We start from the raw sequence: 57671 nt of genomic DNA, 5'->3' as shown, positions 1-57671 counted from the left end.
CGGCGGGCAGGCACACAAGGCCGGACAACGCGCCAGGATCAACGCGTCGTCGGCGCCACCGCAACGCGCGACAGCTGCCCCGATGCCTCACCGCTCTCGCATAATCACTGGATGACATCTCCCGCCCACGCTGCCGACGCCTGGACCTTGATCTCGCTGCGGCCCAGCGGTGCGCACGCGCCGCTGCGGCGCGCCGCCGCGCGGCACGGCGGACGGTTGCTGGCACTGTCGCCGTGGCGGCTGCAGACCAACCACACCCCACAGGCACTGGCCGCATTGCGGCAAGCCTTGCACGCGCCGATCGCGGTGTTCACCAGCCCGGCCGCGGTGCATGCGGCGCATCGCCTGGCGCCGCTGCAACGGCCGGCGCAGGCGCACTGGGTCAGCGTGGGCGATGGCACCGCGCGCGCGCTGCAGGCCTGCGGCATCGACACGGTGATACGTCCGACGCGCATGGACAGCGAGGGCCTGCTCGCGTTGCCGTTGTTCCGGCAACCGCTGCAGGCCGTCGGGCTGATCACCGCCCCCGGGGGGCGCGGCATGCTGGCGCCGGCCCTGGAGCAGCGTGGCGCCCGCATCCTGCGCGCCGATGTCTATCAACGCGTGGCGCTGCGCCTGCGCGCCTCGTCAGTGCAGGCGCTGGCCGATGCGCTGCCGGAATGTGTCTTGGCGCTGAGCAGTGCCGAGGCGCTGACGTTGGTGCTGCAGCAATTGCCCGCATCGCTGATCGACGCGCTGCGGCAACGCCCGGTGGTGGCGTCCAGCGAACGCATGCGGGAATCCGCACACGCCGCCGGCTTCCATCAGGTGGTGCGCGCCGCAGGGCCCTTGCCCGAGCAGTTGGCTGCGGCTGCCGCCGCGATCGTGACACCATCGCGACCTTGCTGAACTTCGAACGCGAGCACGGCTTGCGGGTGTCTGCCGCTGCACGCCATGCTGTGGCAGATGATGGCGGCACCTGCACCCGTCGTGACCGCGCGAGGATGGACGAATGACCGAACTGCCCGCTTCCACGCGACGCTTTCCCCTGGCATGGCTGCTGCTCGTCCTCGCGCTGGCCGCCGTGGGCGTGGCGCTGTTGTTCGGTTGGCGCGCGTGGCGGGACTACCAAGGCACGCAGCTGCAGGCCGCCCAGGCGCAGCAACAGCGCTGGGATGGCGCACAGCAGATGCTGGAGATGCTGCGCCGTGACCAACGCCTGGCCAACGAACGCCTGGCGGATGCGGCAGCCACCAACCGCGTGCTGCGCGACGAGATGCTTGGCCTGAGCCAGCGAAGCGCCCTGCTCGAGGAAACCGTGCAAAAGCTCGCCGATCCCAACCGCCATGGTGCACAGGCGCTGCGGCTGGATGAGGTGGAGCTGCTGCTGCGGCTCGGCCAGCAGCGGCTGAGCATCGCCGGCGATGCCGATGGCGCGCGCCGCGCCTATGCGCTGGCCAATGCCGCACTCAATGGCGTCGACGATCCCGGCTATCTCAATCTGCGCCAGGCGCTGGTGCAGGAACGCGACGCCCTGGATCGCCTGGGCGCCGGCCCGCAGGCGCAGGCTGGTCAAACCCTGGATCAGTTGGCCGGCGAGCTGCAGCGCCTGCCCGAGCAGACTGCCACCGACAGCGAGGCCGCACGACCGTGGTGGCAGAAAGCGCTCGCGCCGCTGGTGGACATCCGTCCCAGCCGTGGCGATGCGCTGCTGACCACCGGCGCCGACCGCCACGCCGCGCGCGACGCCCTGCAGATCGAAGTCAGCCTGGCCCGCGCCGCGGCCGAGCGCGGCGATGCCGCCGGTTTTGCGCAATCACTGCGGCGCGTGGATACCTGGACCACCCGGCTGTGGCCGGATTCGCCACAACGTCGCCAGGCGCGTACGCGCCTGCGCGCACTGCAACAAGCGCCACTGCGTCCGCACCTGCCGGAACTGGGCACCACCCTGCTGCAACTGCAGGCCATGCGTGAAGGGAGATCCACCCAATGAAAGTGTTGCGTACCGTCTTGATCCTGTTGGTTGCCGTGGCGCTGGGCGTGCTCGGTGCGCAATGGCTCTCGCATCAGACCAGTTACGATCTGGGCAATGTGGTGGTGAGCGTCGGCGGCAACGACTATCGCGCCGCCATGCCGCAGGCGTTGCTGATCCTGGTCATTGCGCTGCTGGTGCTGTGGCTGGTGTGGACGCTGATCAGCCTGCCGTTCCGGGTCTGGGGCAAGTATCGCCGCAAGAAGGGCCGCGCCCGCCTGATCGAAGGCCTGCGCGCAGCCGATCATGGCCAGTGGCAGCGTGCCGAGCGCCTGCTCGTCAACGCCAGCGAGGATGCCGACGTCAGCGGCATCGCCCTGGCCAGTGCAGTGCGCGTTGCCGATGCCCGCGGCGATGAGGTGGCGGCCAATGCACTGGCCCAGCAATTGGCCGAGCGCGACCCCACCGCGCACGCGCTGCTGCAGGGCGAGCGGCATCTGGCGCGGCAACGCCCGGTCGAGGCGATCAACGCGCTCGATCATGCCAGCGCGCAGCCACTGCCGGCGCGCGGCCTGCTGCTGCGCACGCACGCCCTGGCACAGATCGGCCGTGCCGACGAGGCCTACGGTCAGCTCGGCGCATTGCGTCAGCAGGCGGTGCTGGCACCGGAGGCCTACAACGCACTGGAAGCCACGCTGGCCGAGCAGACGCTGTTGCAGGCCGGCGATGCCAATGCGCTGGCCGAACGCTGGGAAGCGCTGCCCAAGCCGCTGCGCACCTATCCCGCGGTGGTGGGCGCCTACGCACAGCGCGCGGCGGTGCTGCACTGGGACGATGCGGCGGTGCATAGCCTGGAACAGGCGCTGGACGCGCAGTGGGACGAATCGCTGGTGCGTCTGTACGGCGTGCTGCCATTGGAAAAATACGATTCACGCCGCGCCAGTGCACAGCGTTGGCTGACTCAGTACCCGGACAGCCCTGGCCTGTTGCTGACCCTGGCGCGTCTGGCGCGGCACCAGCAGCAGTGGTCGCAGGCCGAAGAGTTCCTGCATCGCGCGGTCGCCAATGGCGCGGGCAGCGAGGCCTGGGAAGAACTCGGCCACGGCTTTGCCGCCGCGGGCGACCTGCTGTCCGCGCAGCATTGCTACGCCAATGCCCTGCGCGCCGCACGCGGCGAGCCGGTGCACGAGGGCCTGCCGCAGCAGTCGCTGCGCGGGCCGATCGTATCGGCATACCCAACGCCGCCGGCCGACCCGCTCGCACCGGACGATCGCCTGCCTTGATCGCTGGGGTCTGATCGCTGCGGCAACGCTGCGCGGACAAAGCAAAAGCCCCGGCCTGTCCGGGGCTTTTGCTTTGTCCGCGTCTGCACGCGAGAACCGCCACACAGGTTTACCGGCTGGCCGGGAGATCTGCAGGAGCGCGACGCACAACCGCTCTGAAAGCGTGTGCAGGCGCACCGCCACAAATTACCAATCGCGTGCGCGCCGGGGTGGCGCCGGCAAGTCGCGCAAGAACGCATCACAGGCGCCCAGGAAACGCGACTGCGCGTCGTCGACCGAGTGCGGCGACAAGACACGCGACCCCAGTCTGCCGATCAACAGCATGACCGCCATCACGCCCGCGCCGGCCAGCCAGCCGATCGCGCCATCCAGCACCAGACCACCTGCCAGCAATGGCAAGACCGACGCTCTGGTGATGACGGCATAGCGCACCCGGCGCCGCTCATGCTGCAGGCACAAGGTCACCACATGCGCGCTGCGCTTGCGCAGCACCAGGGCCAGGATCAGATACGGCAGTACGCCCATCAGCAGCGCCAGATAGATCGCCGGATGATGCCAGTGGAAGATGTAGCGGCGCAGCGAAGTGTCGGCTGGCGCATTGCACTTGACGCAACGTGGCGGCAGGTCGGCGCCCGGCGTGCACACCAGCACATCGCCCTCGCGCCACACGGCACCGTGCGCCGGAGGCAGGTAGAGCGTGGGGGGGTCGCGTGCATCAACGTTCGACATCCATGCGTCCTTGCAGGTTGGAGGTTGGGGATTGGGGATTCGTAAAATCAGGAGTCCGCTTCATGCTTGCGAATCCCCACTCCCGAATGCCCAATCCCACGCTGCGCAGCAGCGTCAGCGCTCGACGATGGCCACCACGCCCATGCCGCCGGCGGTGCAGATCGAGATCAACGCCCGCCCGCCGCCGCGCTCTTCCAGTTGCTTGGCGGCCGTTGCCACCACGCGTGCACCGGTGGCGGCGAAGGGGTGGCCGGTGGCCAGCGACGAGCCCAGCGGGTTGATCTTGTCCGGGTCGATACGGCCCAGCGGCGCCTCCAGGCCCAGGCGATTGCGGCAGTAATCCTCGCTTTCCCAGGCGCGCAGCGTGCACAGCACCTGCGCGGCGAAGGCCTCGTGGATTTCGTAGATGTCGAAGTCCTGCAGGGTCAGGCCCTGGCGCGCCAGCATCTGCGGTACCGCAATGGTGGGCGCCATCAACAGGCCTTCGCCATGCACGAAATCCACCGCCGACACCTGCGCATCGCGCAGATAGGCCATCGGGGTGTGGCCGTGCGCCAGCGCCCAGGCTTCGCTGGACAACAGCACTGCGGCCGCACCGTCGGTGAGCGGGGTGGAGTTGGCCGCGGTCAGCGTGCCGCGGCCGGAGGTCTTGTCGAAGGCCGGGCGCAGCGTGGCCAGCTTTTCCAGCGAGGTGTCGGCGCGCAGGATGTTGTCGCGCGAGACGCCGCGGAACGGCGCGATCAGCGTGTCGAAGAAACCGCGCTCATAGGCGGCGGCCAGCTTGTGATGCGAGGACACCGCCCATTCGTCCTGCGAATCGCGCGAGATGTTCCATTCCTTGGCCATGTCCTCGCAATGGTCGCCCATGCTCTTGCCGGTGCGCGGCTCGGCCACGCCGGGGAATTCGGGCTTGAGCTCGCCGAACTTGAAGCCACGCAGCAGCGCCTTGAGCTTGTCGCCGGTGGCCTTGGCACGGTTGGCGGCCATCAGCCGCGCGCGCAGCTTCTTGCCGTAGACGATCGGCACTTCCGAGGTGGTGTCCGAGCCGCCGCCGATGCCCGAATCGATCTGGCCCAGCGCGATCTTGTTGGCGATGGTGATCACCGAATCCAGGCTGGTGCCGCAGGCGCGCTGCAGGGTGATGCCCGGCGTCAGCGGCGACAGCCCGGACGACAGCGCCGCCTCGCGGGCCAGGTTCCAGTCCGAGGAGTGCTTGATCACCGCCCCCATCGCCACTTCGCCCAATTGTTGCCCATGCAGCCCGAAGCGCTCGACCAGCGCGCCCAGCGTGCGCACCGACATGCCCAGGTTGCCCACGTCCGCATAAGCGGTGTTCTGACGACAGAACGGGATACGAACGCCGCCCAGGATGGCGACGGGACGGGCTGCGGGCATCGGTTGACCTGGCATGGAGGACTCGGGGACATGGCCTGCACAGGGCCGGCAGGCATAATGGCCGCAGTGTAGCTTCGACCCCGTGATGGGCCAACCGCGAATCATGAGCAAGACCGAACACGGCGTGACCGCCATGGGTGTGATGGCGCTGGAATTGACGGGCGGCACCGCCCCCGAGCGCGGCGCCCTGGCGCCGGACCAGGCCGGCATGCTGGCCGAACGCATCGGCCGCGACCTGGCGCAGTGGATCCCCGAAATCCGCGAGCTCGAGCTCAGCGTGGCAATGGCGCATTTCGACCCGGCCGAAGTGCTGCGGCCCGGCTGGCCGCTGCATCGCCGGCTGGACGAGCTGCATGCACGTGCGCCCGGGCGCGACCAGGGCCCGCGCGTGCTGGCGTTTGGTGCCGATGCCCAGGGCGAGATCCCCTTGCCCTTCCAGGCCGACGCGCAGCTGATCGGCGGCGGCCTGCGCGTGCTGCCGTTCCTGCTGTCCGGCGATCCGCAGACCGTGGCGACGGTGGCCGATGCGATGGAAGAGGTGCTGCTGGCCCAGGGCATGGCGCAGGCCGATACCGCGCTGCTGGCGCAGGAAAGCTTCGGGGCACGCATCGAGCATGCGCGTTATCTCACCGCGCACGACCTGGCGGCGATGATGTCGATGCAGTACGACAACCAGGGCCTGGCGCCGCTATGGCCGCTGATCGAAGCCGCCCTGCTGGCCCCGCACACCGAAGAGTGGCTGGAACAGCCGCCCGAACCGGTGCTGCGCTATGTCGACGGCGAAGTGCGCATCGCGCTGTTCGACCCGGCCGGCTGGTGCGATTACTACCAGCACGACCGCGAGCATTGCGAGCGCCTGCGCGGGGTGTATGAGCAGTATCTGTCGCGCCAGCGGCAGATGGCCGCGGTGCTGGAAGCCCACGGGCTGCCGGTGCTGTACGTGCATGTGGAACCGGGCCAGGATCCGCGCCAGGCGCTGGCCGCGTGAGCCGGACGCCGGCTTCCACGGCACCTGCGTTGCAGGGCATCCTGGAAACCGGCGTGTATGTGGCGGATCTGCAACGCGCCTGTGCGTTCTACGCCCGCGTGCTGGGAGTGGACGCGATGTATTGCGACGCACGCATGGCCGCATACGCAATCGCGCCCGGGCAGGTGCTGTTGCTGTTCCTGCAAGGCAGTACCGCCGCGACAGTGACGCTGCCGGGCGGCACGATTCCGCCGCATGATGGCAGCGGGCGCACGCATTACGCACTGGCCATCGCTACCGATGCACTCGCCGCATGGGAAGCACACCTGCAGGCCTGCAACGTGCCCATCGAAGGCCGCACGCAGTGGCCGGGCGGCGGGCAGAGCCTCTATTTCCGCGACCCGGATGGGCATCTGCTGGAACTGGCAACGCCGGGGCTGTGGCCGAATTACTGAGCCGGCGATGCCGCCGATCTGGTGCCGGCGTCAACGTCAGCTGCCTGCACAGCGCGCCCGGATCGGTCCGTAGCGACATCTCGATGCGTACCGACAGGCCACATGCAACGCGCGATGCGCGGCATGCCGGAGGCGCCATGCGCCCGCACACACATGAGCGAATCGCTCCCAGTACGGCGCAAAAACAGCAACGCCGCGGTGATCGATCACCGCGGCGTTTTGCCGGGCTGCTGGCGTGTCCTGCTTACTTGGTTGCCGCTGGCGCGTTGTCGGTGGTGATCACGCCGCAGGCCAGGCGACCGCCGGCGTTGCCGGTAGGCTGGGTCTTGTAGTCGTCGGCATCGGCATGCACGATCACCGCGTGGCCGGCGATGTCGAACTGGTCGGCCTTGCCGAGATTGACGTTGCTCGACACCGGGCCATCGATGCTGGCATTGCCCTGCGCATCGGCCTTGATGTTGGGCATGTCGCCGCCGTGGTGCGGGTCGGCACTGACGGCGCCGTGATCGGATTGGGCCGGATTGAAGTGGCCACCGGCACTGCTGCCATCCGGTGCGCTGCAATCGCCCTTCTCGTGGATATGGAAGCCATGCTCGCTGTCGGGCTTGAGGCCACTGAGCTGGCCGGTGACACGCAGCGCGCCGTCGACGATCTTGAAGCTCACCGTCCCTTTGACCTCGCTGCCCTTGGTCGGCTTGAGTTCGGCGGTTGCGGTGGTGGTGGCCGCCGCTTCGGTGACCATGGACGCGGCGTGCTCGCCGCCATGCGCCGCTTCGGCCGGTGCGCCGGCCTGCGGCGCGGGTGCAGGATCGGCCGGGGCGGGCTCATCGCGCTTGCACGCGGTCAGCACCAGCGCGGTGGCCAGGAACAAGGTGGTTGGAAGAATGCGCATGAGTAACTCCTGTAGAAAGGCCGCAGCTGCAGCCAGGGGTGCCCCGACTCAGGGCTGCGAAGGGGGTGTGCGCCACTGGGTGACGCGGATGACGCCGCAGGCCAGACGTGCGCCGGCATTGCCGCTGGGTTGGCTGCGATAGTCGTCGGCATCGGCATGCACGACCAGCGACTTGCCGACCACGTCGGTGGGCGCGGCATCGCCCAGGGTGATGCCGGCAACGATCATGTCCAGATGCGCGACACCTTCGGCATCGGCACGCAGGTTGTCCATGTCGCCGGCGTGGTGGGGAGTACTGCCGGCCCGCCCGTGCGGCGCACCGGCGGGATTGAAGTGCGCGCCGGCGCTGCTGGCGTCGGCGGCGCTGCAATCGCCGCGTTCGTGCACGTGGAAACCGGCCACGCCGCCGGGGCGCAGGCCACCGACCGTGCCGGTGATGCGGATGCCCTGCAACGCCGGCACCAGCACCACCCGACCGCTGACCAGACTGCCCGACGCCGATGCCAGCGCCGCTTCGGCCTGCTGGACCGGACGGACCGGCACCACGCGCGCCGCCGGGGGTGGAGGCGGTGGCGGCGGTGGCGTGCTGCTGCAGGCGGCAAGCGCCAGCGCGGTGAGGGCAACGATCGTGGGCGACCGGTAACGCATCGAGCTGTTCTCCTGATCAGGCTGGAAACCTATGCGGGCGCATGTTCACGTGTCATGAAAAGCGCTTGGGGCAGCCCAGGAGTTTACGGGGTTGGTGTCGCGAGCCGGGATATGTGCAAAAGCGCCCTCACCCCAACCCCTCTCCCGCAGGCGGGAGAGGGGCTCGATTGCGAGGATTCATGCCTGCCTTGCCTGCCTGCCTGCCTTGCCTTTTGTCACCTGCCTTGCCTTTTCCCGCGTGTTTGACCTTGCTCGCGTGCCTTGCCTTCTCCCGCGTGCGGGGGAAGGTGCCCGAAGGGCGGATGGGGGCGTCGTACGCCGCCAGATAATCGAGGCGGTGGCACGTGCGAGCGAAAAACGGCGAGTTCATCCCCGCTTGCCGCCGTGATGCGCGTCAATCCCGCCTGGTTCGCTGCTTGGCTCGACCACCTGCGCGCGCAGTACGGCTTTTCGCAGGCGCCCCTCTCCCGCCTGCGGGAGAGGGGCTCGACTCCGGGTGTGGGCCAATCAGCGGCGCTTGCGCCCCGGCCCGAGCTTGCGGGTGACGGTGTTGCGGCCCAGACCCAGGCGTGCGGCCGCTTCGGCGCGGCGGCCCTGGGTCAGTTGCAGGGCGGCTTCGAGCAGGGTCTTGTCCAGGCGTTCGCGCGCTTCGGCATGCAGGCCCTGGGCGCCTTCGCTCAGGCGTTGCGCGGCCCAGCTGGAGAGCATCTCGTCCCATTGCCCGTCGCTGCGGCCGGCACGCTGGCGGCGGCCGCCGCGTGCCAGCGCCGATTCCACGTCGACCACGTCGATGATGTCGGCAGTGGACAACGCGGCCAGGCGCCAGCATACGTTCTCCAGTTCGCGCACGTTGCCGGGCCAGTCGTAGTGGCGCAGTTGTTCCAGCGCGGCCGAGGACAGTCGCTTGGGCAGCATGTCGAGCTTGCGCCCGGCCATGGCCAGGAAATTCTCGGCCAGTTGCGCGATGTCGCCGCGGCGCTCGCGCAGCGGCGGCAGTTGCAGGCGCACCACGTCCAGGCGATGCAACAGGTCGGCCCGGAAGCGGCCTTGTTCGACCAGCGCCTCCAGGTCCTGGTGGGTGGCGGCAATCACGCGCACATCGACGCGAATCAACTCGCGCCCGCCGACACGGAAGAATTCGTTCTCGGCCAGTACGCGCAGCAAGCGGGTCTGCAGCGGCAGCGGCATGTCGCCGATTTCGTCCAGGAACAGCGTGCCGCCGTCGGCCTGTTCGAAGCGGCCAATGTGGCGTTTGGTGGCGCCGGTGAAGGCGCCGGTTTCGTGGCCGAACAACTCGCTTTCCAGCAGTTCCGCCGGAATGGCGGCGGTGTTGAGCGCGACGAAGGGTTTGCGCGCGCGCGGCGACTCGTTGTGCAGCGCGCGCGCGACCAGTTCCTTGCCGGTGCCGGTTTCGCCGTTGATCAGCACCGACAGCGGTGCCTGCGCCAGCCGGCCGATCGCGCGGAACAGCGCCTGCATCGCCGGGGTGTCGCCGATCAGCGCCGCCGAGCCTTCCGCCAATGGGGTCCCGATGATCTCCTCGACACCGGCGTCGGCATCCGGCAGCGCGCGTGCGGCCAGTGCCACCGCATCGTCCAGGTCGAAGGGCTTGGACAGGAACTCGTGCGCGCCGCCCCGGAAGGCGCCGGCGGTGCTGGCGACATCGGTGTAGGCCGACATCACGATGACCGGCAGCTGCGGATGCCTGGACTTGAGCTTGTCGAGCAGGCTCAGGCCATCCTCGCCGGGCATGCGCACGTCGGTGAACAACAGATCCGGAGTCGGCCGCATGGCCAGCGCCTGCAATGCGGCGGCGGCACTCTCGAAGCCGTCGACGGCGTAGCCGGCATCGCGCAAGGCGGTGGACAGCACGAAGCGGACCGAACGGTCGTCGTCGACCACCCAGATGTGGTGGGATGCGGCGGCGGCCTCAGCCATGCAGATGTTCCTTGTCGTGGTCGCCGGCCAGCTCGGGCAACAGCAGGGTGAAAACGGTATGCCCCGGCCGCGAGCGGTAGGTCAGCGTGCCGTGGTGTTCGCGCGAGACCTGCTGGGCCAGCGCCAGGCCCAGGCCGCTGCCTTCGGCGCGCCCGCTGACCAGCGGCAGGAACAGGTGCTCGGCCAGTTCTTCCGGCACGCCGCCGCCGTCGTCGATGATTTCCAGCCGCAGCGACATCGCATGCACGCGGTCGCGGATGCGCTGGCCGTGCTCGACGCGGGTACGCAGGGTCACGCGGGTGGCGCCGGCCTGGAACGCGTTGCGTACCAGATTCCACACCGCCTGGGTCAGGCGGTCGCCGTCGCCGAGGATGTCGGGAATGCTGGGGTCGTAGTCGCGCTGCACCTGCACCGACCAGCCGCCCTCGGCTTCGGCCAGGCGCAGCACGCGTTCGAGCACGACATGGATATTGAGGCGGTCGTGCGGGCGCGCCGGCGTGGGCGAGAGCAGGCGTTCGAGCAGGGTGTTGAGGCGTTCGATCTCGGTGCCGATCAACTCGATCAGCTCGCGCTCGTCCTCGTCGCGGCCGGCCGAGCGCCGCGCCAGCAACTGCGCCGCGCCCTTGAGCCCGGCCAGCGGATTGCGCAGTTCGTGCGCCAGGCCCTTGAGCGCGGCGCTCAGGGCATTGGGCAGCGCATGGGTGGGATCCAGCGCGGGAAACTCGTCGACCGGGTGGGTTTCCAGCAGCCAGCCGCCATCGTCTAGCCGCGACAGCCAGCCTTCGGCAAAACGCGGTGCGTCATTGGGCAGGCCCAATGCCAGCCGGTGCAGGCGCAACACGTCGCGCTCGTCGTTGAGCAGGAAGCGGGCCAGCGCATCGCCCTGCACCTCCAGAGCGGCCAGCGGTTGATCGACCAGGCGCCGGGCACTGACCCCGAGCCAGCGCGCGAAGGCCGGATTGACGCCCAGCACGCGGCCCTCGCGGTCGGCCCAGGCCACCGGTGTGCCCAGGCTGTCCAGCGATGGCAGGAGCGATGGCATCAGCATTGCACCAATTTAGTGCAAGCACGCCCGGCCTGCGCGTGTGTCGCGCAACACGCAGCATGCATGGAAGGAATTCGGGCCGGACGGCGGCAGGTCGCACCGATCCAGCGGGCATCCGCGCCGACCGTCACAGGCGTGGGGCTGGTCATGCAGGCACCTCGGCAGTTGGTCCGCCGCCAGCGCGGCAACGGGGAAAAACGGACCCGGCACGGCTCTCCCGGCCGGGTCGTTGCGCCACCCGCGGCAGCGTGGCCGCGGGTGTGCATGCTCAGGACTCGTATGCCGCTTCGCCGTGCGAGGTGATATCCAGGCCCTCGCGCTCGGCTTCTTCGGTGACGCGCAGGCCGAACACCAGCTTGGCGACCAGGAAGCCCACCACCGAGACCACGCCGATCCAGACCAGGGTGATACCCACGCCCAGCGCCTGGATGCCGACCTGATGCAGCATGTCGTAATCGCCGCCCTTCTGGCCGCCCAGCGAAGCGGCCGAGAACACGCCGGTCAGGATCGCGCCGATGATGCCGCCCAGGCCGTGCACGCCGAACACGTCCAGGCTGTCGTCGGCGCCCAGCAGGCGCTTGAGGCCGGTGACGCCCCACACGCACAGCACGCCGGCGGCCAGGCCGATGACGATCGCACCGAACGGACCCACCGTGCCGCAGGCCGGGGTGATGCCGACCAGACCGGCGACCATGCCCGAGGCCACGCCCAGGGCGGACGACTTGCCCTTGATGATCTTCTCGGTCAGCGACCAGCCCAGGATGGCAGCGGCGGTGGCCAGCAAGGTGTTGAGGAAGGCCAGCGCCGCACCGGCATTGGCTTCCAGGTTGGAGCCGGCGTTGAAGCCGAACCAGCCCACCCACAGCAGCGAGGCACCCACGAAGGTCAGGGTCACGTTGTGCGGCTTGATCGCCTCACGGCCCAGGCCGGCACGCTTGCCGACGAAGTAGGCGCCGACCAGGCCGGCGATACCGGCGTTGATATGCACCACCGTGCCGCCGGCAAAATCCAGCGCGCCCAGGCCGAACAGGTAACCGCCGGTGGCCCAGACCATGTGCGCCAGCGGCAGGTAGCCGAAGGTGAACCAGATCACCGAGAACAGCAGCACAGCGGCGAACTTGGCGCGCTCGGCAAAGGCGCCGACGATCAGCGCGCCGGTGATGCCGGCGAAGGTCGCCTGGAACGCCACGAACACGTATTCCGGCAGGCTGACACCCTTGGTGAAGGTCGCCGCCAGCGTTTCGATGGTCACGCCCTTGAGCAGCGCCTTGTCCAGGTTGCCGATCCACGGGCCTTCGCCGGAGAACGCCAGGCTGTAGCCGTACACCACCCACAGGATGGTCAGCAGCGAGAACACCACCGCGACCTGGATCAGCACCGACAACACGTTCTTGGCGCGCACCATGCCGCCGTAGAACAGCGCCAGGCCCGGCACCACCATCAGCAGCACCAGCAGCGTGGAGGTCAGCATCCAGGCGACATCGCCCTTCTCCACCACCGGTGCGGCCTCGGCGGCGGCCACCGGTGCGGCGGGCGGCTGCGCCGACGGCAGCGGTTCGGTGGTGACCGGCTCGGTCGGCAGCGGGGTGACCTGCGGCGTGGACTGCGCGTGCGCACTGCCCATGCCGCCCACCACCAGCGCGCTGAACAGCATCAGCATGCAGACACTGTAGAACCGGGCCTTCCACCCGGCAAAGAGAGCTGTCTTCATAAGAACTCCGGGGGTGGGGGATTCAGAGCGCATCGGCGCCGATCTCGCCGGTGCGGATGCGCACGACTTGCTCGATCGCGGTCACGAAGATCTTGCCGTCGCCGATCTTGCCGGTGCCGGCGGCGTTCTGGATCGCCTCGACCACTGCGTCCAGCCGGTCGTCGGTCACCACCGTCTCGATCTTGATCTTGGGCAGGAAGTCGACGACGTACTCGGCGCCGCGGTACAGCTCGGTGTGGCCCTTCTGGCGTCCGAACCCCTTGACCTCGGTCACGGTGATGCCCGACACGCCTGCTGCGGACAGGGCCTCGCGGACCTCGTCGAGCTTGAACGGCCGGATGATGGCGGTGATCAATTTCATGCGCATACCCCGAATGGTGGAAAAGACCGGCCGGCATTGCGCCGCCCGGCGGTGTCATTCACCTGGATGCCAACCCCGGCATCCGCGCGTTCGCGATTACGCAGACCTCGGCCGATGCCGATGCATCCGCCTCGTGGGAGAGGTCAGGCCCGCGCGTCGCGAACTGTGTGCTCTCTCAATCCCCTACGATCCACGGCCGATGCCGTGGACCGATTGAACGTGTGCGGCGATGGCGGAGGTGGGAGGGGGGGCCTCCGCCATCACCGCGGTGGAACTCAGTTGCCGTAGTACAGCTGGTACTCCAACGGGTGGGTCGCAGCACGGAACTTGGTGACTTCCTGCATCTTCAGCGCGATGTAGCCGTCGATGAAGTCGTCGCTCATCACGCCGCCGGCCTTGAGGAACTCGCGGTCCTTGTCCAGCGCTTCCAGTGCCTGGTCCAGGCTGGAGCAGACCTGCGGGATCAGCTTCTCTTCTTCCGGCGGCAGGTCGTACAGGTCCTTGTCGCTCGGGGCGCCCGGGTCGATCTGGTTCTTGATGCCGTCCAGGCCGGCCATCATCAGCGCGGTGAAGGTCAGGTAGCCGGACTGCAACGGATCGGGGAAGCGCATTTCGATACGGCGCGCCTTCGGGTTGGTGACCCACGGAATGCGGCACGAGGCCGAGCGGTTGCGGGCCGAATAGGCCAGCATCACCGGTGCCTCATAACCCGGGACCAGACGCTTGTAGCTGTTGGTGCCGGAGTTGGAGAAGGCGTTGATCGCACGCGCGTGCTTGAAGATGCCGCCGATGTACCACAGCGCCATCTGCGACAGGCCGCCGTAGCCGTCGCCGGAGAACAGGTTGACGCCGCCCTTGGTCAGCGACTGGTGCACGTGCATGCCCGAGCCGTTGTCGCCCACGATGGGCTTGGGCATGAAGGTCGCGGTCTTGCCGTTGCGGTAGGCGACGTTCTTGATGATGTACTTCATCGTCAACAATTCGTCGGCCTTCTGCACCAGCGAGCTGAACTTGGTGCCGATCTCGCACTGGCCGGCGGTGGCCACTTCATGGTGGTGCACCTCGGTCTCGATGCCGACCTGTTCCAGCGTCTTGATCATTTCCGCGCGCAGGTCGTGCAGCGTGTCGGTCGGCGGCACCGGGAAGTAGCCACCCTTCACGCCCGGACGGTAGCCGCTGTTGCCGCCGTCGTACTTGGCGCCGGTGTTCCAGGCAGCCTCTTCCGAGCCGACCTGGAAGAAGGTGTGGCCCATGTCGTTGGCAAAGCGCACCGAATCGAAGATGAAGAATTCCGGCTCCGGGCCGAAGAACGCCTGGTCGGCGGTGCCCGAGGACTTCAGGTAGGCCTCGGCGCGCTTGGCGATGCCGCGCGGGTCGCGCTCATAGCTCTGCATGGTGGCCGGATCGAGGATGTCGCAGGTCAGCACGATGGTCGGATCGGCGAAGAACGGATCCAGATACGCAGTGCCGGCGTCCGGGAGCAGGACCATGTCCGACTCGTTGATGCCCTTCCAACCCGCGATCGAGCTGCCGTCGAACATCTTGCCTTCTTCGAACAGCGCCGGCTCGATGATGTTGGCCGGAAAGGTGATGTGCTGCTGTACACCACGCATATCGACGAAGCGCAGGTCGACAAACTCGACCTTGTTGTCCTTGATCAGCTTTTCAACATTTTCCACGGACATCGGAAGAAACCTCTGCAGAGTTAAGTGGCTCGTGGACGGAGCTACAGCAGGGACCATGCCAAGCGCCGGACCTTCACAAGTCGTTGATTTTGCTTGTTTCGCTTGAGGCCGCTGACGCAGCGCTAGCACCCTTAAGGTGCTAACCAATCGCATGTTGCACCGATATGGTGCATGCCGCAATGCACTATCCTGACGCCTCCCCCCCATCCCCTCTCCAGTCCGATGTCCGATCTGATTTCCGCCCTGCTGTTGGGCATTCTCGAAGGCCTCACCGAATTCCTGCCGATCTCCAGCACCGGCCACCTGCTGATCGCCGAACAATGGCTCGGACGCCGTTCTGACTTCTTCAACATCGTCATCCAGGCCGGCGCGATCCTGGCGATCTGCCTGGCACTGCGGCAGAAGCTGTGGACCCTGGCCACCGGCCTGGGTGAGCGCGCCAATCGCGACTACGTGCTCAAGGTCGGCGTGGCCTTCATGGTGACTGCGGTGGTGGGCCTGATCGTGCGCAAGGCCGGCTGGCAGCTGCCGGAAACCGTGCATCCGGTGGCATGGGCGCTGCTGATCGGCGGGCTGTGGATGCTGGTGGCCGAGCACTTCGCCAGCAAGCTGCCCGAGCGCGATGTGGTCACCTGGAAGGTGGCCATCGCGGTGGGGCTGGCGCAGGTGGTGGCCGGCGTGTTCCCCGGCACCTCGCGCTCGGCCTCGGCGATCTTCCTGGCGATGTTGCTGGGCCTGAGCAAGCGCTCGGCGGCGGCGGATTTCGTGTTCATGGTGGGCATCCCGACCATGTTCGCGGCCAGCGCTTACGCCCTGCTGGAGATGTACAGGGAAGGCGGCTTCGGCAGCGAGAACTGGGCCGATGTGGCGGTGGCCTTCGTGGCGGCGACCATCACCGGCTTTGTGGTGGTGAAGTGGCTGCTGGGCTATATCAAGAAGCACCGCTTCACGGTGTTTGCGGTCTACCGCATCGTGCTGGGCGCCGCCCTGCTGTTGTGGCTGCCGGCGCTGGCCTGAGACGCCGGAAGTCGCATGTCGTGCCGTTTGCGCCGGACGCGAGCTGCAGGGCAGATGGCCGGGCAGTGACTTGCGTCATTGCCCTGGCCGCGCGGTGGCGGTATCACTGACGCATCGATCACCGGGAGCCGCCGCATGCGTGCCGTGTTGTTTGCCCCTGCACTGCTGGCAGCGGGCGTGACGGCCTGCGGGTCGGGCGCGGCGCCGGAGCTGCCCGGGTCCGGTGCCGACACTGCTGCCGCCGAGTCGGCCGCGTTGGCCGCAGCGGCTGCCGCCAACGCCCCGCTGCAGGCCGCCCTGCAGGCGCAACACTGGCAGCTGCAGCAGGCCAGCGACGCGCATGGCACCGCCTTGCGCAGCCTGTTCGTCGCCGGCACCGCGCCCTTGCAGCTGGATTTTCGCGATCAACGCATCCAGGTCAGCCAGACCTGCAACGCGTTGGGCGCCGATTACAGCGTGGCGCAGGCACACCTGCAGATCGGCCGGGTGGTGTCGAGCAAACGCCTGTGCGCGCAACCGCGGCGGATGGCCCAGGAACGCGCCGCCAGCGAGCTGCTGTCCGGTCGCTTCGCGGTGGCGCTGAACACTGCGCAGACCACGCCGCAACTGACCCTGACCCGCAGCGACGGCACCCGGCTGGTGTTCGACGGTGTCGCCACCGCCGACACCCGCCATGGCGGCCCCGGCCAGACGCTGCTGATCGAAGTGGCCGCCGACACCGTGCCCTGTGGGTCCGACCCGGCGCGCCACTGCCTGCAACTGCGTGAACAAGGCGCCGATGGACAGCCCGCGACCCACGCCTGGCAGCCCTTCGATGGCAGCATCGAAGGCTTCGAGCACGAGGCGGGCATCCGTACCCTGCTGCGCGTCACCCGCTACCCGGCCGCCGCGGGCACGGACGCTGCGCCGGTGTACGTGCTGGAGCAGATGATCGAGGCGAGTGGGTAGTTTGGGAATTGGGAATTGGGAATTGGGAGCGGGAAGCGGGAAGCGGGAAGCGGGAAGCGGGAAGCGGCGAAGTGTTGCGTGACCGTTATGCAATTGGCGCTTCGGAAGCGACAGCCTGCTCTGCTTGAGGCGCCCGGGTGACCCACGTGCTGATCGCCCTGACATCACGGTTGCGGCGCTTGCAGCTTCCCTGTCACCACCACCGCGCGGCCTGGTGGCCGTGCAGTGGTGGTGATCTGCACTTAGCGCAGCGCCGGATTCAGCGTGTAGGTGCCGTGCAGGGCTGCCTCGGCCAGCACGTGGCCCTGGATCGCCGACAGCACATCGGCGGCGGTGAAGGTCTCAGGCAGGCTGAGCTGCGCTACGTCCAGCGCGAACACGCGGAAGAAATAGCGGTGCACCCGCAGGTCGTTGAACGGCGGGTACGGGCCGTCGTAGCCCAGGTAATTGCCGGCCATGTCGGCATTGCCGGCAAACCACTGGGTATACGAATTCAGGCCCTGGCGCGCCCCGGCCGGGCCGGCCGGCTGCTGCTTGCCCTTGGGCACGAAGCCGTCGCTGCAGCTGCCCGCGGCGATCGCATGCACGTCGGCGGGGATATCGGCCATCGCCCAATGCACAAAATCGGTGCGTGGCTGATCGACCGGGATCTGCACGTCGTCGCGGCCCACGGTTTCCGGCACGGTCGGCACATCCGGGTCCAGGCACAGCAGCGCGAACGAGCGCGTGCCGGCCGGCACTTCGCTCCAGGCCAGGTGCGGGTTGCGGTTGGGCGCAAAGCCCTCGGGCGTTCCGGCGGCAAATTCCACCGCGATCGGCTTGCCGTTTTCGATGCTGTTGCTGGTCAGGCGCATGCAGGAGTCTCCGCGGGAATGAGGCCGACCAGGGTGCCTGGGTCCGCGTCGCAGAGGAAGCCGTCGCCATGGAACCCTCTGGTGCGCGCGGCCGGGTTTATCGCTGCCGCTGCATCACACCGCCGAACACTGCGGTCGCCGGCGCCAGCTGCGGCGTGCGCGTGCTGCTTGGCGCACCCTCCCCGCGCCCCGACAGGAAGCGCGATATCCAGTCGATACCCAGCCCCGTAGGAGCGGACCTGGCCGCGACGGGGCTTTATCGGAAACGCCTCATCGGTGCGGAGGCATTCCCTGTAACGCCCCGTCGCGGCCGGGGCCGCTCCTACGGGTGTGCGAGCTGCCGCGGGCGCCGCTCAGTCCTGCGGGTAGCCGAGGCGCACCGCGATCAGCGTCAGCAGATCGAATTGCGCGCCAAGCACGTTGCGGTAGTTGCGCCAGCGCCCCGCGGCCAGGCGCGCCGGGCCGCGCGGTTCGACCAGCGGGAAGCGCAGGCCGAACGCCTGCTCCAGCGCGGTGGAGATGCCTTGCGGGTCGCTCTCGATGCCGTCCAGGCGGATGATCCGGTGCGGATACAGGTCGCGCTCGTGCAGCACGGCGAGCTGTTCCAGCGCCGCCAGCAACCAGTCGGCGGCCTGCTGCGGCGATTGCACGGCCAGCGGTGCCGGCGCGCCGGCCGACAGCCAGTCCAGCAGCATGTCGCGCGGGTCGCGCAGCGCGATCGCCAGCCGGCCTTCGGGCAGATGCGGGCGCAACGCGGTCAGCAGGGTGTTGTCCCACCACAGCAGCCAGTCGATGACGTTGCCGTCGTCGATGCCGCGCCGCGGCAGCTGCGCCTTCCAGCCTTCCACCAATGCCATCGGCGCCAGCTCGCCGGAGGCCAGCTGCTCGACCGTGCGGTAGCTCTGCAGCGCATCGGACGGCGGCGTGGTGCCATACCGGTCGTCGCGCACCAGCGGGGTGGCCGCGCCCATCACCGCGATCAGGCGTTCGACATGCGAGCCGGGCGTGCCAAAGACGAACAGCGGCCGTGCCGTCACGATCTCGGGGATGGTCCCGATGTCCGGCCACTGCATCGGCTGTCTGGCGGCCTGCGGCGGCAACGGCAGGCGGTGCTGGGCCTGCTCGCGCTGGAACTGCATCCAGGTGGCCACGGCGGCGTCGGGCTGGCCGGCGCGGTCCTGCACATTGCCCAGCCACGGCCGCAGCACGGTCTGCTGGGGCGCGGGCAGCGAGTCGATCAGCGACTGCACGCAGGCGATCGCCGCCGGTGGGTCGCGCTCAAGCAGGGCTTCGACGATGCGCTGCTCGCCGCTGATGCGGCCCGGCTCCACCGCCACGATCTGGCGGGCCACCATTTCGGCCTGTTCGGCATGGCCCTGCATGTCGTGCACGCGCATCAGCGCTTCCAGCGCCGGCAGATGCTCGGGCATGGCCAGCAGCCAGCGCTCGATCACCGCCTGCGCCTGCGGCCCGCCGACCGGCTCCACCGCCAGCCGTGCCAGCCACAGGTCGTGCGCCGTGGCCGAGGTGGCCAGCGCCGCGTCCAGGGTGTCGCGTGCATCGTCCACCGCGCCCAACCGCTCCCAGGCGGTCAGCAAGGCGTGCAAGGTGCGCCGGTCGGCCGGCCAATGGGCCAGCGCCAGGCGCAGGTGCGCGGCGGCCTGGTCGGGGCGGCCGGCCTGCAGTTCCATCTCGCCGGCGAGCCGGCGCATGGCCGGGATGTCGCCGCCGGGCTGGGCGAACACGCCCTGCATCGCGGCCAGCGCATCGTCCAGGCGGCCCTGGCGCTGGGCCAGCTGGGCGATGAAGGCGCGCAGCGCGGTGCCCGGCGGGTTGAGCTCGACCACGCGCTCGAAGGCGCGCTCGGCAAATGCGAAGTGTTCCTTCTGCAGATACGCAAAGCCCAGCGCGAACATCACCCGCGGGTCATCCGGCAGTTGCTCGGCGGCGCGGGTCAGCAGCGACAGTGCGCGATCGCCCTGGCCGCGGCGCAGCTCCACCACGCCATCGACGGCCAGCAACTGCGGGTGCTCGGGCGCCAGCCGCGCGGCGGTGCGGCTCAGCCGCTGCGCCTCGTCCAGATCGCCACGCGCCACCGCCAGATGCGCCTGCATCACGTAGGCATTGAACTGGTTGGGGTCGAGCGCGGTGGTACGCGACAACGCGTCGTCCGCCGCAGACAGCGCGCGCGTGGCCAGCAGCAGCCCGGCGCGCAGCAGATGCAGGTCGGCATCTTCCGGCGTCAGCGTCAGCGCGGTTTCGATGCTGGCCAGCGCCAGCGCCGGTTGCCCCTGCTGCTGCAGGGCCAGGCCGAGCCAGCGATGCGCGGCGGCGCTCTCGGGCGCGCCGAGGACCCACTCGCGGGCCAGCGCCACCGCATCGTCGGCCGCATTGCGGCGCAGGGCTTGAAGAATGGCGTCTTGCATGGCGGTGGGCGTGTCCAGGACAAACGCCTATTGTAACGATGCGCGGGGCGGCGCCGACTTACACCTGCGCGGCCAGCCGCTCGGCCACCCAGCGCTCGGCGAATCCGTCGCCGCGGGCGTTTTCCAGAAAGCCGCAGTGGCCGCCCCAGCGTGCGATTTCCAGCCGTGCGTGCGCCGGCAACTGCCAGGCGGCGAAATCCTCGAACGGAATGACCGGATCGTCCTCGGCCATCAGGATGTCCACCGGCACCTGCAGGCCGGCCAGGCGCTCGCCGGCGATCGAATAACTGTCGAAATACGCTTCCAGCGAGCCATGCCCGGTGTGCTGTTCGGCCAGCCAGGCCATCAGCCCGCGCATGTCCAGCGCCAGGGTGGCGTCGTCATAGCCATGCTGATCGGGGAACAGCTTGCGCTTGCGCAGCAGCGACTCGCGCCACTTGCGGCGAAAATACCAGTCGTAGAACTGCGGGCCTTTTTCCAGCTGCAGCATCGTCGCTGCCGGGTCCAGCAGCGGGCATACCGCCGCCACGCGCGCCAGCGGCAGGCCGGCCGCCGGTGCACGCAGCGCCAGCCGCAACGCGAAATTGCCGCCCAGCGAATAGCCCGCCGCCAGCAGCTGCGGCGCGGGAAACCGCCGCCACAGATCGCCCGCGGCATTGACCACTTCCTCGATGCGGTCGGAGTGGAACAAGTCCACGTTGAGGTGGTGCGTGCCACCGTGGTCGCGGAAATTCAGCCGGAACACCTGATAGCCCAGGCCAAGCAGGCGCGCGGCGGTCAGGCGCATGTAGTTGGAATCGGCGCTGCCTTCCCAGCCATGCAGCAGCAGCACCGTGCCGCGCACCGGGGCATCGCCGGGCGGGATGCTCATCCAGCCCTGCAGGCGCACGCCATCGCCGCCGTCGAGGATGTGTTCGCTGGTGACCGCACCGCTGGCGGCCAAGAGCTGGCGGCTGCGGAGCCGACGCAAGGCACTGCTGCCCAGCACCGACTGCACATGCGGATTGCGCAGCCAGCGCGGCGGCAGATAGTCGGAGGCGTTCATGCGCTCATCGGGCCGGACAAGCGGGTGCCGGCCGCAGGGAGGATGCGCGCTTGCATCGTCGGCTCAGGACTCCATCGCCGCGATGATGCGTTGCCGCGAGGTATCGGCCAGGCGGCGACGTCCGTCGATATCCAGCGCACCGATCGGCTCGAGAAAATGCACCTCGGCCAGCCGCGACGGCTCGCCGAGCAGGCGCACGATATTGGCGAAGAAACTCTCGCGCTCGCCGAACGCCACCACGGCCTGCGCATTGCCGCGCTCGCCGTAGCGCAGCGCCACCGGCTGCACCGGCACGCCGGCCTCGACTGCGGCCTGGAAGATGCGCGCATGGAACGGGCCGACCTCGGTACCGCCACGGGTGCGGCCTTCGGGGAACACGCCCACCGGCTTGCCGCTGCGCAGGCGCTGCAGCATTTCCTGCAGCACGCCGCCCAGCGATTCGGTATTGCCGCGCTGGTGGAAGATGGTCTGGCCCTTGGTCGCCAGCCAGCCCACCAGCGGCCAGCCGGCGATCTCGCGCTTGGCCACGAAGCCCATCACGCGCTGGCTGTGCAGCATCGAGATGTCGACCCAGCTGACGTGATTGGCCACGAACAGGGTCGCGCCCGGCAGCGGGGTGCCGAAGCGACGCAGGCGGAAGCCGAACACGCGCATCAGGTTGCCCTGCCACCAACGGATCATCAGCTCGTCCAGGGTGTCGTCGGGGCCGGTGCGGATGCGCGCCAGCGGCGGCGCCACCACGCACAGCATGGTGATCGGCAGGCAGATGCTCAGATGCAGCAGCAACAGCGGCACCCGATACAGGTACCGGAACCAACGCAGCACGCCGCCAGCGTCGCGCGTGGCGTCCAGGGATGACTCGCTCATTGACGGAACGGGACCGGTACCAGGGGAAGGAAGCGCAACTATTGTGACAGCAGCGTGGCCTGCGCGCAGTGCCCGCGGCGGGTGGCGCTGTTCCACCCATGCACTTGCACGGCGTGCTCAGCCATTGCTGCGTGGCACCACGGCCAGGGTCAGCCGCGACACGCACACGCGCTTGCCGGCCGGATTGTCGATGGTGATGTCCCAGACCTGGGTGCTGCGCCCCACATGCACCGCGCGCGCGGTGCCGGTGACCAGGCCATCGGTGGCGGCGCGCAGATGGTTGGCATTGATCTCCAGCCCGACGCACATCCGGGTGGTCATGTCCACGCACAGGTTGCCGGCGCTGCTGCCCAGGGTTTCGGCCAGCACCACCGACGCACCGCCATGCAGCAGGCCGTACGGCTGCCTGGTGCGCGCATCCACCGGCATGGTGGCGCGCAGCCAGTCGTCGCCGGCATCGGTGAACACGATGCCCAGATGTTCGATCAAGGTGTCGCGGCTGGAGGCGTTGAGGGCGGCCAGGTCGACGGGTTCGCGGAAGGTCATAGGCTGGGGATTGGGGATTGGGGGAATCGGGAATCGGGAATCGGGAATCGGGAATCGGGAATCGGGAATCGGGAATCGGGAAAGCATCCGCGGCGCTGGGGTTGGATGCAACTGCCTTGGCTGGCGCTACGAGCCGAGTTGCGACGGCGACTTTCAGCTAATGGCGGTGTGCGGCGCGCCGCCCATCTACGTCAGCGCACCGCGCCATTGCAGCGGTGCGGCACGCCACGATGCACCGGTTGCCACGCGCCGTCTCGATGCCGGCGCCGGGACCGGCGCCGCTGCGATCAGAGGATCGGCACCAGTCCCGCACCGAAGGCGGTCAGCATCCGTACCAGCAGCCACTTCGGGCCGACGTTGACCTCGGGGAAATCGCCTACCGCCACATAGCACTTCCGGAACTGCGGGTCCTGGCGCTTGAGCGGGAACGGGCAACCCGGCCCCGGCTGGAACTCGTAGTTGGTGGCGTAGCGCCAGGGCCAGAAATCCAGCACCGGCAAGGCTTCGGACACCTTGCCCACGCTGTAGTTCAATCCGCTCAGCACCGGCGGCTTTTCGCGCGGGGCCACGGTCCAGGCGTTTTCCGGCGCCACGTCGCGCGCGATGCTGGCCGCCAGCGCCTGCGCAAAGCGCGCATCGTCGATCACCACCGCCGCTTCGGTGTTGTAGTTCTCGCTGCGCGGATCGAAGTTGTGCGTGCCGATCACGCCGATGCGGCGGTCCACCACCAACGACTTGGCATGCAGGCCCATGCGCGCACCGGCACGGGTCACCGGCAGCGGCTTGTTGACCGCGCGCGTGCCCAGGAACGACGGCCGCGTCTCGGTGCGCAGCACGCGCCGATCGACCTCGCTGCCGCCGGGCGCGCGGCCTGCGCCGCCCCCGCTGCCGCGGATCGCGCTGCCGGCCGTGCCACCACCACCACCACCGCCACTGCCCCGCATCGCATTGCCGGCCGCACTGCCGCCGATCACCCGATTGACGCGACTATCGTCGTCGGCCGGCTCGGCCGCCTCCGGGTTGAACGGATCGGGCACCAGGTTGGCGTAGTCCACCGGCGCATTCAGCGGGAACGGCTTGAACTCGTAGACGTTGAAGCCCAGCTCGCGCATGTTGCGGCGTTTGAACTTGTACGACAGCGCATACACGATCGGGTTGTCGGTGGCGGCCAGGCTGTTGGTGGACACCACGATGCGTGGCGGCTGCGGGCGCTGGCGCAGTGCGCGGAAGATCGCCTGGGCCTGGTCGGACAGCACCAAGTAGGGCGTCTGCAGCAGCACTTCCTGCTGCGCATTGGCGATCAGGCCGTCCAGCTCGAGCGCGGTGGATACCGCCTTGGCGGTGTGTTCCTTGCGGTGCTTCTGCGGCAGGTCGGCCACATACAGCACGCGCTGCACCGGCATGGCCGGGGTCACGAACGCCTCGCGCACGAACTGCGGATCGCGCGCCTCCTGGTCGACCCGTTCCACCCGCTCGGGGCGGCGGAACGTGGCTGGCGGCATCTTCGGTGCGCCCTGTTCCAGCAGCAGGCGACCGACATCGTTCAGACGCTCGGCCGGAACGCTGCGGCGCGCGTGCCAGAACGCGTCGAAGTTGGCCGCCATCGCACGCACTTCCGGCCCGGCCAGGATCACGTCGCGGTCGCGGAAGTTGTACTCGCTGTCCCAGTCGTAATAGTCGTCCTGGTAATTGCGCCCGCCGACCACGCCGAGCACGTCGTCCACCACCAGCAGCTTGTTGTGCATGCGCTGGTTGAAGCGACGGAAGCAGCACACCACGCTGCCGGCATAGTCGAAGTAATTGAGCTTGACCTTGCCGAAGGTCGGGTTGTAGATGCGTAGCTGCAGGTTTTCATGGGTGCTGGCCAGCGCACCGAGAATCTGCAGATCGGCGATCGCCGAGAGCTGATCGATCAGGATGCGCACCTTGACCCCGCGCTGCGCCGCATCGGTCAGCGCATCCAGCACCATGCGCGCGCTGTCGTCCTTGTCGAAGATGTAGGTCTGCAGGTCGATGCTGCGGGTGGCACTGCGAATCAGGTTGAGCCGCGCCACCAGCGATTCTTCGCCATGGTCGACGATGGTGGCGTAATGCCGCGGCGCGGCCGGCGTGGAGGCGGTGATCGCCTCGCCACCCAGCGCGCGCAGCGGCGAGGGCTGGGCGCAACGATTGGCCTGCGTACAGCTGACAACGGTGCTGCGGGCGGCGGCAGCCACCCCGGCGGCACGGTTGCGTTCGATTTGTGACAGGCCGGCACATCCGGTGCCGAGCAACAGCGTTGCCAGCACAATCACCCTCAACAGGAACCTCACGGGCGCCGCGCCTCCTGCAGCCGCCCACGCAGAATGAACGTCACCCTGTCGCCCAGGGCCATCTGCCACGCATTCATTCCGTAACGTCCACGCAGGACCGTACCTCGACTGATCACATCGCAATCATAGCCCGGCCGCGCGCATTCAGCCGGCACCACATGCAGGGTCTCGACGTGGGTGATTCCGCGAATGGTCAGGTTGCCGGTGATGTCACCGCCCTTCTTCACCACCTCCTCGGCGTAGGGACGCGACTCGAATTCCACCACCGGATACTGCGCGACGTCGAAAAAATCCTCGCCGCGCATCCACGCCGTGTAGCGATCCTTGCCGGGAATTTCCACCTGCGTGGCATCCAGACGGAAACGCACCTGCTGGCGTCCGTCCGGCAATTCCGCCAGTTCACCGCGAAAGCGCGGAAAAAACCCCTCGATCTTCATGCCGAAGCGCGTCCTGATCTCGAACCCGAAGCGCGATTGCACCGGATCGATGGAATGCAGCTTCTGCTGCGCCACGCAGGGAAGAGCGACCCAGAGCGCGAGCCAGGCAAACCAGCGCAGCGACGATGGCACGGATCAAGGCCACCAGAAGGCGGTCAGGCGGGCGATGCCTGGTTCGATGGCCGCGTCTAGTGGCAATGCCAGCAGGGCGATCGCGGCGGTCGGCATGCCGCGGTAGTCGCCGGTCTGGCCGCTGTGCATCAGCGCCGCCAGCCGTTCCAGGCCCGGGTTGTGGCCGACCAGCAGCAGCCGCTCGGCATCGCGGTGTTCGTCCACCAGGCTGGCCAGGGTCCCGGGCGTGGCGTCGTAGATCCGTTCGTCCAGGCGTTGTTCGATATAACCGGTGAGCTCCAGCACCGCTTCCAGCGTCTCGCGCGCACGCCGCGCCGGCGAGCACAGCACGCGGTCGGGCACCAGGCGCTGCTCGCGCAGCCAGCGGCCGGCCGATTCGGCCTCGGCGATGCCGTGCGGGGACAGCGGGCGGTCCAGATCGGCCTGGCCGGTATCGGCCGGCTCGGCGTGGGCGTGTCGCAGCAGTATCAGTTCGCGCATGAAAACACTCCGGTCTAGGATTTCTTGAGCCACTTGAACAGCGGCTCCCAATCCTGTTGATGGTCGCGCACCTGCGCCGAGCGGTAATCGAACAGGCTGCGTCCCAGCCCGGCCATGACCACATAGGCCTGGGTGTCGCGCAGTTGGGACACCAGGGGATAGGGCCAGGCGCCGATCATCTCGGCAGCTTGCTGCGAGGTCTGGGTCCAGGGGCGGGCGCGGTTGAGCACCAGGCCCACCGGCAGCTTGCGCTGATGCACGCGCGGCACCTTGGCCAGCGTGTTGAGGAAGCCGACCACCGCTTCGATATCCAGCGCCGAGGACAGCACCGGCACCACGATGGCGTCGACGTGGTCGAGGAAGCCGCTCAGATCATCGGCCATTGCACCGGCCGGGGCATCGATGATCAGCTGGTCGGTGCCGTCGGGCACAGCGGCCTGCCAGTTGCGACGGCGGGTGGCATCAATCGGCAGCACCGCACTTTCCAGGCTGGCGCGACGCTGCGCCCAACGCGTGGACGAGCCTTGCGGATCGGCGTCGGCCAGCACGGTGCGCTGGCCCTGCAGGGCCGCATGTGCGGCCAGATTGGTGGCGATCGTGGTCTTGCCGACGCCGCCTTTGGAGGAGGCCACCAGGACTGTCTTCATGCACGCCTCGCTTCCGGGAGCAAGCCGGCAGCGTACACCGCGACGAAGTGAGGAAGTAGTCGAAAGGCGTTAAACGTCCCTCGGCAGGCGCCATCGCGCTGCAACATCGGCCCCGGCACGTGGCCGCTGCCGCATGCAACGACCACGCGGTTCAGCGGATCAGCGGATCTGGCTGCTCGCGGCGCCGGGCTGCCAGTCCGCCGGCGGTTGCGCGGCAAGGCCTTGACGCTGCAGGCGCGCGCGCAACGCCGGCACTTCGCCCTGCGTCAGGATCGCATCCAGTGCGGCAACCTGCGCATCGACCGAGGGTGCGCTGCGCTGCTGTTGCTGCTGCAGCCACTGCAGCTCCCGCATCCGCGCCTGCCAGCGGGTGGCGTCGGCGCCGCTGCTCAGTGCGGCCATGCCCTTGGTGCCGATCACGGCCGTGGTCAGGGTGGACTCGTCGTTGGCCACGTTGTTCAGCACGACCATGCACTCGTCGCGTAACGCGGGCGTGGTGGCACCTGGGTTGCAGCGCCGCATCAGATCGCCGAGCGCGGGGAGTGCATGTGCAGACCAGGTACCCATCACGAACATCGCCGCCATGCCGGCGCCCGTGGACGGAAACCCCTGGGCGTCGAGTTTCTCGCGCAAGCTGACCGAGGCCAGCGATGGCCATTGCACGCCGTCGTAGACGGCATAAAGGGCCTGGCCCAGCTCCAGCACACCGCTGTCGAAATGATCGGACTGCACGGCCGCCTGCCAGGCGCGTTCGGCGGCCGCCTGGTCGCCGCGGCGCTGTGCAGCCGCATAGGCGCGCAGATGCACGGCGGCATTGCCGGCATCGGTCTGCTCCAGGAACGCCCGCGCGGCGCCTGGGTCGCAGCGCAATCCTGGGGCACAACCGACCGCTTCCATCCGCGCCACCAACCGGTCGCGCGGCCGCGCGTCCAGGGCACGCTGCAGCCAGGCGCGCTGGATGGGTGCATAGCCTCCGTCTGCGGCCGACACTGCCTCGTCCTCGGCATCGATCCACAGCAGACCGGCCAGATACAGCTGCCTGGGCTCGCCGCTGGCCGCCATGCTGCGCAGGCGTGCCTGCATGGTCTGGCCGACCTGGCTCACCCAGTGAGTCATCAGCGGATCATCCGCCGGAACCGGGGGGGTGGCGGGCGATGCCGCCAGGGCGGACTGCGCCGCGAAGACGCCGCCAAGCCATAGCAGCGCAGTGGTGATCAAGCGATATCCGTGCATGTGTTGCTCCTGTCCGTGTGGCGCGCGCAATGGCGCGCGCCAGCATTTCACACGGGGTACGCCGCATCAAGCGGCCAGGCGCGCCAACAGCCAGGCCCATGCCGGCAGGGTCAGCAGCGACAGCAGGATGCTGTAGCCGACCATCGCCGCGGCCAGGCGCGGCGCCAGCCGGTGCGAGATGGCCAGCGCGGCGGCGGTGATCATGGTGGGCATGGCCGATTCGAGCACGTTGGTCTGCAGCATCGCGCCATGCAGGCCGAGCGCCCAGGACAGCGGCAATGCCAGCACCGGCATCACGGCCAGCTTGAAGACCAGGCCGACGGCCAAGGGTTTGAGTTCGTCTGCAGGCAGGCGCAACTGCAGCGAGAAGCCCACTGCCAGCATCACCAGCGGCAGCATCGCGTCGGCCAGGCTCTTCAAGCCCGAGCCGATCCAGGCCGGCGGCTGTTCCGGCATCACCGTCAGCGCGAACAGCAACGCCCACAGCGGCGGAAACCGCAGCACGCGCACCAGGATCAGCTTCGCAGTCGGCGGCGTGTCGCCGCTGTAGCGGGCCAGCACGTACAGCCCGAACGTGGACAGCAGCACGAAGGTGCCGAACTGGTCGTAGACCACCGCATACGGCAGGGCGTGATCGCCGATCAACGCGCGCACCATCGGAAAGCCGATGAAGCTGGAATTGGTGAACACCACGCACATCAGCAGCGCGGCGTATTCCTCGCGCTTGAACCGCAACAGCCGGCTGCAGCCCCACAGCAGCGGCACGATGAGTGCGGTCAGCAGCCACGGCGTGGCGATCACGCCACCGAGCGAGGCATCCAGATGCAGACGCGGCACATAGGTCAGCACCGAAGCCGGCAGGCAGATGTACAACACGATGCGATTGAGCACATCGGCGCTGTTGTCCGGCAACACCCGCAGGCGCGCGAACAGCAGGCCGAGCCCCAGCATCGCCAGAATCAACGCAAATGCATCCACCGCCATGGCGTGGTCAGGTCCGTGGGAAAGCGGCACTCAGCATCGCATAGTGGGCGTGTCGTGCCTTGATCAGCGACGGGCTGGATCGACGACGGGCTAAATCGACGAGCATGCCTATGCGTGGCGCAGATCGTTCGCTCAACGCCTGGCGACAGGCATGTCGAGGCTTGCCGCTTCTAGGATCCGGCCCATCACTATCGAACAACGCGAATCACGCACTACTCTTAACCATGTGCACCGACCATCTCGACTGGTCCTTGCCCCCCACCGTCGCGGGACCTTACGCGGCATGGATGCCGCGTAAGAGCCTACAAGGACGTACTTGCGGCGTGTCCTGCGATGGTGGGCGGGCAAGGGCCCTGCAGCAAAGCCGCAGATCAACCGCTCTACGATTGAGCCATCGCACGGACGACTGCCTCAAAAGACCGACCCTCTCGACTGGTCCTTGCCCGCTCACCGTCGCGGGACCTTACGCGGCATGGATGCCGCGTAAGAGCCTACAAGGACGTACTTGCGGCGTGTCCCGCGATGGTGGGCGGGCAAGGGCCCTGCAGCCAAGTCGCAGCCCATCCGCTCTACAGCTGACCTACACGCACAGGCCAGTCGCAAGTCGCGTTGGCCTGCTATTGACGGCCGCAAAGCCACGTAAGCGCTGATGCACCGCGGCGCGCTGCAAGGGCTTTCCGCAGCATCCCGCCGAGTTACGGAAATGCCGGCGGGTTCGCCTGCCATGCGGCAAAGACCTCGGCCAGCGTGGCGCGTTCGGCCTCGCGCCAGTCCGGCAGCAGGGTGGCGTAGCCGGCGGTGCTGCTCCAGCGATCCGGCCAGGTGCGCACGGCGGCGGCATACCACTCGACCGCTTCCTGCTTGCGCCCGGTGCGCCATAGCGCCAATGCCGCAGTGGTCGGCAGCCAGGCCGGCGCGGCCGGGCGGCCGTTGGCCAGGGTGGCCCACTGCTGCAAGGCCTTGTCGGCCTGGTCGGCGCGCAACAGATCCCAGCCGTAGTTCCAGGTGATGGCGCGGTACTGCTGGCTGCCACTGGAGACCAGCCCCAGGGCGCCCTGATAGAGCTCGTCGCCCAACTGCGTGCGTCCCCCCGCATAGGCCAGCGACGCCAGCTGCGCGCGCGGTTCGGCAGCGCGGGCGTCACGCTGCACCATCGCCGCCAAACGGTCGATCACTGCATCGCCCTGCCCCTGCACGGCCACCACCGGCTTGGTGGTGCCGCGATCTTCGTCGAAATAGAACTCCTTGGGCTTGGGCAGGTTCTGCGCCTGCGCCATCGACCACACGCCCCCGAGCAAGGCCAACATCGCGGCCCATGCGTATTTCCTTTTCACTGGCTTTATCCCCTGACAGCAAACGACCCTTCCCGTTCCCATCGTAACCGCAGCGCGGCGGCTGCGCATCCGCATGCAACGGGAGCGTGAAAGGCGACTGCTACACTTTGGGCCGCCGTTTTGGAATCCGTCGGGCGTGTCATCCGGTTTCGGATGACACGCGCCGGGTCCCAGCCACCCTTTCCGGGCACGCCATGACCAGTACCGCTGCACTCTCTTCTCCCGACGCTGCCAACACGCCGGAGCTCGGCCAGGTCGATGCGGATTACACGCTGGAGCACAAGTACACGCGCGCCGACGGGCGCATCTACTTGTCCGGCGTGCAGGCACTGGTACGGCTGCCGTTGATGCAACGCCTGCGCGATGATGCCGCCGGCCTTGCCACTGCCGGCTTTGTCAGCGGCTATCGCGGCAGCCCGCTGGGCGGCTTCGATCTGGAACTGTGGCGTGCGCGCAAGCATCTGGACGCGGCCAGGGTGACCTTCACCCCTGGCCTCAACGAAGACCTGGCCGCCACCATGGTCTGGGGCACCCAGCAGACCAACCTGTTCCCCGGCGCCAAGGTGCAGGGCGTCTACGGCATGTGGTACGGCAAGGGCCCGGGCGTGGATCGCAGCGGCGATGTGTTCAAGCACGGCAACGCCGCCGGTACCTCGCCGCATGGCGGCGTGCTGGCACTGGCCGCCGACGACCATGCCTGCCGCAGCTCGACCCTGCCGCACGGCTCGGAAGAGGAATTCGTCAGCGCGATGATGCCGATCCTCAACCCGGCCGGGGTGCAGGACATCCTGGACATGGGCCTGCTCGGCTGGGCGATGAGCCGCTATACCGGGCGCTGGGTCGGCTTCAAGACCATCGCCGAGACGGTGGAATCTTCCGCCTCGGTGGACGTGGATCCGTTCGCACGCAGCATCGTGCTGCCGGAGGACTTCGCGCTGCCGCCGGGTGGCTTGAGCATTCGCTGGCCGGACCCGCCGGTGGACCAGGAAATGCGCCTGCATCGCTATGCGATCGCCGCCGCACAGGCCTTCGCACGCGCCAACCGGATCGACAAAGTGGTGCTGGATTCGCCGCATGCGCGGCTGGGCATCGTCACCACCGGCAAGAGCTATCTGGACGTGCTGCAGGCGCTGGAATACCTGGGCCTGGATGCGCAGGCCTGCGCGCAGATCGGCATCCGCGTGTACAAGGTCGGCATGACCTGGCCGCTCGAGCCGGTGGGCATCAGCGCGTTTGCGCGCGGGCTCGACGACATCGTGGTGGTGGAGGAGAAGAAGGCCTTCATCGAGCGCCAGATGAAGGAGCTGTTCTACAACTGGCCGGCCAGCGCCGGTGCGCGGCCGAGCATCGTCGGCAAGTACGACGAGCAGGGCGAATGGATCCTGCCCTCCACTGGCGAGCTAACCCCGGCCACGATCGCGGCAGTGATCGGCAAGCGCATCCAGCGCTTTGCGCTGCCGTCCAGCGCGATGACCGAGTCGATCGAACAACGGCTGCGCTGGATGGAGACCAAGGAAGCCGAAATGGCCTTGCCGCGTGCGCTGTTCCCGCGCGTGCCGCATTACTGCTCCGGTTGCCCGCACAACACCTCCACCGCGGTGCCGGAAGGCGCGCGTGCGCTGGGCGGGATCGGTTGCCATTACATGGTGACCTGGATGAACCGCTCCACCGACACCTTCACCCATATGGGCGGCGAAGGCGTCACCTGGTCGGGGCAGGCGCCGTTCACCGAGACGCCGCACGTGTTCCAGAACCTGGGCGATGGCACCTATTTCCACAGCGGCTCGCTGGCGATCCGGCAGTCGGTGGCCACCGGCGTCAACATCACCTACAAGATCCTCTACAACGATGCGGTGGCGATGACCGGCGGCCAGCCGGTGGACGGCACGCTCACCGTGCCGGACATCGCGCACCAGCTGCGCGCCGAAGGCATCCACGCGATCATCGTGGTCAGCGACGACATCGGCAAATGGACGCGCCGGCGCGAGCGCTTCCCCAGCGAGGTGGCGTTTCACGATCGCAGCGAGCTGGATGCGGTGCAGCAGCATCTGCGCACGATCAAGGGCGTGTCGATCCTGATCTACGACCAGACCTGCGCCACCGAAAAGCGCCGCCGCCGCAAGCGCGGCAAGCTGATCGACCCGCCCAAGCGCGTGATGATCAATTCGCTGGTGTGCGAGGGCTGCGGCGATTGCGGCGAAAAGAGTTTCTGCGTGTCGGTGTTGCCCAAGGACACCGAATTCGGCCGCAAGCGGCAGATCGACCAATCCAACTGCAACAAGGATTATTCCTGCGTGTCGGGCTTTTGCCCGAGCTTTGTCACCGTGCATGGCGGTGCACCGCGCAAGGGCAAGCAGCGCGATGCCAGCGCATTGCTGGACAACCTGCCCGCGCCGCCGCAACGCACCACGCTGGAACAGCCCTGGAACATCCTGATCACCGGCGTCGGCGGCACCGGCGTGGTGACCATCGGTGCGCTGCTCGGCATGGCAGGGCATCTGGAAGGCAAGGGTGCCACGGTGCTGGACCAGACCGGGCTGGCGCAGAAGGGCGGCGCGGTGACCACGCATATCCGCATCGCGCGCCGGCCGGCCGATATCCACGCGGTGCGCATCGCCGCCGGCGAAGCGGACCTGGTGCTGGGCTGCGACATGGTGGTGGTCAACGATTACTGGGCCCTGTCCAAGGTGCGCGACGGCCGCACCCAAGTGGTGCTCAACACCTACGAAGCGATGCCGGGCAACTTCACCACCCAGCCGGATCTGCAGTTCCCCGCCGCCGAGATCATCGCCGGCGTGCGCACCGCCCTGGGCGGCCAGGAACCGCTGTTGCTGGACGCCACGCAACTGGCGACCGCGCTGCTGGGCGATGCGATCGCCAGCAACCTGTTCGTGCTCGGCTATGCCTGGCAGCACGGGCTGGTGCCGCTGTCGCATGCGGCCTTGATGCGCGCGATCGAGCTCAATGGCGCGGCGGTGGCGATGAACCAGCAGGCGTTTGCGTGGGGGCGACTGGCGGCGGTGGATCTGCCGGCGGTGCAACGCGCTGCCGGCCTGACCACTGCTGACACGTCTGTGCACCTGCACGGCGACACGCCTGCCGCGCGTGCGCCCGGCAGCTGGGAAGACCACGATCTCGGCGGACAGAGCGCGCCGCGTGCATTGGCGCGGACCGATGGCAGCACGCTGCATGGCGATGTCGATGCGCCGGTGCATCCGCTTGACGATGAGCAGCTGGCGCAGTCCTTGGACGAGGCGATTACGCGGCGCATCGCGTTCCTGACCGACTATCAAGACGCTGCCTACGCGCAGCGCTATCTCGGGCTGGTGGAGCGCGTGCGTGCGCAAGAGGCCCAACGCGCGCCCGGCAGCACGGCCTTGACCGAAGCTGTAGCGCGCTATGCCTTCAAGCTGATGGCCTACAAGGACGAATACGAAGTGGCGCGCCTGTACACGCGTGGCGACTTCCAGCGCCGGCTGCAGCAGCAGTTCGAAGGCGACTACACGCTGCGCTTCCACCTGGCACCGCCGCTGTTGGCCAGGAAGGATGCGCACGGCCATGCGATCAAGCGCGAATACGGGCCGTGGATGTTCACTGCGTTCAAGCTGTTGGCGCGGCTGAGATTCCTGCGCGGCGGCAAGCTCGATGTGTTCGGCTACAGCGCCGAACGGCGTGGCGAGCGTCAGCTGATTGCCGATTACGTGGCGACAGTGGACACGCTGCTGGAACGGCTGGATGCCGACAACGTCGGCCTGGCGGCGCAGATCGCCAGCATTCCCGAGCATATCCGTGGCTATGGGCATATCAAGCACGCGCACCTGGAGGAAGCCAAGGCACGCCAAGCCGTGCTGCTGGCGCAGTGGCGCAATCCCAAGGCCTTGCATGTGGTGCAGGCAGCCTAGACGACAGGGCGGCCAGGTCCGCGTTGCAGCGCTGGAACCTTGCGCGCGGATCGGCTGACGCTTGCCGGCAGTGCAGTAGCGACAGGCTCCTGTGATGAAGCTGGGAGATCGCGCCGGCGCCGCTGCGGCACAGCATCGCGTTTATGCACGGCAGCGGTCAGCACCTACCGGGTCGATGCGCTGTCGGTGCACCGCTCGGCATCATCGTCTGTCGAGCGCCAGCAGTCATGCACACGCAGGGCAGCGCCCATCATTCGAAATGCCGACCACGTATCAGACGGACCGGGCCACTCACCGTGCCCAGATCGACCACGTCGCCGCGCTGAGTGACCCGTACCACGTCCTTGCGGGCCAGATCGGCAGCAACGGCGCGTACCTGCGGCATCAGCGCACGCCAGCGGTTCTCGTCCCCGCTGAGCGCGCGGGCGACTTCGGACGGGCAGATCGACTGCCGCGGCAGCCGGCGCGCCAGCAGCGCGCGCATGGTCGCGGCGATCTGTCCGTCATCGATTCCTTGCACGCCAGGCGCGCGAGATCAGAGCGGACGCAACACGCGCAGGCCGAACCAGTCCTTGGCATCGTTCCAGCCGTGGGTGACCTTCAACCCGGCGGCAGCGGCGAGTTCGGCAAAGCGTGCGTCGGTGTACTTGTAGCTGTATTCGACCTGCATCGCTTCGCCGTCGGCAAACGCGAATTCCTTGCCGCCCACCTGCACGCGCTGTGCGCGCTGGCTGATCAGGAAGGTTTCGATACGGCCACGTTCGCGCGCGTACACCGCATGGTGGCGGAAGCCGTCCAGATCGAAGTCGCTGCCGATCTCGCGGTTGAGCCGCGCCAGCAGGTTCAAGGTGAACTCGGCCGTGACGCCGGCCGCATCGTTGTAGGCGGCCTCGATCAGGCCGGCATCCTTGTCCAGGTCGATGCCGATCAAGGCGCAGCCGTCGCTGCCCATGGTCTGGCGCATCGCATCCAGCAACTCGATGGCGGCAGCGTCGGTGAAATTGCCCAGCGTGGAGCCGGGGAAGAACACCAGATGCCGGCGCGCCGGGCGCTGCGCCTGCGGCAGCTGCAGCGGCTTGGTGAAGTCGGTGCACACCGGCAGCATCTGGATCTGCGGAAACTGCTGCGCCAGCCGCGCGGTGCTGTCGAGCAAGGCGGTGCGCGAGATTTCCAGCGGCGTGTAGGCCACTACATCGCGCAGCCCCTGCAGCAGCAACTCGGTCTTGCGCCCGCTGCCGCTGCCGTATTCGACCACGTGCACGCCGGCGCCGATGGCCTGGGCGATCGAGGCCATGCTGGCCTCCAGCAACGCCAGTTCGGTGCCGGTGAGGTAATACTCCGGCTGCCGGGTGATCGCCTCGAACAACTGCGAGCCGCGTGCATCGTAGAAATACTTCGACGGCAGCGTCTTGGGCGTTTGCGACAGGCCGGCCAGCGCGTCGGCGGTGATGTCGTCCGGTTGCGGGCGCAGGTCGGTCAGCGCGGCGTGCGCGCGTTGCATGGCGTGGGCGGCGGCGTTCAAGGCAGATCCTTGGCAAGGCGCACGCCGGCAAACTGCCAACGCGCATCGGAGGGAAAGAAGTTGCGGTAACTGGCGCGGACGTGGCTGGCCGGGGTGGCACAGCTGCCACCGCGCAGTACCCATTGCGCATTCATGAACTTGCCGTTGTATTCGCCCAGCGACCCGGGCCACGGCGCAAAGCCGGGATACGGCAGGTAGGCGCTGCCGGTCCATTCCCAGACATCGCCGAACAACTGCTGCAGGCCGGTATCCACCGTGTCGGCGCCGCGCGGATGCAGGGCATCGGTATCGACGAAGTTGCCCTGCACCGCCACACCGGTGGCGGCCTGTTCCCACTCGGCTTCGGTGGGCAGGCGCGCGCCGGCCCAGCGCGCGAACGCATCGGCTTCGAACAGGCTCAGGTGGCATACCGGCGCATGCGCATCGCGTGGGCGCCAGCCATCCAGGGTGAATTCGCGTCCGTCCGCGTCCCAATACAACGGGTGCTGCCAGCCTTGCGCCTGCACCATCGCCCAGCCATCGCTGAGCCAGGCACCGGCACTGCGGTAGCCTCCGGCGTCGATGAACTGCTGGAACTCGGCGTTGCTGACCACCCGATGCGCCAACGCATGCGCGCCGACCAGCACGCGGTGACGCGGCGACTCGTTGTCGTAGGCGAAGGCATCGGCCTGCGGCCATGCGGCCGCACCGATCTCCACGATCTGCTCGTCGCGCGCCTGCCAGCGCAGCGTGCTGGCGACGGCAGCAGGCGGAGCCGGCGCATCGCGATACGCCGGCTGCAGCGGGTTGCTCCACAGCGCATGCTTGATATCGGTCAACAGCAATTCCTGGTGCTGCTGCTCGTGCTGGATGCCGAGTTGCACGATGGTGCAGGCCTGCGCATCCAACGTCCCATCACCCAGGCGCTGCTGCATCTGCGTATCGACTGCGGCCCGGTAGTCGCGCACCTGCTGCAACGACGGCCGCGACAACACCCCGCGGCGCGCGCGCGCATGCATCGGGCCCACGCTCTGGTAGTAGCTGTTGAACAGGAAATCCCAGGCCGGGTCGAACACGCGGTAGGCCGGATCGGCCTGCAGCACGAAGCGTTCGAAAAACCAGGTGGTATGCGCCAGATGCCATTTGCTGGGGCTGGCGTCGGGCATGCTCTGCACCATTGCGTCTTCAGCGCTCAAGGGTGCGGCGAGGCGATCGCTCAGCGCGCGGGTCTGCGCGTAGCGTTCCAGCAGCGTCAACTGCCGTTGCTGGTGGTGGCCCAGCAGAGGTGAGAGTGCAGACATCGCCATATGCTTGAGGACCGCACGTGAACGCGCCGTGTCGGCAGCGTGGCAGCCAGCGGTAAGCTGTTGCCATGTCCTCTTTTTCTTTGTCCAGCCTGCTCCCCACGCCCGTCGCATGGGAACACCGCCAGCAGGCATTTGCGTTGCCTGGCGACATCATCTATCTGGATGCCGCCTCGCGCGGCCCGCTGCTGTGCGCGGTGCACACCGTTGCGCATCAGGCGGTGGATGCACTGGCCACGCCGTGGCGGCTGCCGTTCGATGCCTGGCTGCAGGACATCGAGCGTTTGCGCGCGCTCGCTGCCTGCCTGTTCGACGACGATGCCGACGGCGTGGCGATGCTGCCCTCGGCCGCACACGGCCTGGCGACCGCTGCACGCAATCTGCCGTTGCAACGCGGCGAGGCGGTATTGCTGCTGGACGGCCAGTTCCCTTCCAACCTGCTGATCTGGCAACGCCGCTGTGCCGAGGTCGGTGCGCACATCGTGGCGGTGTCCACGGCCGGTGGCGATGGCCTGACCGATGCTGTGCTGCAGGCCATTGCCGACACCGCGGCACTGCGCATCGTGACGTTGCCGCATGCGTACTGGGTGGATGGACGACAGCTCGATCTGGACCGCATCAGCGCCGCGGTGCACGCACGCGGTGCGGCGCTGGTGCTGGACCTGAGCCAGAGCCTGGGCGTGCTGCCCACCGAGCTGCCGCGCTGGCGGCCGGATTTTGTTGTCAGCGTCGGCCACAAATGGCTGCTCGGGCCGATGGGACTGGCCTGGCTATGGGTGGCCCCGCAATGGCGTGCGCAGGGCGTGCCGATCGAGGAGCACTGGATCGGCCGCGATGCCGGCAGCAGTTGGGAATTCCCGGTCGCCCAGGCGCCGTCCTACCGCAGCGGCGCGCGCCGGTTCGATGCCGGCGGCGTTGCCGATCCGTTGCGGATTGCCATGGCGACGGCGGCATTGCAGCAGGTCGCTGCCTGGCGCCCGGCGCGCATCGGGCAGGCGCTGGGCGCGCTCACCGCGCAGTGGGATGCGGCGCTGCAGGCACGCGGTCTGGGCAGCTGGTGCACGCCCGCGCACGCGCCGCATCTGACCGCCCTGCAGCCGCCGACACACCGGCTGGAGGCCGTGGCAACAATATTTGGCGAACGCGGGGCGATCTGCACGCGGCGGCACGGACGCCTACGTATCGCACCGCACCTGAGTGTCACCGGTGATGCGCTCTCAGCCCTGATCGCAGCGCTGCCAGAGCCATGACGCAGCGCCCGTAGGAGCGGACCCGGCCGCGACGGGGCCTTACCGAGCGTTGTCAGGCGTTGCCGGGATGACGCCATGTTTCGGTAACGCCCCGTCGCGGCCGGGTCCGCTCCTACGTGGTTAGGCGCGTTGGCTGAGGCGCAAGCCGCGCGGCGTGACCCAGCGCTCCAGGCCTTCGAACACCGCCTGCACGACCAGCGCGAGTACCGCTGCGGGAATCGCGCCTTCCAGGATCAGGCCGATGTCGTCCAGGCGGATGCCGGTGAGGATCGGTTGGCCGTAGCCGCCTGCGCCGATCAAGGCGCCCAGCGTGGCGGTGCCCACGTTGATCACCGCCGCGGTCTGGATGCCGGCCACGATGGTGCGACGCGCCAGCGGCAGCTCCACCCGCCACAGGCGCGTCCACGCCGGCAGCCCGATCGCCTGGGCGGTCTGGCGCAGCTCACGCGGGATGGCGGTCAGCCCGGCATGCGTGTTGCGCACGATCGGCAGCAGGCTGTAGAGAAACAATGCGGCAATCGCCGGCTTGGCGCCGATGCCGAACAGCGGAATCATGAAGACGAACACCGCCAGCGACGGCAAGGTCTGCAGCACGCCAGTCAGGGAGAGCACCACCTGCCCGAGCCGCGGCCGCCGCGCCGCCAGCACGCCCAGCGGCAACGCGATCAGCAAGGCAAACCCCAACGAGATGCCGACCAGGGCCAGATGCTCGCGCGTATGCCGCAGCAGGCGGCTGATGCGCGAGTCGGCTGCGGATGCGGGCGCCACGCCCAGCCATCGCGCCGCCACGGCCGCCTCGGACTGACGCTCCAGCTTCACCTGCGCGTTGAGCCGCTGCATGGTCGCCTCGTCGATGCGCCCCTGCAGCCCCTGCAATGCGTTGAGCATCGCCGGTGAGCGCTGCGCCAGGTCCTTGCGATACAGGAACACCGCCTGGTAATCGGGAAAGTAATGGCGGTCGTCGCGCAGCACCTGCAACCGGTAATACGGAATTTCCGCATCGGTGCTGTACAGATCGGTGACCTCGATCGCCCCGCTCTGCAGCGCGCGATACGCCAGATCGTGATCCAGCCCGGTCGCCGTCTGCGGCAGTGCATACGCGGCGCGTACGCCCGGCCAGCCGTCGGCGCGCTGCATGAATTCGTTGCTCAGGCCGATCGTGAGCGATGGATGCCGCGCCAGATCCGACATCGAGACGATGCCGAGCGCCTGCGCACGTTCAACGCGCATGCCGAAGGCATAGGTGTTCTGGAAGCCGAGCGAATCGGTCATCGCCAGCCCGCGCGCGTCCAGTGCGGCGCGCAGTTCGGCCTGGCTGGCCTTGGGCAGCTGCAGCAGTTCCTGCGCCAGCGTGCCGGTGTATTCGGCGTAGGCGTCGATCTGCCCGGTCTCCAGCGCGCGCCACAGGATGCGCGTACCACCGAGCTGCGCGCGGTGTTGCACGTCCACCCCATCGCGCTGCCCGGCGGCGGTGGCGATCTCGCCCAGCAGCACGGCCTCGGTGAAGTTCTTCGAGCCGATTGTCACCTGCGCGGCCTGCGCACCGACGCTTCCGATCAGCAATGCAATGGCGAGCAGCACGCGCGCGCTCATGCGGCGTCGCCGATGCTGCGCTGCGCAGTGAGAAAGCGCTGCACGAACGGATCGGCCGGCTGTTCCAGCAGGCTGCGCGCACTGCCCTGCTGCACCACCTGGCCGGCCCGCATCAGTACCAGGGTGTCGGCCAGGTAGGCCGCTTCGGCAACATCGTGCGTCACCAGCACCACGGTCTTGCCGAGCTGGGCGAACAGCGCACGCATCTGCGCCTGCAGGTCGTAACGCACGATCGGGTCGAGCGCGCCCAACGGCTCGTCCAGCAGCAAGGCCGGTGGATCCAGCATCAGCGCCCGGATCAATCCCACGCGCTGGCGTTGACCACCGGAGAGCTCGGCCGGATAACGCGCCAGCAGCTCCGGCGGCAACTGGCACAGCGCGCACAAGGTCTGCAGGCGTTGGTCGATGCGCTGCCGCGTCCAGCCCAGCGTCTGCGCCAGCAACACCACATTGCTGCGTGCATCCAGATGCGGAAACAGCCCGCCTTCCTGGATTACATAACCGATGCGCTGGCGCTGCGCCTGCAGGCCGGCGCGTTGCAGCGGCGCACCATCGAAAGCGACCGTGCCGCTGTCCGGCCATTCCAGCCCGACCAGCATCCGCAGCACGGTGGACTTGCCGGCGCCGCTGGGGCCGATCAAGGCGGTGGTGATGCCGCTGGCGAACTGCAGGGAGACGGTGTCGAGGGCAATGGCCTGGCCGTAGCGCCGGCTGACCTGGTCAAGAGTGAACATGCGCTCGAGCTTGCCGAACGCAGCGTCAGACGCGCGCGAAGGTGCGCATCAGCGCGGCGGCGCCAGCAATTCGCGTGCGCTCAGGTAACCGTCGCCGTTGGCGTCCTGCCGCGCAAAACGCTCGATCAGCGTGGCGCGATGCGCGGCGCGGGTGATCGGCTTGCCGCGTCGGCCAGGCAGTTCATCGCCCTGCAACACGCCGTCGTGGTCCAGGTCGCGCTGATCGAAGGCGTAGCTCATCCACACCAGGTATTCATCGCGGCCGACGCGGCCATCGCCATCGGTATCCATGCGCTGCAGATACTGCTGGCTGTCCTGCACCTGGGCCTGCGCTTGCGCGAATACGGCCGGCCCGCACACACCACACGCCATCAGCAGGCTACGCATGACCAGACCACGCGCTCCGCGCGCACGCACATCAGCCCGCGTGCCCCGACGATTACGACCCACTCAGCGCATAACCCTTCAGCCGCGCCGCATAGGCCTGCAAGGCGGCATTGCCGCTGGCTTCGGCCTCGTGGCACCACTGCTGCAGATGCTTGAGCCGTTCGGACGCATCGTGGCTGCGCGCCTCCAGCACGGCGGTCAGGCGTGCGCGGTACTCCACCAGCGTGCGCATGCGCGGGCGCTCGGCCACCCAGTGCTGCAATTGCGCACGCGCATCGGGCTTGAGCCAACGCCCGTCATCGACCAGGCCCTTGCGCAGGCGCCGCGGCAGCAACTGCCGCAGCTTGGCGCCGGTGGCCGCGGCCTCTTCGCGCAGCGCCGGGGTGAACACATTGCGCTGGTAGTCGGTCATGGCCTGGAAGCGATGCGAGAGCAAGGCCTTGAGCGTGTCGGCATCGGGCACGGCGATGTTGGGGCGGATGTCCAGCGACGGCGCCACGCGCAGCACCTTGGCCAGGCCGATCGCCTGCAGCCCGCGAATGGCGACCCAGCCGATATCCAGCTCCCAGCGCCGCATCGAGAACCGCGCCGAACTCGGGAACGCATGATGGTTGTTGTGCAGCTCTTCGCCACCGATCCACAGCGCCCACGGCGTGAGGTTGGTGGAGGTGTCGGCCGATTCGAAATTGCGATAGCCCCACCAGTGCCCCAGGCCGTTGACCACGCCGGCGGCCCAGAACGGAATCCACGCCATCTGGATCGCCCATAGCGCGATGCCGGGCAAACCGAACAGCACCGCGTTGATCACCAGCAGCGCGATCGGGCCGGCATTGGCATGCGGGGTGTACAGATGCCGTTCGATCCAGTCGGTGGGCGCGCCCTTGCCGTACTGCTCGATGTCGGCACGCTGCGCGCGTGCTTCGCGGTACAGCTCCACGCCACGCCAGAACACCTGGCCAATGCCCTTTGTCTGCGGGCTGTGCGGGTCTTCCTCGGTCTCGACCTTGGCGTGATGCTTGCGATGGATCGCCACCCATTCGCGGGTGATCATCGAGGTGGTCAGCCAGGTCCAGAAGCGGAAGAAGTGCGCCACCACCGGATGGAAATCCACACCACGATGGGCCTGGCTGCGATGCAGGTACAGGGTCACCGCGAAGATGGTGAGCTGGGTGAACACCAGCAGCACCGCCAGCATGCCCCACACGCCCAACCCGGCCACGCCGGAGGTCAGAACGTCGATGATCGGGTCGGACAACATCGGCATCTCCACAGCGGCGCCATCGGGTTGGGTCGATGCAGACATGATGGGGGCGATGGCGGCAAACTTCACCCTTCGGATGCGTAGGGTGCGTCCTACATTCCTAAAGCGGTTCACACGCCTCCTTTCCCCACTGCGCCTGATGTCACCCGTATGACGGTTACTGCCCAGATGTCCACCGATCCTGCTGCTGTTGCGAACGCCACCCCGTTGATCGAGCTCGACCAGGCCAGCGTGATGCGCGGCCAGGTGCGTGTGCTGCATGCGCTCAGCCTGCGCATCGCGCTGGGGCAGCACACCGCCATTCTCGGCCCCAATGGCTGCGGCAAATCCTCCTTCATCAAGCTGATCACCCGCGAGCTGTATCCGCTGGTGCGCGCCGATGGCCAGGCGGCGGTGAAGGTGCTTGGGCAGACGCGTTGGCAGGTGGATCGCCTGCGCTCGCAGCTGGGCATCGTCACCGGCGATCTCAGCGTCAACCTGGCCGACATGCCGGGGCTGGACGTGGAGAGCGCGGTGCTGTCCGGTTTCTTTGCCAGCTATGTGGTGCCGCCGCATCGCGAGATCAGCGACGCCATGCGCGCACGGGCACGTGAGGCATTGGCCCTGGCGCGCGCCCTGCCGTTGCTGGACCGGCAGTTTGCCGAACTGTCGGCCGGCGAAACCCGCCGCGTGCTGATCGCGCGCGCATTGGTCAACCGCCCGCAGGCGCTGCTGCTGGACGAGCCGTCCACCGGCCTGGACCTGATGGCGCGCCAGCACCTGCTCGACACCATGCGCCACCTGGCCCGGCAAGGCATCACGCTGATCCTGGTGACCCATCACATCGAGGAGATCGTGCCGGAGATCGCGCGGGTGATCCTGTTGCGGGCCGGCACCGTGGTGGCCGACGGTCCGCGCGATGCGCTGCTCACCGATGCCAGCCTGTCGGATGTGTTCGCCGGCCCGGTGCGGGTGCAGCGCGACGGCGAGCGCTATTGGGCGACGGTCGGGGAATAAGCGCGAGGCCAATGCGGCGGTCAACGTAACGGCGTTGTCGGAGGCAGGCGCCAACCACGCTCCGGCCCACGTCAACGCGATTGCCTGCTCGCGACCGCCCTGGCGGCATGCAGGCCTGAGCGGCACGTGTGGGATATCTGCCCGGTGGCAACCACGCCTGACCGCCCTCCCGGCATGACCTTGGACACGGGACGCGGTCGCGGCGGCTGCGCTTAGACTCGGCGCACGCACAGATCAGGAGTCGTTCCGATGGCCCAGTGGTATTTCCATGTTCCCGGACAGGCCGATCGCATCGGCCCACTCGACGACGCCAGCGCCCGCGCGCATGCCCAGCGCCAGCCCGACGCGCTGGCCTGGCGCGACGGACTCGATGGCTGGACGCCGGCCCGCCAGCTGGCCGAGCTGCAGGGCGGCGGCAGCCTGCCGCCCCCGCTGACCGGCGCGGCCGGGCGTGCCGACGAGATCGACTACCGCATCGTCGGCAACGACATGCAGTTCGTCGAGGTCGAGCTGGACCCGGGCGAAAGCGCCATCGCCGAGGCCGGCGCGCTGATGTACAAGGACGCCGCAGTGCAGATGGACACCGTGTTCGGCGACGGCTCGCATGCCGGCCAGAGCGGCGGCGGCGGGCTGATGGGCAAGCTGCTGTCGGCGGGCAAGCGCGTGGTCACCGGCGAGAGCATGTTCACCACGGTGTTCACCCATGCCGGCAGCGGCAAGGCCAGGGTCGCATTCGCCGCGCCCTATCCGGGCACGGTGCTGGCGCTGCGCCTGTCCGAGCATGGCGGGCAACTGATCTGCCAGAAGGACAGCTTCCTGGCCGGTGCGCGCGGGGTGTCGTTGGGCATCGCGTTTCAACGCAAGATCCTCACCGGCCTGTTCGGCGGCGAGGGCTTCATCATGCAGAAGCTCGAAGGCGATGGCTGGGTCTTCGTGCATGCCGGCGGCACCGTGGTCGAACGCGAGCTCGGCCCCGGCGAACGCATCGATGTGGATACCGGCTGCGTGGTCGCCTATCACGCCGGCGTGGACATGGACGTGCGCCGCGTCGCCGGCCTGAAGAGCATGTTCTTTGGCGGCGAAGGCGTGTTCCTGGCCACCCTCACCGGCCCCGGCAAGGTCTGGCTGCAATCGCTGCCGTTCTCGCGCATGGCCGGGCGCATGCTGCAGGCCGCCCCGCAGGCCGGCGGCCAGCAACGCGGCGAAGGCTCGGTGCTGGGCGGACTGGGCCGGTTGCTGGATGGGGACAACCGGTTCTGATGGGGTGAAGCGGCAGGCGGGCTGACACCCTTCCTCCCCGCCGGGAGAAGGTGGCGCGTAGCGCCGGATGAGGGAACGGACGAAGCCTGCTGCGGTCGCATTCCCATGTGGCATCGCTCCGTACCCTCACCCCCCGGCCCGCGCTTGCGGCGCGGGCGCTCCAAGGCACGCGCGCCATGGCGCGCAAGCAGTGCCTTCTCGCCCCCGCGGGGAGAGGGCTCTGGTTCCGTGCTGCGTGCAGGTGGCTGCGGTCATCGCACGAATGAACCGGCTCGCCCTTCTTGCCGGGACCAGGGAGTGCAACGCCTGCAAACGATGCCGTTCTGAATAATCTCCACGCACGCCGGCCATCAGCGCCACAGTGATGGCACGCGTGTATTCTCCCTCGCCTTTCCCATCGACGTTTCCGCCATGACCGCGCTCCGCCGCCCCCGCCTTCTCGCCCTGATGTCCTTGCTCGGCCTGCTTTGTGCCTGCGGCGGCGAGCCACGTCCGGCGGCACCGGCGCCGGTCGTGCAGGCGCCGTCTGCCGGCGCGCCCAAGCCGGTGAAGATCGGCATTGCGCTCGGTGGTGGCGCGGCCAAGGGCTTTGCGCATATCGGCGTGATCAAGATGCTCGAAGCCAACGGCTTTGCGCCGGTGGTGGTGTCGGGCACCAGCGCCGGCAGCGTGGTCGGGGCGCTGTATGCCAGCGGCATGGATGCGTTCCAGATGCAGGAAAAAGCCGTTGCGCTCGACCAGACCAGCATCCGCGACGTGCGGATCTTTTCCGGCGGCCTGGTGCAGGGCCAGAAGCTGCAGGACTACGTCAATGCGCAATTGGGCGGCAAGCCGATCGACAAGTTGCGCAAGCCGTTCGCGGCGGTTGCCACGCGGCTGGAAGACGGCGAACGCACCGTGTTCGTGCGCGGCAATGCCGGCCAGGCGGTGCGCGCATCCAGCAGCATTCCCGGCGTGTTCGAGCCGGTGACCATCGGCCAATACCACTATGTGGACGGCGGCGTGGTCAGCCCGGTACCGGTGGATGCCGCGCGCCAGCTCGGCGCCGAATTCGTGGTGGCAGTGGACATCTCCAGCAAGGCCAGCGGCAAGAATCCCGGCGACCTGCTCGGCACCGTCAACCAGTCGATCTCGATCATGGGCCAGCGCCTGGGCGAGGCCGAACTCAAGCGTGCCGACGTGGTGATCCGCCCCAAGGTCAGCGACATCGGCTCGGCCGACTTCAACCAGCGTGGTGCGGCCATCCTGGAAGGCGAACGGGCCGCGATGGCGGCAATGCCGCAGATCCGCGCCAGGATCGCGCAGTTGCAGGCGCAGCGCAGCAGCGCCACGCGTACTGCCGCCGAGCAGGCTGCCGCTGCCAAGGCGGACGCGTATCGGCGCTGTCTGGCAGAGCGCTCGCGCTGGCAGAAACTGCGCGGCAAGGACGAGGCCTGCGTCGCGCCGTGAGGCCGATGCAGTGCGAGGAAATGCGGAGGTGATGCGGGTACCGCGCACGGCCATGCGGAGCGACGCGGGTGTGGCGTGCCTGTTTTGCGATGCGCACTTTTAACGCCGATGCGTGGGGCGACTGCGGTATTGCTGCTGTGTCGATGTGCCGGGCGGGGTTGCGGCCGGGGCCGCTCCTACGAGGGCGCGGCGTTTTGGGGGACTGACGGCATGCCGGTGGGTCGCGGCCGGGGCCGCTCCTACGGTGACGTCGGGTGCGGTGGCCAACGGCTCAGCCAGGGCCGCTCGTGTAGGAGCGGCCCTGGCCGCGATGCCTTACCGGTAACGCATCCGCATCATCGGCAACGGCAACGGCTCAATAGCGCCAACGCAACGACACGCTGACAAAGCGCGGCTCACCGTAGTTCTGGTAATCCAGGTTGGCCCAGTAGCGCTTGTCGAAGGCATTGCGTACCGCCAACGTGGCGGTCCATTGATCGCTGATGCGGTAGTTGGCGTTGAAGTGCACCAGTGCATACGCGTTTTGCACCACCGTCACCGGCGTGGTGGCGCCGGTGCCGTCGCCGGTGGGACGCGCGATGTTGAAGCCGCGTACCGCGCTCTGCCAGCTGACGCCGCCGCCGATGCTCAGGCGCTCCCAGGCACCGGGCAGGCGCAGCTGCGTGGACAGCTGCAGGTAATCCTCGGGCAGGTTGGCGTAGATCGCGTCGGTGGGCGGGCGCGTCACCTTGACATGGGTAAAGCCGGCATTGACGGTCCAGCCGGGCAGGATCTCGCCGTTGACATCCATTTCCCAGCCACGGCTCTTGGTGCCGTTGATGCCGATGTAGGCCGAATTGCCGTCCGGCAGCGAGGATTCCGGCTGGGTCATGTCGCGCACGGCGAAGTTGTCCTGCTTGGCCTCGAACACGGCGGCGGTGGCCATCGCATGACCGTCGAACACCTGCGCCTTGATGCCGGCCTCCAGGTTGGAGCCTTCCACCGGGGCGAGCAGGTTGTTGTCCTTGTCGCGGAAGTTCTGCGGATTGAAGATTTCGGTATAGCTGGCGTAGAGCGACACGTCAGGCACGATGTCATAGACCAGCCCCACGTACGGGGTGACTTCGTCGCTCACCTCGTAGCGGCCGCTGGTGCCGGTGTAAGCGCCGCTGGTGCTGAAGGCCTGGGTGCGGGTTTCCCAGGAGCTCAGGCGGGCGCCGGCGATCAGCGACAGCGGGTCGGCCAGGCGGAAGCGTGTGGAGGCATACACGCCGCGCTGGGTGGTACGTGCTTCGCTGCGGCGGCCGTTGCGCGCATACGTCACTTCGGAGATATCGCCATCCCAGTTGCGGATGTTGGGGATGAAATAGCAACGTTCGCCATCGCAGGTGGCCCAGTCATCGGGATAGGTCTGCGCGACGCCGTAGGAGGTCGACTGCAGATCCTGCCAGCTGCCGCCGACCACCACATCGTGCTGGCGGCCGAACAAGGAGAAACCGCCGGACAGGTACACGTCCACGCCGTCGCGCGCATCGCTGGTTTCGCCGGCGGCGGTGCGCAGGAAGATGCCGCTTCCATCGGCGGCCGGATAGCCGGTGCCATAGGCGCGCAGGCTCTGCACATCGCCCTTGGTGTGCGCGTAGTTGACGCGCAGCAACCAGTTCTCGCCGAAGCGCTGCTCGAGGTTGGCGAAGGCGGTGCTGGTTTCGCGCTGCCAGCGGCTCCACGTGGGCGCCATGTTGGTCGAACGCGGCAGGTTGGCCGGCGACCCATCGGCAGCGAAGAACGGCACCGTGCCCCAGGTCGAGCCGACGGGGGTGTTGTCCTGGCGCTGATACCCGACGGTGAGCGTGGTGCTGTCGGTCAGGTCGCCTTCCAGCACCGCCATGCCCGACATCTTGTTGTCGTGGTAACGGTCGTAGTAATAGTCGCGGTCCTGCCAGGCCGCCACCACGCGGCTGCGCCAGCGTCCGTCGTCGGTCAGCGGCGCATTGACATCGGCCTGCATGCGGCGGAAATCCCAGGTGCCCGCGCTCACCGCGAACGAGGCATCGAAGTCCTTGCCCGGGCGCTTGCGCAGCAGGTTGACCGTGGCCGAGGGAATGCCGGCGCCGGTGAGCAGGCCATTGGCGCCGCGGATCACCTCGATGCGGTCATAGAAGACCGTGTCGTATTCCTGGTTGGTCGCGCCGCTGTAGGTGGGCAGGCCATCGACCTGGAAGTCGGTGATCTGGAAGCCGCGTGCGTAATACAGCGGGCGCTGGGTGTCGTAGAACGACACGTTGACGCCGGTGACGTTGCGCATCACATCGTCGATACTGAACAGCGATTGCTCTTCCAGCCGCTGCAGCCCGATCACGCTCACCGATTGCGGGGTTTCCTGCAGGGTCAGCGGCAGGCGCGTGGTGGTGGCCGGCTGTGCGCGGCTCACCGCGCCGTTGACGTTGACCTGGTCCAGCGTCTTGGCGTTGCTTGCATCGGCGGCATCGGCGGCACGCGCAGCACAGGGCGTCAGCGCCAACGCGCACAGCAAGGCAGCGGACAACGTGGCCAAAGGGGGGGAAATCGCGGGCATTGGAAGGTTTCTCATCGATCGGTGCGGGACGCGTGGCGTCACGGGGCAGGAAAGCGCAGGCATGCGCGGCGCGTCCCACTCGGGCGACGAGCTGGCTGGCCCTGCCGGGCTGGCGGATCGACGAGAAGACATGCCGGACGCCGCCGGATGTTACGTAAATGTAAATCGTTTGCGTTTGAGAGGCAAGTCACAGTGCGTGCGTGACTGTCCTGCAACCGGCCGGATCAGCCCAGATGCGAGAGCGGCAAGCCTTCCGGCGCTTTCACCGTGCGCAGCACGAAGCTGGAATTGACGTCGGACACGCCGGTCGCATTGAGCAGGTGGTCGAGCAGGAAGCGTGAGAAATGCTCCAGGTCGCGCACCTGGATCTGCAGCAGGTAATCCATGTCGCCGGTGAGCGCCCAGCAGGCCACCACCTCGTCCCAGCCGCGCACGCCCGCGGCGAAATGTTCGATATCGGCCTGGCCGTGCTGCTCCAGCTGCACCCGCACGAAGGCCTGCAGCCCCAGCCCCAGCGCCCTGGCATCCAGGCGCGCGCCGTAGCCGGCGATGATGCCGGCCGCCTCCAGCCGCTGGGTGCGGCGCAGGCAGGCCGAGGCCGACAGATTGACCTGGACCGCCAGCTCCGCGTTGCTGCTGCGGCCCTGCGTCTGCAGCAGCGCGAGCAGCCGCAGATCGGTGCGGTCCAGGGCGATTGGCTGGTCCATATGTTGCGCAGCAGCGGTGGATAACGCACGAATCTTGCGCCTGAAAGGCTTTGGCACGCAAGATTCGCAATCCCGTTGCGCGGCCGCCGGGCTAAGGTGAGCGCTGATCATCGGGAACCGCCGCCGCATGAACACCGCACCGCAACGCGTTGAAAACCAGCTCACCGACAAGGGCTATGTGCCGGTCTACACCACCGCCGTGATCGAGCAGCCGTGGGAGGGCTACAGCGCCGACGACCACGCCACCTGGGGCACCCTGTACCGTCGGCAGCGCGCGTTGCTGGTGGACCGCGCCTGCGACGAATTCCTGCAGGCGCAGGATGCAATGGGCATGGGCGAGACCCACATTCCGCGCTTCGATGCGCTCAATGCGGTGCTGCAGGCGGCCACCGGCTGGACCCTGGTCGGCGTGCAAGGCCTGCTGCCGGAGCTGGATTTCTTCGAGCACCTGGCCAACCGGCGCTTCCCGGTGACCTGGTGGATCCGCCGCCCCGAGCAGATCGACTACATCGCCGAACCGGACCTGTTCCATGACCTGTTCGGGCACGTGCCGCTGCTGATGAATCCGCTGTTTGCCGACTTCATGCAGGCCTATGGCCGTGGCGGGGTCAAGGCGCACGGCATCGGTGCGGACGCACTGCAGAACCTCACCCGCCTGTATTGGTACACGGTGGAATTCGGCCTGATCGCCACGCCCCAGGGGCTGCGCATCTTTGGTGCCGGCATCGTGTCGTCCAAGGGCGAATCGCTGCATTCGCTGGAATCGCCGGCGCCCAACCGGATCGGCTTCGACCTGCAACGGATCATGCGCACGCGCTACCGCATCGACAGCTTTCAGAAGACCTACTTCGTCATCGACAGCTTTGCGCAGTTGATGGACGCCACCGCGCCGGACTTCACCCCGATCTATGCCGATCTCGCGCAGCAGGCGCAGGTGCCGGCCGGCGCGGTGCTGGACACCGATCGGGTCCTGCAGCGCGGCAGTGGCGACGGCTGGAGCACAGGCGGCGACGTCTGAGGCTGCACCGACTCGACACCACCGCCGAGCCGGACTATGGTCGACCCTTCCCACACCGCCCTCGCTCAATGGACCTGACGCAGCTTCGCATCCGGCGTTTGGAGCTGGACGACACCCGCCTGCTGTTCACCCTGGCCAACGGCATCCGCATCGACGAGCCGATCCAGGCGCATCGGTTGTTGTTCAAGGCAGCGCCGCCGCAGCGTGCGCAGTGGCAGCTCACCGACGACGGCTTCGGGGTGAACTGGCCGGCAGTGGCGCCCCCCACGGCAGACGGGTTGCTCAACATGCCCGAGCTGTTGTGGCGCCGGCGCAGCGCACGCGCGCAAACCAAACTGAGCGCGCTGCGCGGGCGCATGGATGCCCTCTCGCCGGGCGAGCGCGAGCTGGTGGCCTTGGCACGGCTGGATGCGGACATGAGCGAGAGCGGCTATGCGCGCTACTTCGACCGCTGGGATGCCGCCACCCGGCGCGATGCCTTGCAGGGGCTGGGCGCGATGGGCGCGGCACAGGCGCGCCAGGCGATCGAAGGCCTGGGCACGGTATTCGAACGCCTGGAAGAAGACCCCAACCTGCTCAGCATCGAAGACATTCTCGATGCCATGAGCGAGACCGACCGCCAGCGCGTGGATGGCTGGGAAGAGGTCTACTACCGCCGCTGCGGCGAACTGGCCCGGCTGGGGCTGACCCACTACGGGGTCGACAAGGCGTAATACGCGCACGCTGGCCGCTGGACAGCTGGACAGCTGCGGGCGGCAGGTGGCGATGGCGCGCATCGACGCTACACGCGTTGTCGGCACATGCTGCCGACGGTCGTCGGCTTGCGAACAGGGCTGCGGCCGGGACCGCGCGACAGCGCCGTGGTGCAGGTAGCGGTTGAGCAGCGCGTCTGCGGTGCCGCCACCTGCGATGCACCAAGATGACAGCTCACCCTGCCGGCTTGGGAAGATAGGCCAACAGCAGCACGAGCGGTTCCTCGCCGGCCTGCTGCAAGGCGTGCGTACTTCCCGGCCGTGTCAGCAGCGCATCACCTGCAGTGACTGCGTATTGCCTGCCATCCAGCGCATACAGCCCACGCCCGCTGACGATGTAGTAGATCTCGTCCTTGTCGTGCAGGTGCAGGCCGATGCCTGCGCCTTTGTGCAGCACGCGCTTGCGCAGCACGAATTTCAGGTCGGGCGCATCGGCGAAGAACGGATACGCCGTGGTGGGGCCGGCGCCGCCGTGCGGGCCGGGTTGTGGGCGTGCCAGGTCGCGTTCGTGTACCACCAGCGAGGGATGCGCCTGCGCCGCGCGTTGGGCGGCGGTGTCGGCGGCAGCGCCGCAGTCGGCATCGCGGCGCAGCTGTGCTGCGAGACCAGGTTGCAGCTGCACCCATCCCTGCACGACCAGGCACGCCACGGCCGTGGCGCCAGCGCGGCTGAAATGGGTGCCATCGGCCTTGCCCTGTTCGGGAACGAACAGGAAATAGGGTCTGGCCGCCTGTTCGCCGAGGGCGCGGATCCAGGCGCTGGAACTGGCGTTGAGATCGATCAGGCCGACGTGTTCCTGCGCGGCGAGTTGCTGCATGGCCAGGGTGTAGCGGCCATGGGTGTCGAGCAGCGCGCCGAAGTCGTAGAGCAGGCGGGCTGCGGGGGTGATCAGGATCGGCGTGGCGCCCTTGCCGCGCGCGGTGGCGATATAGCGGCGCAGGAACTGCTGATAGTCACCCTGCGGGTCGGTGTAGCGGGTTGGATCTTCGTGTTTGGCGTCGTTGTGGCCGAACTGGATCAGCAGCACGTCGCCGGCACGGAGGTCCTTGGCGATGGCGTCCAGGCGCCCTTCGGCGATGAAACTACGGGTGCTGCGGCCGCCCTTGGCGTGATTGCGCACCTGCCATTGCGCCGGGTCGAACCACTCCTGCAGCATCTGGCCCCAGCCGGCCTGCGGCGCACGCTCGGCACCGTATTCGGCAGCGGTGGAATCGCCGGCGATGAAGATGCGGTGTGGGTCGGCACGGGCATTATTTGCGCAGAGCAGCAGCAATGCGAACAGCAGCAGACGCATGGTGGGCTCCGGGAACAATGCTAAGTGCGCGACGCTGTTCCTTCTCCCATCGGGAGAAGGTGCCCGAAGGGCGGATGAGGGTGCGCCTCAGAGATCTGCGAGCGCCTAAACGCGTCGCCACGCGCCTTCAGAAGTGACGCATCGACCGTTTTGCCTCGTAGTCCCGCCCCAGCCTCTCTCCCAACGGGAGAGGGGCCTTGGCGTTACCTGTGCTGGTTACGCTGCGGCAGCTGCGGCAGCTTCGGGCTTGCCCAGCACGCCGGCGACGAAGGCGCGGATCTCGGCGTCCTGCGCATTGTCGAAGAAGCACTGCTGGAAACGCTCGCCGCCCACGGCCTGCTTGATCAGCTCCGGGTCGATGGCGCGCAGGCCGTCCAGGTAGGACTTGGCGGTGGCCTGCTTGAGCTGGGTCAGGATGCCGGCATTGGCGGCCTGCGATTCGCGACGCTCGGCCGGGTAGCCCAGGCCACGCTCGCCGCTGAAGGCCTTTTCGAAGATGTAGCGCACGTTGATTTCCGCGCCCCAGCCATAGCCCTTGGCGAATGCCAGCGACAACGCGTTGCCGTTGTTGACCTGGGCGAACAGGTAGGCGTCGGTCGGCTCGATGCAGTAGCCGCAGAACACGCCCGGATGCGCATTGAGCGACATCATCGCGCCCTGGCCGGTACCGCAGCCGGCGACGACGAAGTCCACGGCCTTTGAGTTCAGCAGCAGGCTGGCGACGATGCCCAGGTGGATGTAGGTCAGGCGATGGTCGTTGTCACCGTCCATGCCGACGTTGAAGACGGTGTGGCCCTGCTCGCCGGCAACGTCGTTGAGCTGCTGCAGGATCACCGGGTTCTTGCCGGCCTGACTGAACTCGTTCATGAGTGCGATTTTCATGGGAATGCTCCGATTGGGTTTGGGGACGTTGTTTCGAATGTGGATGTGGAATGTGGCTGGTGTGTGCGCTTGGGTGCTGTCTTGATCCGCTTTTTCCAGTGCCTTGTCCGGGAAGGATCAAGACGCTGACCGACAACGGACGAAACGTTGCGGGGCCTGCCGCGCGCCTCTGGTCGATGTACGTGCCTGCCGGCCCTCATCCGCCCTGCGGGCACCTTCTCCCGGAGGGAGAAGGAATGACGCAATGCCCGCAGGAAAGCGCGCTTGACTCAGCGTGCCAGCCAGCCGCCGTCGACCGGAATGATGGCGCCGTTGACGTAGTCCGAGGCGCTGCTGGCCAGGAACACCGCGGTGCCGCCGAGGTCGGCCGGCACGCCCCAGCGCGCGGCCGGGATGCGGTCCAGGATGGCCTTGTTGCGGTCCTGGTCGGCACGCAGCTGGGCGGTGTTGTCGGTGGCCATGTAGCCGGGCGCGATGGCATTGGTGGTCACGCCCTTGCTGGCCCATTCGTTGGCCAGCAGGCGGGTGATGCCGGCGATACCGGACTTGCTGGCGGTATAGGACGGCACGCGGATGCCGCCCTGGAACGACAGCATCGAGGCGATGTTGATGATCTTGCCGCTACCCTGGGCGATGAAATGGCGGCCGGCGGCCTGCGCCATGAAGAAGGCCGACTTGAGGTTGACGTTCATCACGTCGTCCCAATCCTGCTCGCTGAAATCCACCGCGTCGGTGCGGCGGATCAGGCCGGCGTTGTTGACCAGGATGTCCAGGCGACCCAGGCCGTCCAGCGTTTCCTTGAGGATGCGCTCGACCGGCTCGACGCTGATCAGGTTGGCCTGGATGGCGATGAAGCGGCGGCCCAGGCCCTTGACCAGTGCTTCGGTCTCGGTCGGCGCCTGGATGCCGGCGGCGGCGATGTCGGCGCCGGCCTGTGCCAGTGCCAGCGCGATGCCCTGGCCCAGGCCCGTGTTGGCACCGGTGACCAGTGCGACCTTGCCTTCGAGACTGAACGGATTGCTCATTACCTTATCGCTCCTGCTGGATGTGCCACGTTGTGATGAGTGAGCCGCGCGGCGCGCGGCAGAATGCGTTGATGTCGTTTCGACTGCTGCGTTGCGAACGCCTGAGGTGGAGCGCGCTGGCGCTGCCGGTGCGGGCCTGGATCGCAGGCTTTACCAAAGCGAACGATGGCGAGAAGCAGGCTTACTTGAGCTGGCAGATGTCCAGCACGTGCATGTCGGTGTAATCCAGGTTCTCGCCGCCCATCGCCCAGATGAAGGCGTAATTGCTGGTGCCGGCGCCCATGTGGATGGACCACGGCGGCGACACCACCGCTTCGTTGTTCTGGATCACGATGTGGCGCTGCGCCTCGGGCTCGCCCATGAAGTGATAGACGCGGTCGTTGGCGCCGAGATCGAAGTAGAAGTACACCTCGCTGCGGCGGTCGTGCAGATGCGGCGGCATGGTGTTCCAGACGCTGCCCGGCTTGAGCACGGTCAGGCCCAGCAGCAGCTGCGAGGACTGGCAGGTGGCCGGCACGATGTATTGGTAGATGGTGCGCTCGTTGCTGGTTTCCAGCGCGCCACGGTCCAGGGCCACGGCATCCTTGATCGAGAGTTGCCTGGTCTCGAAGCGCGCATGCGCCGGCGTCGAGGCCAGATAGAACTTGGCCGGGTTGGCGGCGTCGTCCGAAGCGAAGCTGACATCGGTACTGCCCATTGCCACGTACAGCCCATCCTTGGGGCCAAGCGTGTAGGCGGTGCCGTCCACGGTCACGGTGCCGGTGCCCGCGCCGACGTTGATCACGCCCAGCTCGCGGCGCTCCAGGAAGGCATGACCGGCGGCGGAGGCCGGCTCGGTCTGCCTGGGCAGTTCCAACGCGGTGCCGAGCGGCGCCGCGCCACCGAGCACGAAGCGCTCGTAGTGGGTGTACTTCAGCGTGACCGCATCGTCGACGAACAGGCCATCGAGCAGATAGAGCTCGCGCAGGTCGTCGTTGCTGGCGCCCTTGATGGCGTCGGGATGGGTGGCGTAGTGGGTCTTGCAGTACAGGGACATGCGCGATCTCCGGTGCCAAGCGCGGGGGGATTGGCTTGCACCCGGCCATTCTACCGGCACTGGTTAACCGGTGTCATTGCGCAGTGCACGATGGGGGTTCGACGGTGCGGCGGCCCCTCCCTCACCCCAACCCCTCTCCCGCAGGCGGGAGAGGGGCTTCACGGCAGCGATCGGCGGACTGCCTTCCCCCGCCTGCGGGGGAAGGTGCCCGAAGGGCGGGTCGGGCAAGCCGTTGGCCGAACGCGCCAGCTGTTCTCACCCTGACGGTCACAACGCCCTGCAGGGTGGCGTGGCGTATCGGGTGTGCGGCTTGAACGGTGAGGGGTGTTCTGGCGCGTTTCTGGCGCATGCCTACGTTGCGCTTAGATGGCTGCCTGCCGCCTTGCCCTCACCCCAACCCCTCTCCCGCAGGCGGGAGAGGGGCTTCACGGCAGCGATCGGCGGACTGCCTTCCCCCGCCTGCGGGGGAAGGTGCCCGAAGAGCGGATGGGGGCAAGCCGTTGGCCGAACGCGCCAGTCGTTCTCACCCTGATGGTCACGACGCCCTGCAGGGTGGAGCGGCGTGTCGGGTGTGCGGCATGCGCGGCGGGGGGTGTCTTGGCGCGTTTCTGGCGCATGCCTACGTTGTGCTTAGATGGCTGTCTGCCGCCTTGCCCTCACCCCAACCCCACTCCCGCGGGCGGGAGAGGGGCTTCACGGCAGCGATCGGCGGACTGCCTTCCCCCGCCTGCGGGGGAAGGTGCCCGAAGGGCGGATGGGGGGCAGCCGTTGGCCGAACGCGCCAGCTGTTCTCACCTCGACGGGCACAATGTCCTGCAAGGTGGAGCGGAAGCCAGCACCGCGCGGGGCGCGACGCGCGGCCCTCAAATCTTCCGGCGCGGCACAGCACGGCGCGGCGCTCAATCTTCCGGCGGTTGGCAGGAGTCGCGCACGATCAGGTGCGGGCGCACGCTGGCGGTGGGCAGCTGGGGGGCATTGTCGGGCTGGATCAGCATCGCCGCGGCAGTGCGGCCGGTGTCGCGGGTGTGGCGGCGCACCGAGGTCAGCGGCGGCCACAGCCGGGAGGCCAGCGAGCTGTCGTCGTAGCCGATCACCGACAGCTGGCGCGGGATGCTGATGCCGGCGCGCAGCGCCACCTTGTAGATACCGGCGGCCATTTCGTCGTTACCGGTGAAGATGGCGGTGGGGCGTTTCTTGCCCAGCAGCAGCTTTTCGGCCGCGGCCACGCCCGATTCGAAGGTGTAGCCGGCTTCGACGATGCGCTCGGGTGGCAGTTCGATGCCGCGCCGGGTCAGCGCGTCGGCAAAGCCGGAGGTGCGCTCGATCGAGGAACGGTAGGCGCTGGGGCCGGTGACCAGCGCGATGTCGCGGTGGCCGAGCGAGAGCAGGTAATCGGCCGCCTCGGCGGCGCCGTCGCGGTCGTGGGTGATCACCGTCTGCGAGGTGGTGTCCAGCGCGACCGAGGCGATGCGGGTGTAGCGGCAGCCGATCTCGGCCAGCATGTCGGCCAGCGCCTGGTCCTCGGAGGCGCGCGGCACCAGGATCACCCCGTGCAGCTTCTGCGCCTGGGCGAAGCGGCGCACGCCTTCGATGTAGCCGGGGCTGCGGCTGTCGCAGGGGTGCACCACCAGCTCGAAGCTGGAGCCGCGCAGCGCGTCCAGCGCGCCGTACTGCATGTCCACGATGTATTGCGCGGTGGGGTTGTCGTAGACCATGCCGATCAGGAACGAGCGCCGGAACGCCAGCCCGCGCGCCAGCGGGTCCGGCGCGTAGCCGACCTCGCGCATCAGCGCCTCGACCTTCTCGCGGGTGTCCTGCCGCACCAGCGGCGAGTTGTTGATGATCCGCGAGACGGTCTTCTTGGAGACCCCGGACATCCGGGCGATGTCGTTGATCGTGGCTACCTTGCCCTTCGGCAGGCCAGGCATTCCCTCTTCGGGCATCTTGCGGGCGGGCATAGCGGTCAACCGTTCGAGTTGAATGGATTCTACCGGCCAGCGGGTCGGCAAGCCGTCGCAGGCTTGCCGATGTCCCGCATCCGCAGCACCGGACGCGCCGCGGCCCGGTGCGCCGCGACATGCCCGCCAATGCAGAACGGTCAGTCCAGGGCGCGGTAGCGGAAGTTGCGGAACTCCACCTGACCCTGCCCGGCGGCATACAGCGCCGGTTTCAGGGCCAGGAACTTGCCGGCCACGTTGTGGTGGTAGCCGGACACTTCCATCTGCACCGGGTACTTGGTCCAGGTGGTGCCGTCGGTGCTGCTGTGGATGGTGACGATGTGGCGGTTGTTGGTGACGCGCAGCCACACGCTGCCGCCGGTGCTGCTGGGCGCCAGCTTGGCCGGGCGCTCCTCGCCGTAGCGGTGCATGACGAACTGCTCGCCATTGCTGCCGACGCCGGCGTAGAGCTTGTCGCTGTAGAACAGCAGCGCCCCGCCCGATGCC

Annotated in this window: 48 protein-coding genes and 2 pseudogenes; 14 read left to right on the top strand and 36 right to left on the bottom strand. The window is 68.0% G+C overall.

From position 1 onward, the window contains the following. Positions 1–87: 87 nt before the first annotated feature. The 3 genes and pseudogenes from EO139_RS19820 to EO139_RS19810 all read left to right on the top strand — a co-directional run. Positions 88–888: pseudogene (locus EO139_RS19820) on the top strand (uroporphyrinogen-III synthase); the annotation flags it as partial. Positions 889–991: 103 nt separating this feature from the next. After that, positions 992–1972: a uroporphyrinogen-III C-methyltransferase gene (locus EO139_RS19815; protein ID WP_104649628.1), complete on the top strand. Its 981-nt coding sequence runs from the start codon at positions 992–994 to the stop codon at positions 1970–1972. Continuing rightward, positions 1969–3234, top strand: a complete 1266-nt coding sequence (locus EO139_RS19810; RefSeq protein ID WP_126972129.1) for a heme biosynthesis HemY N-terminal domain-containing protein — start codon at positions 1969–1971, stop codon at positions 3232–3234. Before EO139_RS19815 ends, EO139_RS19810 begins: the two co-directional genes overlap by 4 nt. A gap of 186 nt (positions 3235–3420) precedes the next feature. Here EO139_RS19810 and EO139_RS19805 read toward each other — a convergent pair whose 3' ends face one another. Together EO139_RS19805 and EO139_RS19800 are read right to left on the bottom strand one after the other, a co-directional pair. Then, positions 3421–3963: a hypothetical protein gene (locus tag EO139_RS19805; RefSeq protein WP_126972127.1), complete on the bottom strand. Its 543-nt coding sequence runs from the start codon at positions 3961–3963 to the stop codon at positions 3421–3423. Between the two features lie 114 nt (positions 3964–4077). Continuing rightward, on the bottom strand, positions 4078–5373 hold the full coding sequence (locus tag EO139_RS19800) for an acetyl-CoA C-acetyltransferase (RefSeq protein ID WP_104649631.1): 1296 nt from the start codon (positions 5371–5373) through the stop codon (positions 4078–4080). Positions 5374–5461: 88 nt separating this feature from the next. Between EO139_RS19800 and EO139_RS19795 the strand changes: the two genes are divergently transcribed. Both EO139_RS19795 and EO139_RS19790 read left to right on the top strand, forming a co-directional pair. Then, complete coding sequence (locus EO139_RS19795) at positions 5462–6346, top strand: hypothetical protein (protein WP_164739939.1); 885 nt, start codon at positions 5462–5464, stop codon at positions 6344–6346. Continuing rightward, positions 6343–6780 (top strand): VOC family protein, encoded by a 438-nt coding sequence (locus tag EO139_RS19790; protein WP_164739938.1) that lies wholly within the window; start codon positions 6343–6345, stop codon positions 6778–6780. Before EO139_RS19795 ends, EO139_RS19790 begins: the two co-directional genes overlap by 4 nt. Before the next feature lie 244 nt (positions 6781–7024). Here EO139_RS19790 and EO139_RS19785 read toward each other — a convergent pair whose 3' ends face one another. From EO139_RS19785 to glnA, 7 genes are all read right to left on the bottom strand, one after another. Next, the gene (locus EO139_RS19785) at positions 7025–7672 is read right to left on the bottom strand and encodes a superoxide dismutase family protein (RefSeq protein WP_104585440.1); all 648 of its coding nucleotides are present in this window, start codon (positions 7670–7672) and stop codon (positions 7025–7027) included. Between the two features lie 48 nt (positions 7673–7720). Continuing rightward, positions 7721–8320: a superoxide dismutase family protein gene (locus tag EO139_RS19780; protein ID WP_164739296.1), complete on the bottom strand. Its 600-nt coding sequence runs from the start codon at positions 8318–8320 to the stop codon at positions 7721–7723. Between the two features lie 507 nt (positions 8321–8827). Further along, positions 8828–10258: a nitrogen regulation protein NR(I) gene (ntrC, locus tag EO139_RS19775; RefSeq protein WP_104585442.1), complete on the bottom strand. Its 1431-nt coding sequence runs from the start codon at positions 10256–10258 to the stop codon at positions 8828–8830. Then, complete coding sequence (locus tag EO139_RS19770; RefSeq protein ID WP_164739297.1) at positions 10251–11306, bottom strand: ATP-binding protein; 1056 nt, start codon at positions 11304–11306, stop codon at positions 10251–10253. The genes ntrC and EO139_RS19770 overlap by 8 nt, the downstream gene beginning before the upstream one ends. 265 nt (positions 11307–11571) lie before the next feature. Further along, positions 11572–13014 carry an ammonium transporter gene (locus tag EO139_RS19765; protein WP_164739298.1) on the bottom strand — a complete coding sequence of 481 codons (1443 nt, stop codon included), beginning with the start codon at positions 13012–13014 and terminating at the stop codon, positions 11572–11574. 22 nt (positions 13015–13036) lie between these two features. Further along, on the bottom strand, positions 13037–13375 hold the full coding sequence (locus tag EO139_RS19760; protein WP_002808480.1) for a P-II family nitrogen regulator: 339 nt from the start codon (positions 13373–13375) through the stop codon (positions 13037–13039). 275 nt (positions 13376–13650) lie between these two features. Then, the gene (gene glnA / locus EO139_RS19755; protein WP_006449210.1) at positions 13651–15060 is read right to left on the bottom strand and encodes a type I glutamate--ammonia ligase; all 1410 of its coding nucleotides are present in this window, start codon (positions 15058–15060) and stop codon (positions 13651–13653) included. A 222-nt stretch (positions 15061–15282) separates the two neighbouring features. On the opposite strand from glnA, the gene EO139_RS19750 reads away from it, so the two are divergent. Beyond that, a complete protein-coding gene (locus tag EO139_RS19750; RefSeq protein ID WP_126941662.1) occupies positions 15283–16077 on the top strand; it encodes an undecaprenyl-diphosphate phosphatase in 795 nt (264 codons plus the stop codon). Positions 16078–16212: 135 nt separating this feature from the next. Continuing rightward, complete coding sequence (locus EO139_RS19745) at positions 16213–17025, top strand: META domain-containing protein (protein ID WP_126972123.1); 813 nt, start codon at positions 16213–16215, stop codon at positions 17023–17025. A gap of 242 nt (positions 17026–17267) precedes the next feature. Here EO139_RS19745 and EO139_RS19740 read toward each other — a convergent pair whose 3' ends face one another. The 12 genes from EO139_RS19740 to EO139_RS19680 all read right to left on the bottom strand — a co-directional run bounded on the left by EO139_RS19740 (position 17268) and on the right by EO139_RS19680 (position 30322). Further along, the gene (locus tag EO139_RS19740; protein ID WP_115675622.1) at positions 17268–17879 is read right to left on the bottom strand and encodes a YbhB/YbcL family Raf kinase inhibitor-like protein; all 612 of its coding nucleotides are present in this window, start codon (positions 17877–17879) and stop codon (positions 17268–17270) included. A gap of 353 nt (positions 17880–18232) precedes the next feature. Next, complete coding sequence (locus tag EO139_RS19735; protein ID WP_126972121.1) at positions 18233–20305, bottom strand: tetratricopeptide repeat protein; 2073 nt, start codon at positions 20303–20305, stop codon at positions 18233–18235. A gap of 58 nt (positions 20306–20363) precedes the next feature. Continuing rightward, complete coding sequence (locus EO139_RS19730) at positions 20364–21350, bottom strand: alpha/beta fold hydrolase (protein ID WP_104585454.1); 987 nt, start codon at positions 21348–21350, stop codon at positions 20364–20366. Positions 21351–21413: 63 nt separating this feature from the next. Next, positions 21414–22313, bottom strand: coding sequence for a lysophospholipid acyltransferase family protein (locus EO139_RS19725; RefSeq protein WP_180707992.1), 900 nt, complete (start codon positions 22311–22313; stop codon positions 21414–21416). A gap of 21 nt (positions 22314–22334) precedes the next feature. Then, positions 22335–22763 (bottom strand): hotdog fold thioesterase, encoded by a 429-nt coding sequence (locus EO139_RS19720; protein WP_115675620.1) that lies wholly within the window; start codon positions 22761–22763, stop codon positions 22335–22337. A 287-nt stretch (positions 22764–23050) separates the two neighbouring features. After that, entirely contained in the window at positions 23051–25075 is a 2025-nt protein-coding gene (locus EO139_RS19710; RefSeq protein ID WP_126972117.1) for a phospholipase D family protein, read from the bottom strand. Beyond that, on the bottom strand, positions 25072–25644 hold the full coding sequence (locus EO139_RS19705) for a YceI family protein (protein ID WP_104585767.1): 573 nt from the start codon (positions 25642–25644) through the stop codon (positions 25072–25074). Before EO139_RS19705 ends, EO139_RS19710 begins: the two co-directional genes overlap by 4 nt. 3 nt (positions 25645–25647) lie before the next feature. Further along, on the bottom strand, positions 25648–26124 hold the full coding sequence (locus EO139_RS19700; protein ID WP_016904234.1) for a histidine phosphatase family protein: 477 nt from the start codon (positions 26122–26124) through the stop codon (positions 25648–25650). Positions 26125–26138: 14 nt separating this feature from the next. Then, positions 26139–26771, bottom strand: coding sequence for a ParA family protein (locus EO139_RS19695; protein WP_126972115.1), 633 nt, complete (start codon positions 26769–26771; stop codon positions 26139–26141). A 159-nt stretch (positions 26772–26930) separates the two neighbouring features. Continuing rightward, positions 26931–28004 carry a hypothetical protein gene (locus tag EO139_RS19690; protein WP_126972113.1) on the bottom strand — a complete coding sequence of 358 codons (1074 nt, stop codon included), beginning with the start codon at positions 28002–28004 and terminating at the stop codon, positions 26931–26933. 66 nt (positions 28005–28070) lie between these two features. Next, a complete protein-coding gene (locus tag EO139_RS19685; RefSeq protein ID WP_119129269.1) occupies positions 28071–28988 on the bottom strand; it encodes an AEC family transporter in 918 nt (305 codons plus the stop codon). 695 nt (positions 28989–29683) lie between these two features. Further along, positions 29684–30322: a tetratricopeptide repeat protein gene (locus EO139_RS19680; protein ID WP_126941678.1), complete on the bottom strand. Its 639-nt coding sequence runs from the start codon at positions 30320–30322 to the stop codon at positions 29684–29686. Between the two features lie 194 nt (positions 30323–30516). On the opposite strand from EO139_RS19680, the gene EO139_RS19675 reads away from it, so the two are divergent. After that, complete coding sequence (locus EO139_RS19675) at positions 30517–34224, top strand: indolepyruvate ferredoxin oxidoreductase family protein (protein WP_126941680.1); 3708 nt, start codon at positions 30517–30519, stop codon at positions 34222–34224. A gap of 250 nt (positions 34225–34474) precedes the next feature. Here EO139_RS19675 and EO139_RS19670 read toward each other — a convergent pair whose 3' ends face one another. Genes EO139_RS19670 through egtB form a run of 3 tightly spaced genes read right to left on the bottom strand, consistent with a single transcriptional unit; the run spans position 34475 to position 37032 of the window. After that, positions 34475–34744 carry a DUF3253 domain-containing protein gene (locus EO139_RS19670; RefSeq protein WP_126972111.1) on the bottom strand — a complete coding sequence of 90 codons (270 nt, stop codon included), beginning with the start codon at positions 34742–34744 and terminating at the stop codon, positions 34475–34477. Positions 34745–34759: 15 nt separating this feature from the next. Next, positions 34760–35746 carry an L-histidine N(alpha)-methyltransferase gene (gene egtD, locus EO139_RS19665; RefSeq protein ID WP_126972109.1) on the bottom strand — a complete coding sequence of 329 codons (987 nt, stop codon included), beginning with the start codon at positions 35744–35746 and terminating at the stop codon, positions 34760–34762. After that, complete coding sequence (egtB, locus tag EO139_RS19660) at positions 35743–37032, bottom strand: ergothioneine biosynthesis protein EgtB (protein ID WP_164739937.1); 1290 nt, start codon at positions 37030–37032, stop codon at positions 35743–35745. The genes egtD and egtB overlap by 4 nt, the downstream gene beginning before the upstream one ends. 65 nt (positions 37033–37097) lie before the next feature. Between egtB and EO139_RS19655 the strand changes: the two genes are divergently transcribed. Continuing rightward, complete coding sequence (locus EO139_RS19655; RefSeq protein WP_126972105.1) at positions 37098–38279, top strand: aminotransferase class V-fold PLP-dependent enzyme; 1182 nt, start codon at positions 37098–37100, stop codon at positions 38277–38279. 120 nt (positions 38280–38399) lie between these two features. On the opposite strand, the gene EO139_RS19650 is transcribed toward EO139_RS19655, so the two are convergent. From EO139_RS19650 to EO139_RS19635, 4 genes are read right to left on the bottom strand one after another with little or no spacing between them, the layout of a single operon-like run. Continuing rightward, positions 38400–39872: a glycine betaine ABC transporter substrate-binding protein gene (locus tag EO139_RS19650; protein WP_126972103.1), complete on the bottom strand. Its 1473-nt coding sequence runs from the start codon at positions 39870–39872 to the stop codon at positions 38400–38402. Next, entirely contained in the window at positions 39869–40606 is a 738-nt protein-coding gene (locus EO139_RS19645) for an ATP-binding cassette domain-containing protein (RefSeq protein WP_016901216.1), read from the bottom strand. The genes EO139_RS19650 and EO139_RS19645 overlap by 4 nt, the downstream gene beginning before the upstream one ends. A 48-nt stretch (positions 40607–40654) precedes the next feature. Further along, entirely contained in the window at positions 40655–40993 is a 339-nt protein-coding gene (locus EO139_RS19640) for a calcium-dependent protein kinase 21 (protein ID WP_126972101.1), read from the bottom strand. A 52-nt stretch (positions 40994–41045) separates the two neighbouring features. After that, positions 41046–42251 (bottom strand): fatty acid desaturase, encoded by a 1206-nt coding sequence (locus EO139_RS19635; protein ID WP_104650437.1) that lies wholly within the window; start codon positions 42249–42251, stop codon positions 41046–41048. Between the two features lie 153 nt (positions 42252–42404). Between EO139_RS19635 and EO139_RS19630 the strand changes: the two genes are divergently transcribed. The 3 genes from EO139_RS19630 to EO139_RS19620 all read left to right on the top strand — a co-directional run bounded on the left by EO139_RS19630 (position 42405) and on the right by EO139_RS19620 (position 45959). After that, the gene (locus EO139_RS19630) at positions 42405–43250 is read left to right on the top strand and encodes an ATP-binding cassette domain-containing protein (protein WP_126972099.1); all 846 of its coding nucleotides are present in this window, start codon (positions 42405–42407) and stop codon (positions 43248–43250) included. Positions 43251–43499: 249 nt separating this feature from the next. Next, the gene (locus tag EO139_RS19625) at positions 43500–44510 is read left to right on the top strand and encodes a TIGR00266 family protein (RefSeq protein ID WP_104585787.1); all 1011 of its coding nucleotides are present in this window, start codon (positions 43500–43502) and stop codon (positions 44508–44510) included. Positions 44511–44921: 411 nt separating this feature from the next. Next, entirely contained in the window at positions 44922–45959 is a 1038-nt protein-coding gene (locus tag EO139_RS19620; protein ID WP_104585789.1) for a patatin-like phospholipase family protein, read from the top strand. 355 nt (positions 45960–46314) lie between these two features. Here the strand turns inward: EO139_RS19620 and EO139_RS19615 are convergent, their stop codons facing one another. Beyond that, the gene (locus tag EO139_RS19615; RefSeq protein WP_104585791.1) at positions 46315–48513 is read right to left on the bottom strand and encodes a TonB-dependent siderophore receptor; all 2199 of its coding nucleotides are present in this window, start codon (positions 48511–48513) and stop codon (positions 46315–46317) included. A 224-nt stretch (positions 48514–48737) separates the two neighbouring features. Next, on the bottom strand, positions 48738–49220 hold the full coding sequence (locus EO139_RS19610; RefSeq protein WP_104585793.1) for an Lrp/AsnC family transcriptional regulator: 483 nt from the start codon (positions 49218–49220) through the stop codon (positions 48738–48740). A 127-nt stretch (positions 49221–49347) separates the two neighbouring features. Here EO139_RS19610 and phhA point away from each other — a divergent pair, with 127 nt between their 5' ends. Together phhA and EO139_RS19600 are read left to right on the top strand one after the other, a co-directional pair. Beyond that, on the top strand, positions 49348–50238 hold the full coding sequence (gene phhA, locus EO139_RS19605; RefSeq protein ID WP_119130107.1) for a phenylalanine 4-monooxygenase: 891 nt from the start codon (positions 49348–49350) through the stop codon (positions 50236–50238). A 68-nt stretch (positions 50239–50306) separates the two neighbouring features. Continuing rightward, complete coding sequence (locus EO139_RS19600) at positions 50307–50951, top strand: DUF4375 domain-containing protein (protein WP_104585797.1); 645 nt, start codon at positions 50307–50309, stop codon at positions 50949–50951. 214 nt (positions 50952–51165) lie between these two features. On the opposite strand, the gene EO139_RS19595 is transcribed toward EO139_RS19600, so the two are convergent. The 6 genes and pseudogenes from EO139_RS19595 to EO139_RS19570 form a co-directional block, all read right to left on the bottom strand. Further along, positions 51166–52284: a GDSL-type esterase/lipase family protein gene (locus tag EO139_RS19595; RefSeq protein ID WP_164739936.1), complete on the bottom strand. Its 1119-nt coding sequence runs from the start codon at positions 52282–52284 to the stop codon at positions 51166–51168. A 216-nt stretch (positions 52285–52500) separates the two neighbouring features. Beyond that, positions 52501–53166, bottom strand: coding sequence for an RpiB/LacA/LacB family sugar-phosphate isomerase (locus EO139_RS19590; protein WP_126972097.1), 666 nt, complete (start codon positions 53164–53166; stop codon positions 52501–52503). 269 nt (positions 53167–53435) lie between these two features. Next, a complete protein-coding gene (gene kduD, locus EO139_RS19585) occupies positions 53436–54191 on the bottom strand; it encodes a 2-dehydro-3-deoxy-D-gluconate 5-dehydrogenase KduD (protein WP_115675601.1) in 756 nt (251 codons plus the stop codon). A gap of 181 nt (positions 54192–54372) precedes the next feature. After that, on the bottom strand, positions 54373–55227 hold the full coding sequence (gene kduI / locus EO139_RS19580; RefSeq protein ID WP_104585805.1) for a 5-dehydro-4-deoxy-D-glucuronate isomerase: 855 nt from the start codon (positions 55225–55227) through the stop codon (positions 54373–54375). Between the two features lie 899 nt (positions 55228–56126). Beyond that, positions 56127–57185: a LacI family DNA-binding transcriptional regulator gene (locus EO139_RS19575; RefSeq protein WP_024939515.1), complete on the bottom strand. Its 1059-nt coding sequence runs from the start codon at positions 57183–57185 to the stop codon at positions 56127–56129. Positions 57186–57325: 140 nt separating this feature from the next. After that, positions 57326–57671 (bottom strand): annotated as a pseudogene (locus tag EO139_RS19570) (xylosidase); the annotation flags it as partial.

It is taken from the genome of Xanthomonas sp. BRIP62411, assembly GCF_003993525.1.
GTDB classification, from domain to species: domain Bacteria; phylum Pseudomonadota; class Gammaproteobacteria; order Xanthomonadales; family Xanthomonadaceae; genus Xanthomonas; species Xanthomonas euroxanthea.
This window is presented reverse-complemented; position numbering and strand designations above follow the sequence as displayed.

Coding starts and splice junctions, on each gene's coding strand:
- EO139_RS19785 (WP_104585440.1), bottom strand. CDS start 7,672: ATGCGCATTCTTCCAACCACCTTGTTCCTGGCCACCGCGCTGGTGCTG.
- ntrC (WP_104585442.1), bottom strand. CDS start 10,258: ATGGCTGAGGCCGCCGCCGCATCCCACCACATCTGGGTGGTCGACGAC.
- EO139_RS19620 (WP_104585789.1), top strand. CDS start 44,922: ATGACCGCGCTCCGCCGCCCCCGCCTTCTCGCCCTGATGTCCTTGCTC.
- EO139_RS19695 (WP_126972115.1), bottom strand. CDS start 26,771: ATGAAGACAGTCCTGGTGGCCTCCTCCAAAGGCGGCGTCGGCAAGACC.
- EO139_RS19635 (WP_104650437.1), bottom strand. CDS start 42,251: ATGTTGTCCGACCCGATCATCGACGTTCTGACCTCCGGCGTGGCCGGG.
- EO139_RS19795 (WP_164739939.1), top strand. CDS start 5,462: ATGAGCAAGACCGAACACGGCGTGACCGCCATGGGTGTGATGGCGCTG.
- EO139_RS19735 (WP_126972121.1), bottom strand. CDS start 20,305: ATGCAAGACGCCATTCTTCAAGCCCTGCGCCGCAATGCGGCCGACGAT.
- EO139_RS19650 (WP_126972103.1), bottom strand. CDS start 39,872: ATGAGCGCGCGCGTGCTGCTCGCCATTGCATTGCTGATCGGAAGCGTC.
- EO139_RS19640 (WP_126972101.1), bottom strand. CDS start 40,993: ATGCGTAGCCTGCTGATGGCGTGTGGTGTGTGCGGGCCGGCCGTATTC.
- EO139_RS19575 (WP_024939515.1), bottom strand. CDS start 57,185: ATGCCCGCCCGCAAGATGCCCGAAGAGGGAATGCCTGGCCTGCCGAAG.
- EO139_RS19610 (WP_104585793.1), bottom strand. CDS start 49,220: ATGGACCAGCCAATCGCCCTGGACCGCACCGATCTGCGGCTGCTCGCG.
- EO139_RS19770 (WP_164739297.1), bottom strand. CDS start 11,306: ATGCTGATGCCATCGCTCCTGCCATCGCTGGACAGCCTGGGCACACCG.
- EO139_RS19595 (WP_164739936.1), bottom strand. CDS start 52,284: ATGCGTCTGCTGCTGTTCGCATTGCTGCTGCTCTGCGCAAATAATGCC.
- kduD (WP_115675601.1), bottom strand. CDS start 54,191: ATGAGCAATCCGTTCAGTCTCGAAGGCAAGGTCGCACTGGTCACCGGT.
- EO139_RS19750 (WP_126941662.1), top strand. CDS start 15,283: ATGTCCGATCTGATTTCCGCCCTGCTGTTGGGCATTCTCGAAGGCCTC.
- EO139_RS19600 (WP_104585797.1), top strand. CDS start 50,307: ATGGACCTGACGCAGCTTCGCATCCGGCGTTTGGAGCTGGACGACACC.
- EO139_RS19800 (WP_104649631.1), bottom strand. CDS start 5,373: ATGCCAGGTCAACCGATGCCCGCAGCCCGTCCCGTCGCCATCCTGGGC.
- EO139_RS19740 (WP_115675622.1), bottom strand. CDS start 17,879: ATGCGCCTGACCAGCAACAGCATCGAAAACGGCAAGCCGATCGCGGTG.
- EO139_RS19645 (WP_016901216.1), bottom strand. CDS start 40,606: ATGTTCACTCTTGACCAGGTCAGCCGGCGCTACGGCCAGGCCATTGCC.
- EO139_RS19690 (WP_126972113.1), bottom strand. CDS start 28,004: ATGCACGGATATCGCTTGATCACCACTGCGCTGCTATGGCTTGGCGGC.
- EO139_RS19590 (WP_126972097.1), bottom strand. CDS start 53,166: ATGAAAATCGCACTCATGAACGAGTTCAGTCAGGCCGGCAAGAACCCG.
- EO139_RS19625 (WP_104585787.1), top strand. CDS start 43,500: ATGGCCCAGTGGTATTTCCATGTTCCCGGACAGGCCGATCGCATCGGC.
- EO139_RS19765 (WP_164739298.1), bottom strand. CDS start 13,014: ATGAAGACAGCTCTCTTTGCCGGGTGGAAGGCCCGGTTCTACAGTGTC.
- EO139_RS19815 (WP_104649628.1), top strand. CDS start 992: ATGACCGAACTGCCCGCTTCCACGCGACGCTTTCCCCTGGCATGGCTG.
- EO139_RS19675 (WP_126941680.1), top strand. CDS start 30,517: ATGACCAGTACCGCTGCACTCTCTTCTCCCGACGCTGCCAACACGCCG.
- EO139_RS19745 (WP_126972123.1), top strand. CDS start 16,213: ATGCGTGCCGTGTTGTTTGCCCCTGCACTGCTGGCAGCGGGCGTGACG.
- EO139_RS19730 (WP_104585454.1), bottom strand. CDS start 21,350: ATGAACGCCTCCGACTATCTGCCGCCGCGCTGGCTGCGCAATCCGCAT.
- EO139_RS19780 (WP_164739296.1), bottom strand. CDS start 8,320: ATGCGTTACCGGTCGCCCACGATCGTTGCCCTCACCGCGCTGGCGCTT.
- EO139_RS19655 (WP_126972105.1), top strand. CDS start 37,098: ATGTCCTCTTTTTCTTTGTCCAGCCTGCTCCCCACGCCCGTCGCATGG.
- EO139_RS19615 (WP_104585791.1), bottom strand. CDS start 48,513: ATGCCCGCGATTTCCCCCCCTTTGGCCACGTTGTCCGCTGCCTTGCTG.
- glnA (WP_006449210.1), bottom strand. CDS start 15,060: ATGTCCGTGGAAAATGTTGAAAAGCTGATCAAGGACAACAAGGTCGAG.
- kduI (WP_104585805.1), bottom strand. CDS start 55,227: ATGTCCCTGTACTGCAAGACCCACTACGCCACCCATCCCGACGCCATC.
- EO139_RS19805 (WP_126972127.1), bottom strand. CDS start 3,963: ATGTCGAACGTTGATGCACGCGACCCCCCCACGCTCTACCTGCCTCCG.
- EO139_RS19630 (WP_126972099.1), top strand. CDS start 42,405: ATGACGGTTACTGCCCAGATGTCCACCGATCCTGCTGCTGTTGCGAAC.
- phhA (WP_119130107.1), top strand. CDS start 49,348: ATGAACACCGCACCGCAACGCGTTGAAAACCAGCTCACCGACAAGGGC.
- EO139_RS19685 (WP_119129269.1), bottom strand. CDS start 28,988: ATGGCGGTGGATGCATTTGCGTTGATTCTGGCGATGCTGGGGCTCGGC.
- egtB (WP_164739937.1), bottom strand. CDS start 37,032: ATGGCGATGTCTGCACTCTCACCTCTGCTGGGCCACCACCAGCAACGG.
- EO139_RS19760 (WP_002808480.1), bottom strand. CDS start 13,375: ATGAAATTGATCACCGCCATCATCCGGCCGTTCAAGCTCGACGAGGTC.
- EO139_RS19700 (WP_016904234.1), bottom strand. CDS start 26,124: ATGCGCGAACTGATACTGCTGCGACACGCCCACGCCGAGCCGGCCGAT.
- EO139_RS19720 (WP_115675620.1), bottom strand. CDS start 22,763: ATGACCTTCCGCGAACCCGTCGACCTGGCCGCCCTCAACGCCTCCAGC.
- EO139_RS19810 (WP_126972129.1), top strand. CDS start 1,969: ATGAAAGTGTTGCGTACCGTCTTGATCCTGTTGGTTGCCGTGGCGCTG.